This is a genomic window from Meridianimarinicoccus aquatilis, assembly GCF_004358675.1.
GTDB lineage: Bacteria > Pseudomonadota > Alphaproteobacteria > Rhodobacterales > Rhodobacteraceae > Meridianimarinicoccus > Meridianimarinicoccus aquatilis.
Map to the genome: position 1 here is coordinate 55,925 of NZ_SMZO01000002.1, position 56,849 is coordinate 112,773.

56 protein-coding genes (1 of these 56 cut by a window edge) are annotated in these 56,849 nt (G+C 58.5%); 35 read left to right on the forward strand and 21 right to left on the reverse strand.

The features are described 5' to 3' along the window. Window positions 1-95: the 5' end (the start) of a dihydroorotase gene (pyrC, locus tag E2L05_RS01175; protein ID WP_133341171.1), read on the reverse strand. 958 nt of this gene lie to the left of the window's left edge; only the first 95 of its 1,053 coding nucleotides appear in the window; it begins with the start codon at window positions 93-95; its stop codon lies beyond the left edge, outside the window. Between the two features lie 160 nt (window positions 96-255). Here pyrC and E2L05_RS01180 point away from each other — a divergent pair, with 160 nt between their 5' ends. The 9 genes from E2L05_RS01180 to lipA all read left to right on the forward strand — a co-directional run bounded on the left by E2L05_RS01180 (window position 256) and on the right by lipA (window position 7,394). After that, window positions 256-1,110 (forward strand): urease accessory protein UreD, encoded by an 855-nt coding sequence (locus E2L05_RS01180; protein ID WP_133341063.1) that lies wholly within the window; start codon window positions 256-258, stop codon window positions 1,108-1,110. Between the two features lie 18 nt (window positions 1,111-1,128). Continuing rightward, the gene (locus tag E2L05_RS01185) at window positions 1,129-1,431 is read left to right on the forward strand and encodes an urease subunit gamma (protein ID WP_133341064.1); all 303 of its coding nucleotides are present in this window, start codon (window positions 1,129-1,131) and stop codon (window positions 1,429-1,431) included. 186 nt (window positions 1,432-1,617) lie between these two features. Continuing rightward, window positions 1,618-1,926 carry an urease subunit beta gene (locus E2L05_RS01190; RefSeq protein ID WP_133341065.1) on the forward strand — a complete coding sequence of 103 codons (309 nt, stop codon included), beginning with the start codon at window positions 1,618-1,620 and terminating at the stop codon, window positions 1,924-1,926. 58 nt (window positions 1,927-1,984) lie between these two features. Next, window positions 1,985-2,764, forward strand: a complete 780-nt coding sequence (locus E2L05_RS01195; RefSeq protein WP_133341066.1) for a transcriptional regulator — start codon at window positions 1,985-1,987, stop codon at window positions 2,762-2,764. Window positions 2,765-2,868: 104 nt separating this feature from the next. Next, window positions 2,869-3,225, forward strand: a complete 357-nt coding sequence (locus tag E2L05_RS01200; protein WP_243721826.1) for an antifreeze protein — start codon at window positions 2,869-2,871, stop codon at window positions 3,223-3,225. A 101-nt stretch (window positions 3,226-3,326) separates the two neighbouring features. Then, complete coding sequence (ureC, locus tag E2L05_RS01205; RefSeq protein WP_133341067.1) at window positions 3,327-5,036, forward strand: urease subunit alpha; 1,710 nt, start codon at window positions 3,327-3,329, stop codon at window positions 5,034-5,036. A 131-nt stretch (window positions 5,037-5,167) separates the two neighbouring features. After that, window positions 5,168-5,818 (forward strand): VPLPA-CTERM sorting domain-containing protein, encoded by a 651-nt coding sequence (locus E2L05_RS01210; RefSeq protein WP_133341068.1) that lies wholly within the window; start codon window positions 5,168-5,170, stop codon window positions 5,816-5,818. Between the two features lie 246 nt (window positions 5,819-6,064). Then, the gene (locus E2L05_RS01215) at window positions 6,065-6,331 is read left to right on the forward strand and encodes a hypothetical protein (protein ID WP_133341069.1); all 267 of its coding nucleotides are present in this window, start codon (window positions 6,065-6,067) and stop codon (window positions 6,329-6,331) included. A gap of 112 nt (window positions 6,332-6,443) precedes the next feature. After that, window positions 6,444-7,394 (forward strand): lipoyl synthase, encoded by a 951-nt coding sequence (gene lipA, locus E2L05_RS01220; protein ID WP_133341070.1) that lies wholly within the window; start codon window positions 6,444-6,446, stop codon window positions 7,392-7,394. A 32-nt stretch (window positions 7,395-7,426) separates the two neighbouring features. Here the strand turns inward: lipA and E2L05_RS01225 are convergent, their stop codons facing one another. The 3 genes from E2L05_RS01225 to hpt all read right to left on the reverse strand — a co-directional run bounded on the left by E2L05_RS01225 (window position 7,427) and on the right by hpt (window position 9,446). Further along, complete coding sequence (locus E2L05_RS01225; protein WP_341776721.1) at window positions 7,427-8,320, reverse strand: cytochrome c; 894 nt, start codon at window positions 8,318-8,320, stop codon at window positions 7,427-7,429. A 34-nt stretch (window positions 8,321-8,354) separates the two neighbouring features. Continuing rightward, window positions 8,355-8,816, reverse strand: a complete 462-nt coding sequence (locus E2L05_RS01230) for a c-type cytochrome (protein ID WP_133341071.1) — start codon at window positions 8,814-8,816, stop codon at window positions 8,355-8,357. A gap of 90 nt (window positions 8,817-8,906) precedes the next feature. After that, complete coding sequence (gene hpt, locus E2L05_RS01235) at window positions 8,907-9,446, reverse strand: hypoxanthine phosphoribosyltransferase (RefSeq protein ID WP_133341072.1); 540 nt, start codon at window positions 9,444-9,446, stop codon at window positions 8,907-8,909. Between the two features lie 70 nt (window positions 9,447-9,516). Between hpt and E2L05_RS01240 the strand changes: the two genes are divergently transcribed. Continuing rightward, window positions 9,517-9,987 (forward strand): type II toxin-antitoxin system RatA family toxin, encoded by a 471-nt coding sequence (locus tag E2L05_RS01240; RefSeq protein WP_133341073.1) that lies wholly within the window; start codon window positions 9,517-9,519, stop codon window positions 9,985-9,987. On the opposite strand, the gene E2L05_RS01245 is transcribed toward E2L05_RS01240, so the two are convergent. From E2L05_RS01245 to E2L05_RS01255, 3 genes are read right to left on the reverse strand one after another with little or no spacing between them, the layout of a single operon-like run. Next, on the reverse strand, window positions 9,961-10,437 hold the full coding sequence (locus E2L05_RS01245) for a CinA family protein (RefSeq protein WP_133341074.1): 477 nt from the start codon (window positions 10,435-10,437) through the stop codon (window positions 9,961-9,963). The genes E2L05_RS01240 and E2L05_RS01245 overlap by 27 nt on opposite strands. Continuing rightward, window positions 10,434-10,934 (reverse strand): phosphatidylglycerophosphatase A family protein, encoded by a 501-nt coding sequence (locus E2L05_RS01250; RefSeq protein WP_133341075.1) that lies wholly within the window; start codon window positions 10,932-10,934, stop codon window positions 10,434-10,436. Before E2L05_RS01250 ends, E2L05_RS01245 begins: the two co-directional genes overlap by 4 nt. Beyond that, the gene (locus E2L05_RS01255; protein WP_133341076.1) at window positions 10,931-12,094 is read right to left on the reverse strand and encodes a bifunctional 2-C-methyl-D-erythritol 4-phosphate cytidylyltransferase/2-C-methyl-D-erythritol 2,4-cyclodiphosphate synthase; all 1,164 of its coding nucleotides are present in this window, start codon (window positions 12,092-12,094) and stop codon (window positions 10,931-10,933) included. The genes E2L05_RS01250 and E2L05_RS01255 overlap by 4 nt, the downstream gene beginning before the upstream one ends. A 187-nt stretch (window positions 12,095-12,281) precedes the next feature. Here E2L05_RS01255 and dusB point away from each other — a divergent pair, with 187 nt between their 5' ends. The 9 genes from dusB (at window position 12,282) to hflX (ending at window position 24,137) form a co-directional block, all read left to right on the forward strand. Beyond that, window positions 12,282-13,265: a tRNA dihydrouridine synthase DusB gene (gene dusB / locus E2L05_RS01260; protein ID WP_394346526.1), complete on the forward strand. Its 984-nt coding sequence runs from the start codon at window positions 12,282-12,284 to the stop codon at window positions 13,263-13,265. Next, window positions 13,262-14,347 (forward strand): two-component system sensor histidine kinase NtrB, encoded by a 1,086-nt coding sequence (locus E2L05_RS01265; protein ID WP_133341077.1) that lies wholly within the window; start codon window positions 13,262-13,264, stop codon window positions 14,345-14,347. Before dusB ends, E2L05_RS01265 begins: the two co-directional genes overlap by 4 nt. Further along, window positions 14,347-15,714, forward strand: coding sequence for a response regulator (locus E2L05_RS01270; RefSeq protein WP_164686315.1), 1,368 nt, complete (start codon window positions 14,347-14,349; stop codon window positions 15,712-15,714). Before E2L05_RS01265 ends, E2L05_RS01270 begins: the two co-directional genes overlap by 1 nt. Window positions 15,715-15,795: 81 nt before the next feature. After that, window positions 15,796-18,030 (forward strand): sensor histidine kinase NtrY-like, encoded by a 2,235-nt coding sequence (locus E2L05_RS01275; protein WP_133341079.1) that lies wholly within the window; start codon window positions 15,796-15,798, stop codon window positions 18,028-18,030. A 31-nt stretch (window positions 18,031-18,061) separates the two neighbouring features. Next, window positions 18,062-19,483, forward strand: coding sequence for a nitrogen assimilation response regulator NtrX (ntrX, locus tag E2L05_RS01280; RefSeq protein ID WP_133341080.1), 1,422 nt, complete (start codon window positions 18,062-18,064; stop codon window positions 19,481-19,483). Window positions 19,484-19,538: 55 nt separating this feature from the next. After that, on the forward strand, window positions 19,539-20,918 hold the full coding sequence (gene trkA / locus E2L05_RS01285) for a Trk system potassium transporter TrkA (protein ID WP_133341081.1): 1,380 nt from the start codon (window positions 19,539-19,541) through the stop codon (window positions 20,916-20,918). Then, complete coding sequence (locus tag E2L05_RS01290; protein WP_133341082.1) at window positions 20,905-22,476, forward strand: TrkH family potassium uptake protein; 1,572 nt, start codon at window positions 20,905-20,907, stop codon at window positions 22,474-22,476. The genes trkA and E2L05_RS01290 overlap by 14 nt, the downstream gene beginning before the upstream one ends. Before the next feature lie 144 nt (window positions 22,477-22,620). Continuing rightward, window positions 22,621-22,854 carry an RNA chaperone Hfq gene (hfq, locus tag E2L05_RS01295; protein WP_086053174.1) on the forward strand — a complete coding sequence of 78 codons (234 nt, stop codon included), beginning with the start codon at window positions 22,621-22,623 and terminating at the stop codon, window positions 22,852-22,854. A gap of 8 nt (window positions 22,855-22,862) precedes the next feature. Further along, window positions 22,863-24,137 (forward strand): GTPase HflX, encoded by a 1,275-nt coding sequence (gene hflX / locus E2L05_RS01300; protein ID WP_394346527.1) that lies wholly within the window; start codon window positions 22,863-22,865, stop codon window positions 24,135-24,137. 77 nt (window positions 24,138-24,214) lie between these two features. Here hflX and E2L05_RS01305 read toward each other — a convergent pair whose 3' ends face one another. The 3 genes from E2L05_RS01305 to hemB all read right to left on the reverse strand — a co-directional run bounded on the left by E2L05_RS01305 (window position 24,215) and on the right by hemB (window position 28,421). Further along, on the reverse strand, window positions 24,215-26,698 hold the full coding sequence (locus E2L05_RS01305) for a penicillin acylase family protein (RefSeq protein WP_133341084.1): 2,484 nt from the start codon (window positions 26,696-26,698) through the stop codon (window positions 24,215-24,217). A 32-nt stretch (window positions 26,699-26,730) separates the two neighbouring features. Further along, on the reverse strand, window positions 26,731-27,276 hold the full coding sequence (locus tag E2L05_RS01310; RefSeq protein ID WP_133341085.1) for a lipid-binding SYLF domain-containing protein: 546 nt from the start codon (window positions 27,274-27,276) through the stop codon (window positions 26,731-26,733). A gap of 149 nt (window positions 27,277-27,425) precedes the next feature. Next, window positions 27,426-28,421, reverse strand: a complete 996-nt coding sequence (gene hemB, locus E2L05_RS01315; RefSeq protein ID WP_133341086.1) for a porphobilinogen synthase — start codon at window positions 28,419-28,421, stop codon at window positions 27,426-27,428. A 130-nt stretch (window positions 28,422-28,551) separates the two neighbouring features. Between hemB and E2L05_RS01320 the strand changes: the two genes are divergently transcribed. Both E2L05_RS01320 and mfd read left to right on the forward strand, forming a co-directional pair. Continuing rightward, a complete protein-coding gene (locus tag E2L05_RS01320) occupies window positions 28,552-29,067 on the forward strand; it encodes a hypothetical protein (RefSeq protein WP_133341087.1) in 516 nt (171 codons plus the stop codon). A gap of 73 nt (window positions 29,068-29,140) precedes the next feature. Next, window positions 29,141-32,602 (forward strand): transcription-repair coupling factor, encoded by a 3,462-nt coding sequence (gene mfd / locus E2L05_RS01325; RefSeq protein WP_133341088.1) that lies wholly within the window; start codon window positions 29,141-29,143, stop codon window positions 32,600-32,602. Between the two features lie 31 nt (window positions 32,603-32,633). Here the strand turns inward: mfd and E2L05_RS01330 are convergent, their stop codons facing one another. Further along, window positions 32,634-33,662 (reverse strand): ligase-associated DNA damage response exonuclease, encoded by a 1,029-nt coding sequence (locus E2L05_RS01330; RefSeq protein ID WP_133341089.1) that lies wholly within the window; start codon window positions 33,660-33,662, stop codon window positions 32,634-32,636. A 198-nt stretch (window positions 33,663-33,860) separates the two neighbouring features. Between E2L05_RS01330 and E2L05_RS01335 the strand changes: the two genes are divergently transcribed. From E2L05_RS01335 to E2L05_RS01350, 4 genes are read left to right on the forward strand one after another with little or no spacing between them, the layout of a single operon-like run. Further along, window positions 33,861-35,276 carry a circularly permuted type 2 ATP-grasp protein gene (locus E2L05_RS01335; RefSeq protein ID WP_133341090.1) on the forward strand — a complete coding sequence of 472 codons (1,416 nt, stop codon included), beginning with the start codon at window positions 33,861-33,863 and terminating at the stop codon, window positions 35,274-35,276. A 4-nt stretch (window positions 35,277-35,280) separates the two neighbouring features. Continuing rightward, a complete protein-coding gene (locus E2L05_RS01340; RefSeq protein ID WP_133341091.1) occupies window positions 35,281-36,234 on the forward strand; it encodes an alpha-E domain-containing protein in 954 nt (317 codons plus the stop codon). Beyond that, window positions 36,231-37,100, forward strand: a complete 870-nt coding sequence (locus tag E2L05_RS01345) for a transglutaminase family protein (protein WP_133341092.1) — start codon at window positions 36,231-36,233, stop codon at window positions 37,098-37,100. Before E2L05_RS01340 ends, E2L05_RS01345 begins: the two co-directional genes overlap by 4 nt. A 46-nt stretch (window positions 37,101-37,146) precedes the next feature. Further along, entirely contained in the window at window positions 37,147-37,875 is a 729-nt protein-coding gene (locus E2L05_RS01350) for a peptidase (protein WP_133341093.1), read from the forward strand. Window positions 37,876-37,887: 12 nt separating this feature from the next. Here the strand turns inward: E2L05_RS01350 and E2L05_RS01355 are convergent, their stop codons facing one another. Both E2L05_RS01355 and E2L05_RS01360 read right to left on the reverse strand, forming a co-directional pair. Then, complete coding sequence (locus E2L05_RS01355) at window positions 37,888-38,847, reverse strand: alpha/beta hydrolase (RefSeq protein ID WP_133341094.1); 960 nt, start codon at window positions 38,845-38,847, stop codon at window positions 37,888-37,890. Continuing rightward, complete coding sequence (locus E2L05_RS01360) at window positions 38,844-39,131, reverse strand: SCP2 sterol-binding domain-containing protein (protein ID WP_133341095.1); 288 nt, start codon at window positions 39,129-39,131, stop codon at window positions 38,844-38,846. Before E2L05_RS01360 ends, E2L05_RS01355 begins: the two co-directional genes overlap by 4 nt. A 66-nt stretch (window positions 39,132-39,197) precedes the next feature. On the opposite strand from E2L05_RS01360, the gene E2L05_RS01365 reads away from it, so the two are divergent. From E2L05_RS01365 to E2L05_RS01385, 5 genes are all read left to right on the forward strand, one after another. After that, window positions 39,198-39,758: a tetratricopeptide repeat protein gene (locus E2L05_RS01365; protein WP_133341096.1), complete on the forward strand. Its 561-nt coding sequence runs from the start codon at window positions 39,198-39,200 to the stop codon at window positions 39,756-39,758. Window positions 39,759-39,810: 52 nt separating this feature from the next. Then, window positions 39,811-42,714 (forward strand): helicase-related protein, encoded by a 2,904-nt coding sequence (locus tag E2L05_RS01370; RefSeq protein ID WP_133341097.1) that lies wholly within the window; start codon window positions 39,811-39,813, stop codon window positions 42,712-42,714. Then, window positions 42,701-43,093 (forward strand): RNA-binding S4 domain-containing protein, encoded by a 393-nt coding sequence (locus tag E2L05_RS01375; RefSeq protein WP_243721828.1) that lies wholly within the window; start codon window positions 42,701-42,703, stop codon window positions 43,091-43,093. Before E2L05_RS01370 ends, E2L05_RS01375 begins: the two co-directional genes overlap by 14 nt. A gap of 49 nt (window positions 43,094-43,142) precedes the next feature. Then, complete coding sequence (gene fdxA, locus E2L05_RS01380; RefSeq protein WP_133341098.1) at window positions 43,143-43,481, forward strand: ferredoxin FdxA; 339 nt, start codon at window positions 43,143-43,145, stop codon at window positions 43,479-43,481. Window positions 43,482-43,676: 195 nt separating this feature from the next. After that, window positions 43,677-44,186 (forward strand): CarD family transcriptional regulator, encoded by a 510-nt coding sequence (locus tag E2L05_RS01385; protein WP_133341099.1) that lies wholly within the window; start codon window positions 43,677-43,679, stop codon window positions 44,184-44,186. A 92-nt stretch (window positions 44,187-44,278) separates the two neighbouring features. On the opposite strand, the gene E2L05_RS01390 is transcribed toward E2L05_RS01385, so the two are convergent. The 6 genes from E2L05_RS01390 to E2L05_RS01415 are packed head-to-tail and all read right to left on the reverse strand — an operon-like array spanning window position 44,279 to window position 49,753. Continuing rightward, entirely contained in the window at window positions 44,279-45,208 is a 930-nt protein-coding gene (locus E2L05_RS01390; protein WP_133341100.1) for an AEC family transporter, read from the reverse strand. Between the two features lie 3 nt (window positions 45,209-45,211). Beyond that, window positions 45,212-46,015 (reverse strand): MBL fold metallo-hydrolase, encoded by an 804-nt coding sequence (locus tag E2L05_RS01395; protein WP_133341101.1) that lies wholly within the window; start codon window positions 46,013-46,015, stop codon window positions 45,212-45,214. Continuing rightward, complete coding sequence (locus E2L05_RS01400; protein ID WP_133341102.1) at window positions 46,015-46,821, reverse strand: TatD family hydrolase; 807 nt, start codon at window positions 46,819-46,821, stop codon at window positions 46,015-46,017. The genes E2L05_RS01395 and E2L05_RS01400 overlap by 1 nt, the downstream gene beginning before the upstream one ends. A 6-nt stretch (window positions 46,822-46,827) precedes the next feature. Next, window positions 46,828-47,952, reverse strand: coding sequence for a DNA polymerase III subunit delta' (locus E2L05_RS01405; RefSeq protein ID WP_133341103.1), 1,125 nt, complete (start codon window positions 47,950-47,952; stop codon window positions 46,828-46,830). Next, window positions 47,949-48,590, reverse strand: coding sequence for a dTMP kinase (gene tmk / locus E2L05_RS01410; RefSeq protein ID WP_133341104.1), 642 nt, complete (start codon window positions 48,588-48,590; stop codon window positions 47,949-47,951). The genes E2L05_RS01405 and tmk overlap by 4 nt, the downstream gene beginning before the upstream one ends. Further along, on the reverse strand, window positions 48,587-49,753 hold the full coding sequence (locus tag E2L05_RS01415) for a D-alanyl-D-alanine carboxypeptidase family protein (RefSeq protein ID WP_133341105.1): 1,167 nt from the start codon (window positions 49,751-49,753) through the stop codon (window positions 48,587-48,589). The genes tmk and E2L05_RS01415 overlap by 4 nt, the downstream gene beginning before the upstream one ends. A 138-nt stretch (window positions 49,754-49,891) precedes the next feature. Between E2L05_RS01415 and E2L05_RS01420 the strand changes: the two genes are divergently transcribed. The 5 genes from E2L05_RS01420 to E2L05_RS01440 all read left to right on the forward strand — a co-directional run bounded on the left by E2L05_RS01420 (window position 49,892) and on the right by E2L05_RS01440 (window position 55,475). Beyond that, the gene (locus tag E2L05_RS01420) at window positions 49,892-50,548 is read left to right on the forward strand and encodes a Crp/Fnr family transcriptional regulator (protein ID WP_133341106.1); all 657 of its coding nucleotides are present in this window, start codon (window positions 49,892-49,894) and stop codon (window positions 50,546-50,548) included. A 91-nt stretch (window positions 50,549-50,639) separates the two neighbouring features. Beyond that, window positions 50,640-50,855: a YgaP family membrane protein gene (locus E2L05_RS01425; protein WP_133341107.1), complete on the forward strand. Its 216-nt coding sequence runs from the start codon at window positions 50,640-50,642 to the stop codon at window positions 50,853-50,855. A gap of 145 nt (window positions 50,856-51,000) precedes the next feature. Further along, the gene (locus tag E2L05_RS01430; RefSeq protein ID WP_133341108.1) at window positions 51,001-51,885 is read left to right on the forward strand and encodes an MBL fold metallo-hydrolase; all 885 of its coding nucleotides are present in this window, start codon (window positions 51,001-51,003) and stop codon (window positions 51,883-51,885) included. Between the two features lie 77 nt (window positions 51,886-51,962). After that, complete coding sequence (locus tag E2L05_RS01435) at window positions 51,963-53,642, forward strand: bifunctional protein tyrosine phosphatase family protein/NAD(P)/FAD-dependent oxidoreductase (RefSeq protein ID WP_133341109.1); 1,680 nt, start codon at window positions 51,963-51,965, stop codon at window positions 53,640-53,642. A gap of 87 nt (window positions 53,643-53,729) precedes the next feature. Then, complete coding sequence (locus E2L05_RS01440; protein ID WP_133341176.1) at window positions 53,730-55,475, forward strand: SulP family inorganic anion transporter; 1,746 nt, start codon at window positions 53,730-53,732, stop codon at window positions 55,473-55,475. A 25-nt stretch (window positions 55,476-55,500) separates the two neighbouring features. Here the strand turns inward: E2L05_RS01440 and E2L05_RS01445 are convergent, their stop codons facing one another. After that, window positions 55,501-55,944, reverse strand: coding sequence for an Rrf2 family transcriptional regulator (locus E2L05_RS01445; protein WP_133341110.1), 444 nt, complete (start codon window positions 55,942-55,944; stop codon window positions 55,501-55,503). A gap of 108 nt (window positions 55,945-56,052) precedes the next feature. Then, window positions 56,053-56,838, reverse strand: a complete 786-nt coding sequence (locus tag E2L05_RS01450) for an SseB family protein (RefSeq protein ID WP_133341111.1) — start codon at window positions 56,836-56,838, stop codon at window positions 56,053-56,055. Between the last annotated feature and the right edge of the window lie 11 nt (window positions 56,839-56,849).

Below are 56,849 nucleotides of genomic sequence, written 5' to 3' on the forward strand. Positions count from 1 at the left end.
CGCGCGGTTTCTGGCAACACGGCACGCAGCATATCGCCGTCGCGCAAGTGGAGGTGCCAGTCGTCGGGCTGGCGCAGGGTCAGTCTGTCTGTCATGCCGCTGGCGATACAGAAATTGGCAGCGTCTGACCAGACCGGCGATGCATCTGCTGCGTGCTTAAAAATGCGGCGCTGTGCGACATGCAGTGGGTGAAAATCCACCGGGCAGGTCTGTTGCCCGTTGTCCCGCCCTGCAAGCCGCGGCTAGGGTCGGGGCATGAATGACCTTTCCCGACTGACAGCAACCACTGCGACACCTGCGGTGCACCAGCGCACGCGCGGGCTGGCTCAAGTTGGCCTTGAACGTGGCGGCCCGCGCGGTGTTCGGCTGACCCGGCTGTACCAGCGCGGCTCCGCCAAAGTGTTCCTGCCGCAGATTTACCGGGATCGCCCTGAAATCGTGTTCCTGAACACCGCGGGCGGCCTGACCGGCGGGGATGACATGCAGTTTGACCTGACACTTGGCGAAGGTGTTGCGGCGGTGGCGACGACCCAGACCGCCGAACGCGCTTATGAGAGCCTTGGCGATCCGGCCCGAATGAACGTGAACCTGAAGGTCGGATCTGGCGGGGTGCTGCATTGGTTGCCACAGGAAACGATTCTGTTTGACCGATCTACCTTGTCGCGGCGAACGGTTGCAGACCTTGAGGGCGATTCTGAGCTTGTGATGTGCGAAACGCTTGTGCTGGGACGCGCGGCCATGGGCGAAAAGCTGACCGACCTGAGGTGCCACGATTGGCGCGAAGTGCGCCGCGATGGCCGACCAGTTTTGCTTGAGCCATTTGAGTTGTGCACCGACGCGCTCAGAGAACGGGCAAACCCGGCATTGCTCGGCGGCGCGGTGGCTGTAGCGAGCCTTGCTCTTTTGACGTCCGGCGCGCAGGATCGCTTGGGGTTGGTGCGTGCGACTTTGGCTGACTTGCCGCCTTCGGTGCGGGCGGCGGCATCGGGATGGAATGACAAACTTGTGGTGCGGGCGCTGTCCAGCGATGCCCATGCACTGCGAAAAATGGTGGCCGCTACGCTTGGCGTGCTGACCGGTGCGGCGTTGCCGCGCGTGTGGGCGATTTAGAACAGGAAGAAAACGCGGATGAATCTGACACCCCGTGAAAAAGACAAGCTGCTGGTGAGCATGGCGGCAATGGTTGCAAAAGGTCGCCTGTCGCGCGGCGTGAAGCTGAACCACCCCGAAGCGATTGCATTGATCACCGACTTCGTTGTCGAGGGCGCGCGCGACGGGCGAAGCGTTGCCGATCTGATGTCAGCAGGAGCAGAGGTGGTCACGGCCGAGCAATGCATGCCGGGCATTCCAGAGATGATTCATGACGTTCAGGTCGAAGCGACGTTCCCTGACGGCACAAAGTTGGTCACAGTGCATCACCCGATCCGCTGACCCGGTGGGCTTTTATGATCACAATATTTGCGACTTGCCTGCTTCTAGGGCGTTTTGCCTTGCTTTTTGGCAGTGCAGCATAGTACCGCGCAGGTGCAGCAATTTGACTGCCGTTGGGGCAGGGCAACCTTGTTCGGGCGGTGGCCTTGTGAAACCGTCCCAGACAACAATCAGGAGGACGACCCGATGATACCAGGTGAAATTCTAACCGCGCCCGGTGCCATTGTTCTGAACGATGGGGCCGAAGTTCTGACCCTGACCGTCGCCAATACCGGGGATCGTCCGGTTCAGGTGGGAAGTCATTATCATTTCGCCGAGACCAATGGCGCTTTGGACTTCGACCGCGCAGCGGCTAAGGGCTTTCGGTTGGATATTGCTGCCGGGACAGCCGTGAGATTCGAGCCGGGTCAATCGCGGGACGTGACGCTTGTGCCTTATTCCGGAGCACGCCGGGTGTTTGGGTTCAATCAGACCGTCATGGGGGACCTTGACTGATCCTCCCCGGCATTTGCGGCCCACAGTGCCGCGCCAAAGAACTCTGGAGATGACGACTATGATGAAGACGCCGATGGATTATTGGAAGAATGGTGTGGACCTTTGGTTCCGCACGGCCGAAGCCCAGATGGAATTTGGGTTCCAAATGGTCAAAATGATGCCCAGCTGGGATGTGGCACTGAAGTCTGCGCGTGGTGTGCGCGACGACAAAGTCACCCTGAAAGCAACAACGTCGCGTGCCGCTCTGCGCGCGGTTCCCAAGCCTGTAGAACCCAAAGCTGCGACGCCGCGAAAGGCACCTGCAAAGCCCGCGGCCGTGAAACAGGCCAAAGCACCTGCGGCTGCAAAAGCCGCCCCGGCAGCAGCGCCCAAGGCCGCAGCCGTCGTGAACGCGTCCCCTGTTTCCGCGCCGAAGGAAGACGTTGCACCAGCCAAGACTGCTTCGAAGCCGACACCGGCGAAGCCTGCCGCCGCTAAACCCGCAGCCGCCAAAGCAGAGCCCGCAAAAGCGAAGCCAGCTCAAGCTGCAACGCCAGCCAAACCAGCGCCTAAACCGGCGGCACCCAAGGCAGTGAGCGCGGACACGGCAAAACCTGCCGCTATTCCGGCGGCCACCAAACCGGCCCCGCGTGTGCGCAAAGCGTCTACCACAGCTGCAAAAGCTCCAACCAAAGCTGCTGCCAAGCCAACCGCCCCGAAAGCGGCGCCCGCAGCAACAAAAAGCGCCACCACCACAGCTGACGTTTCGGCCGCTGCGGCACCACGAAGCCGTCGCCGCCGTGCCCCGGCCACCTTAGGAATGCCGCCGAAAACTGATGAGCCCTCTGCCAAATCCTGAGCTCGCGTTAACGTTGGGATAAATGCCGCAGTGCAGCATTGCAAAAATCCTAGTATACCTGAATACTGAAGCGTCTATCCCGTTTCAGTACTCAGGAGCATTTCATGCCCGCTAAAAAGTCTTTCGACCCGTTCAACCTCGATTTGATGAATATGGCCACGCCAATTCAGACGTGGCAGGCGGGTGTGCAATTGGCCACAATGCTAGCCGAGGCACAAATGGTGGTCACCTTGCGCGTTCTTGGCCAACTTGGCCTATGGTCGGTCACAGCCGGTGAAAACGAACGCATGGTTTCCGAAAAGCCCGAAGCCTTTTTGAAATCGGCGAATGCAGTTATTTCAGCAGTGCATGCCGGAAAGCGCCCTGATCAGGTTCTGTCTGCGGCGGTCACGCCTTTGGGGCGCAAGACGCGATCCAACATGCATCGTCTGGCAAAGCGCGGCCCCGGATTGCCCAAATGATAGGCACTGATACGGTGAAGCGGCGCTGATCCCTTGCCCATGGGCGAAGTTCCGGCAAAGGTTGCGGTCACATAAACTGCACCGTCCCGAGGATGCCGCCGATGCCCGCAACGATTTCCCGCGCCACTTATGCCGACATGTATGGCCCGACAACGGGTGACAGGGTACGGCTTGCCGACACAGAACTGTTCATCGAGGTCGAGCGCGATCTCACAACGTATGGTGAAGAGGTTAAGTTTGGCGGCGGCAAAGTCATTCGCGACGGTATGGGGCAAAGTCAGGTCACACGCGCCGATGGCGCAGTTGACACTGTTATTACGAACGCGCTGATTGTCGACGTTTCGGGGATCTACAAGGCCGATGTGGGTCTAAAGGGTGGGCGTATCGCGGCGATTGGCAAGGCCGGTAACCCCGATACACAGCCGGGTGTCGATATCGTCGTTGGTCCGGGCACCGAAATTATCGCAGGGGAAGGACGTATTCTTACCCCAGGCGGGTTTGACAGCCACATTCACTTCATTTGCCCGCAGCAGATCGACGACGCTTTGCATTCTGGCCTTACAACCATGTTGGGCGGCGGCACCGGTCCTGCGCACGGGACCTTGGCGACAACGTGCACTCCGGGGCCGTGGCACATGGGCCGTATGCTTCAGGCAGCGGATGCCTTTCCGATGAATTTGGCCTTCGCGGGCAAGGGCAACGCATCTCTGCCAGGGGCGTTGGTCGAGCAGATCGAGGCCGGGGCCTGTGCGATGAAGTTGCACGAAGATTGGGGCACCACACCGGGAGCTATAGATTGCTGCTTGTCTGTTGCGGACGACATGGATGTTCAGGTGATGATCCATACCGACACGTTGAACGAATCTGGCTTCGTTGAAAACACGCTGGATGCCATCAAGGGCCGAACGATTCACGCATTTCATACCGAAGGGGCAGGCGGCGGGCATGCGCCCGACATCATCAAAGTGTGCGGCTCGTCGAACGTCATCCCGTCTTCGACGAACCCGACGCGGCCCTTCACGGTAAACACGCTGGAAGAGCATCTGGATATGCTCATGGTGTGTCACCACCTCGACAAATCTATCCCCGAAGATGTGGCTTTTGCCGAAAGCCGGATCCGCCGCGAGACGATTGCCGCAGAAGATATTCTTCACGACATGGGCGCGTTTTCAATCATTGCCTCTGACAGTCAGGCAATGGGACGGGTTGGCGAGGTGATTATTCGCACGTGGCAAACCGCCCACAAGATGAAAGTGCAGCGTGGCCGACTCAGCGATGAGAGTGGCGAAAACGATAATGTCCGCGTTAAACGGTACATTGCGAAATACACCATCAACCCCGCGGTTGCTCATGGGATCAGCCATGAAATCGGGTCCATCGCAGTCGGTAAACGCGCGGACCTTGTGCTGTGGTCGCCTGCCTTCTTTGGGGTGAAGCCTGAAATGGTTTTGCTTGGCGGGACAATCGCCTGTGCACAAATGGGCGACCCCAACGCATCCATTCCAACACCGCAGCCGGTTTATACGCGCCCGATGTTCGGTGCTTTTGGTCGATCACTTGAAGCATCCTCAGTGACGTTTGTCAGCGCGGCAGCGCAAGCGGCGGGAATCGGCAATAGCCTTGGTTTGCGCAAACAGACAGCCGAAGTGCGAGGCACACGCGGGATTGGAAAAGCCGATATGGTCATGAATGATGCAACGCCCGAGATTGAAGTAAATCCCGAGACCTATGAAGTCAGAGCCAATGGCGAGCTTTTGACCTGTGAGCCAGCCGCAGAACTGCCTATGGCGCAACGGTATTTCCTGTTTTGATCTCGTTTGGGGGCGTCAAGGTTTCGGCGTCGTTAAAGATGACCCGAAAGTCATTAAGGATGTATTCAACCATTCATTGAGAGCGAAGGTATGAGGGGCCTATACGGAAGACACCAAAAGGAGTTTTCCGTATGTTTTTGACCAAGTCCCTCAAAGCCGCCGCTCTCGCGTCGGTCGTTATTGCAGCCCCAATTGCCGCCAAAGCCGCCAGCTATGTCGGTGAATTCTGGGATGCGTCCTCGTCCTTCAGCACGATCGCAGAGGCAAATGCCTTTGCTGATTCAAACACTGCAAGCGGCACATTCGTATCGACCGCCATCGACTATCCAGCGGGCAGCGTCGGTTCCGTTTCCGACAGCACATCGCTTGAGGATTTCCTGGGCGTTGATTTCGCAAGCTATGTCGGGACGTTGCCAACGTCGCTTTCGACCAGTGTTCTGCGCGTCTCCGGTACTTTTCTTCCCGGTGCAGGTCTCAAGACCTATTCGGTTGGGTCGGATGACGGCTTCTCGCTGATGCTGAATGGAACACAGATTTCCAGCCGGAGCGCGCCGCGCGGCTTTGGATACACCGCCGTTGACTATGATGCTGGCGCAGGTCCTGTCGACTTCGTGCTCACCTACTACGAAAACGGTGGTTTCACCGGCGTCGAGTTCAATATCGACGGCGTCGTCGTAGACAACAGCATCGCAGCCGCTTCTGTTCCGGTTCCTGCAGCTCTGCCCTTGCTTGCTGCTGGGCTTGGCGCGTTGGGTCTTTGGGGTCGTCGCAAGTCAGCGTGATCCTAGCGTGTTCATAGAACACGTTTGAGATTTTCCAAGTATTCTCGTTGATGAGTGCAACGCCGCCGGGACCTCCCCGGCGGCGATTTCTTGTGCGCTATGCGTGCGGCAGCCTCGCCAAGCGTGCTTTATGAACCTCACTTTGAAGCTGGATTGATTGGTAAAGCCGGGGTTTTCTGTTTGGTGACATTCTTCCGCTAGTCTTACCGTCGGAGGGGGACCCAACCGATCAGGAAAGGTTTCCACATGTCTGACACTACCCACCTCAACATCGCCTTCGTCCCTGCGATTGAAAACGAAATAGATCAGTTTCTTGCGAGTGTTGGCTTCGGGTTCAACCCGAGCCACATGCGTAAATTCGCTCGGCGTGACGCACTGCGTCTCAGCGCGAAGACCGATGCAGAACTTGCGCAATTGGGCATTACCCGGGCAGATATCCCCGCTTTTGTCTTGCGGCACAAATTGCCGGGATATGCACCGATCTTGCGGCGACGAGCTTTGGTGGGGGACTGAAGTGTCCACGCAGCGCCCCTTGGTTATGTGACAGGTCGTCGGCTGCCATGCGGATTTGGCACAGGACAAATACCCTTTGCCGGACTATAACGTCGGGCAGAGGAGACCCAGAATGCGCGATCTGAAAATTCCGGAGCAGCGACACCCGGAGAAAGCCCACCGTCCGGTGAACCCGCAGCCCAAGAAACCATCGTGGATCCGCGTGAAAGCGCCGGTGTCTGATGGTTACAAAAAGACTGCCGCGATCATGCGTGAACACAAGCTGACGACGGTATGTGAAGAGGCGGGTTGCCCCAACGCGGGTGAATGCTGGTCACAAGGTCATGCCACCATGATGATCATGGGCGAGATCTGCACACGCGGCTGTACTTTTTGCAACGTCGCTACTGGTCGGCCCGACACACTAGACGTGTTTGAACCCGGCCGTGTTGCGGATGCGGTTCAAAAGTTGGGGTTGAAGCATGTCGTAATCACGTCCGTTGATCGGGACGATCTGGATGATGGCGGGGCGGATCACTTTGCCCAAACCATTCGGGCGGTCCGTCACCGTAGCCCGGACACGACCATCGAAATTTTGACACCCGACTTTTTGAAATGCGATCCTTCGGCATTGGAAACAGTGGTTGCGGCAAAGCCGGACGTGTTCAATCACAACCTGGAAACCGTTCCCGCGCTGTATCAAGAAGTGCGCCCCGGTGCCCGGTATTTCCATTCGCTCAGGCTGTTGCAGCGGGTTAAAGAGCTTGACCCGTCCATGTTCACTAAATCGGGTATCATGGTCGGCCTCGGTGAAGATCGCGTGCAAGTCTTGCAGGTCATGGATGACATGCGCTCTGCTGGAATCGATTTCCTAACCGTTGGCCAGTATCTGCAGCCGACGCCGCAGCATCACCGCGTAGACAGGTTCATCACACCTGAAGAGTTCGAATCCTATGAGAAGTCTGCCTATAACAAGGGCTTCTTGATGGTTTCTGCGACGCCTCTCACGCGGTCCAGCTATCATGCTGGTGACGATTTTGCCCGCCTGCGCAGCGCGCGTCAGGCGAAATTGGCAAAGGGCTGAGGGCCGTACAACGGCGCGGCCCTTGTGCCGCGTCAATCGGACGAAGGTGCGACGGCGGGCAGTGCCTTGAGGTAGGCTGTGATCGCTTTTCGGTCTTCTTCAGGCAGCTTCGACAGGTTTTGCACCACGCGGGCCATGTGTCCGCCCGCTGAGTCGTAGTCGGGTGTGAAGCCAGTTCCAAGATAATAGGCGATATCTGTGTCCGACCAGTCCAACGCGCCCGGCGTGATGTTTGGGATATTTCCCTTTCCGGTTGGATTGGGGGCACCGCCCATCCAGCGATCTGCGATCAGGCCGCCAAACGCATCACGCGGCGTATGGCATTCCGCGCAATGACTCAGTGCTTCCACGAGATAACGTCCGCGCTCAAGTTCTGGGGTGTCAGCGTCCTGCGTGTGGAAGTCTGACGGAAGGTTCATCCATTTCCAGACTGCGACGCTGCGACGAATCGAGAAAGGAAAACTCAGTTCATGCGATTGGCTTGGCGCGTCTGATGCTGGCAGGGTTTGCATAAAAGCCCAAAGATCTGCGATGTCCTGATCGGTCATATGCGTATAGCTGGGATAGGGGAACGCAGGGTAATAGTGCTGCCCTTGCGGGCTGACACCGTTGCGCAGGGCCGTGGCGAACTCGGCCAAAGTCCAGTTGCCTATCCCGACTGCGGCGTCCGGCGAAATGTTTGGCGCGACGAATGTTCCGAAGTCCGACGGGAAACGTTCGCCGCCCGCAAGGACGGGTGCCGGAGTTTCTTCTGCCTCGGGCGCGACATGACACGATGCACAGCCAGCCGCCCAAAAGATCTGTTCCCCTGCGACCGCATCGCCGGTTTGGATATCCAGATCATCGGCCGACAATTGCTGCCCGCCGGTCAATACCCAAGCTCCGCCTGCGCCAACAACGCACAAGCCAAGAAGCAGGCGCATCATTGGATTATCACCGCGAGATCAGGCGGAAGTATGCTCAACTTGAGGGCTGGCGATGCGCATCATGACATGCCCCACAGGTCTTGCCGACTGCACCGACTGCGGCCCCTAAACCAGCTTGGCCGTCATCTGCGATCTCTTCGAGTTGTTCGGCAGCTTCACCAAACGCAGCCCATTTTGCCAGAAAATCTTCGTTTTCGTCCCAGATTGAGGGCAGGGCGCGGGTTCCTTCAATATCCATGTTCGACGAGTCTTCTAGCCAAAGCGGCGCTTCATGCAATTCTGAAATCATCTCAAGATTCTCGGCGGCCATTTCCGCCATCTCCGCATCATAGGCGATTTCGCCTTTGGCCATGCCGCCCAGTACACCAAGGTTCAATGCCATGATGCGGAACTGCCCCTGACGCGCTTTTACAGCGGCGCTGTAATCCTGCGCAGCGAGCAATCCGGGTGAAATGCCAAATGTGGTGGCGATGACGAGTGCATGTGCAAATTTCATTTGTGAGACTCCTATTTTACCTAAAAGCGTAGCCGGTTTGGATCACCGCACAAGCGCTAAGATGCCAAGAACCCTCACACGATCGTGATATCAGTCTGTAAAGCGCACTTTGCCGATGTGATCCAGATTCCGGTTCTTTTGTGCGTAGTCAATGCCATAGCCAACGACGAACTCGTCCGGAATTTCGAAACCGATCCAGTCGGCCCTGAAATCCACCTCGCGCCGGGCCGGTTTGTCCAACAAAGCAATTGTGCGGAGCGTTGCAGGCGCGCGGGCTTGTAGCAGGGCGATGACATGGCTGAGCGTAAACCCGCTATCAACAAGATCCTCGACCACAAGCACGTGGCGCCCGGCGATTTCCCCCGACAGATCCTTCACGATCCGCACCTCGCGCGACGACACCATGGCGTTGCCGTAACTTGACGCTTCGATAAAATCGACTTCGATGTTCAACTTTAACTCTCGGACAAGATCAGCGATGAAGATAAAAGAGCCACGCAGCAGCCCGGCAACGACAAGTTTGTCCACTCCGGCGTAATGCGTCTCGATTTCGCGGGCGAGGGTTTCAATTCTGGCCGCGATAGACTTGGCCGAGATGAGTTGGTCGATGACATACGGGCGGTCTGACATATCGTCCCCTTGATTTTATGGCGCGACTTTACGATATGAGCGCCCACTGTCTCGCGACAAAAGGACCGACATGCCAAGCCACGCGGAACACCGCAAGATGCCCTATAGCGCCGACCAGATGTATGATCTGGTCGCCGACGTTGCGTCGTACCCTGAATTCTTGCCGTGGTGTGCCGCGGCACGCATCCGGGCGCGCACGGATAAGGGTGAGTGCGAAGTCATGGATGCGGATCTTGTCATCAGTTTCAAGGTTTTCCGCGAACGCTTTGGCAGCCGGGTGACGTTGTATAAAGATCGTAGCCGGATCGATACCGAATATCTGGACGGGCCGTTTCGATATCTGAAATCGAAATGGATTTTCAAACCATCGGATGATGGTGGCTGCATTGTCGATTTCGACGTTGATTTTGAATTTCGAAATCGGATGCTGCAAGGCGTAATAGGGTTGGTATTCAACGAAGCCATGCACAGAATCGTTCATGCTTTTGAAAAACGTGCTGAGGCGCTTTACGGTTCAGGTCTGGCGCAGGGCCGTCGTTAAGAGCGTCAATGCATGTGCGACGGTGGCCTGACGTACCGCATCACGGCCAAGCGCCCCAAAATCGACTGTTTCAACGAAGGTTGCTTTGCCGCGCTCAGCCAGCCCGAAACAGACGCGGCCTTCGGGTTTGTCTGCGCTGCCTCCGCCGGGCCCGGCAATCCCGGTGACCGATACCGTCAAAGCCGCATCTGACCGGGACAAGGCGCCTTCGGCCATTTCAAGGGCTACGGGTTCTGATACGGCTCCGAAGGCGGCAAGAGTATCGCCGCTTACGCCGAGCATCTGTTCCTTTGCGGCGTTGGTGTAGGTCACAAACCCACGGTCGAATACGGCGGACGAGCCGGGGATGTCTGTGATTGCTCCAGCAATGAGGCCGCCCGTGCAGCTTTCAGCGGTCGCGACCATGACACTGCGCTCTATCGCCAAGGCAAGCAGGTCTTGCGCGCTCATACGCCCATGACCCCATGCGCAAACCCTGCGGCCAAAGTCACACCGATGGCCGCAAAGACGCCTGCGATCACATCATCCAGCATCACACCGAAAGGTCCGGGCAAACGGTCTGCCCACCCAACTGGACCCGGCTTCCATATGTCGAACAGGCGAAACAGGATAAACGCCCCAACCCAGCCCGGCCAGGGAAACACCCACGGGTCTGCCCCGGCGTGCCATAACCCGCCTGACAGGGGCAATAGGGCGATCCAGATCCCGACAACTTCGTCGATGACAATCTCACTGGCGTCGTGACTGCCTGTGGCGCGTTCTTCAGCGTGGGTCGCCCACCAGCCAAGCCCGAACACGGCGATTGTGGCGACCAGCAAGAGTGGGAAGCCGCCTGCGACATGAAGGGCGTAGCCAAGCGGCACCGCTGCCGCGCTGCCCCAAGTGCCGGGTGCGGGGCGCAATAGGCCAACATAGCCGACCGTTGCGAGCGCGCGTGTCAGCCTCATGGTGCGACCAAAGTGGCTGTGGCAATGGATGCAATGCCTTCGCTGCGCCCGGTGAAGCCAAGCCGTTCCGATGTGGTGGCCTTCACGCTGACGCGCGACGGGTCAAGGCCCATGATGCGTGCCATCTCTGCCTGCATTGCGGAACCATGTGGCCCGATCTTTGGAAATTCACAGATCAACGTGCAGTCGACATTGCCTATCGAAAACCCCTTTGCGCGGGCAAGGTCCACAGCGTGACGCAGGAACACTTCAGATGCTGCCCCCTTCCACTGCGGATCAGATGGCGGGAAATGACGCCCTATATCGCCCTCGGCCAACGCGCCGTAAATTGCATCGGTCACTGCGTGCATGCCAACATCTGCGTCCGAGTGACCGTCAAGCGCATGAGTGTGCGGCACCCTCACGCCGCACAGGATAACTGCGTCGCCTTCGCAAAAGCGGTGCACGTCAAACCCGTTGCCCAGCCGAATATCCATTGCGTGCCGTTCCTTTTCGCGCTGCGCCAAAAGCGCTTCGGCCCGCGCGAAATCGCCGGGCAGGGTGATCTTTATGTTGTCCTCATCCCCTTCGACGATTGTCACGTCAAGCCCGTGGGCCAGCGCAACAGCAACGTCATCTGCTGCGCCGCCGGAATGCGATGCATGTGCCGCGCGAATCGCGGAGGTTCGAAATCCTTGAGGGGTCTGGGCGCGAAAGAGCCCGGTTCGATCTTGAAGGGCAACGACATTGCCATCGTTCCCGCGCCACAACGCATCTGTTACTGCCAACGCCGGTGCGGCTCCCGGCGCATGATCCAAGGCGTCGATGACACGCCCGATCAGCGCCTGTGTCACGAATGGTCTGGCGGCGTCATGAATTAGCACTTTGCGTGTGCCGTCTTGAAGCGCAGCCAAACCTGCGCGGACAGACGCATCTCGCGTTGCGCCGCCCGGTACTGTTGAAATCGCACAGTGTTCGGGCAGGTTTATACTGGCTGCGAACAAATCGGTGTCATCCGGGTGCAAGACAACAACAAGTTGCGTGAGGGCTGGGTGGCTCGAAAGTGCGGCGAGCGTCTGTCCCAAAACCGTAGATCCGCCAAGTGGCTGAAATTGCTTAGGAGTTTCCCCTCCTGCACGTGTGCCGCGCCCTGCCGCAACGACGATGCCTGCAACGGTCATCCTGCTCTCCTTATTGCCGCGCATGGTTTACGGGCTGCCCCCGCCTGTGACAATGCGGTCTGTTAGTCGCCCAATGAAGCCTAAAAAATGGGCATTGCGTGATTTATTGCCGAAATTGACTTTGGAAGTCTTTGATCCTCGTGCACTTCGCCTCTAAGGATTAAGCGTTCGCATAAGGTTTGAGCATGTGACCATTCACTTGGCAGAAAATCGCCTCTCACCACCGGTATTGTTGGCTCCGATGGCAGGCATAACAGATCTGCCGTTTCGCAGACTCGTCGCGCGTTTTGGCGCGGGGCTTGTTGTGAGCGAAATGATCGCCAGCCAAGAAATGGTGCAAGAGCGTCGCGGGACACGCGAAAAAGCCGAACTTGATGCAGATGGTGCCGGGTCTGCCGTGCAACTGGCCGGGCGCGATCCGCATTGGATCGCCGAAGCGGCCCGCATGGCCGAAGCGATGGGCGCAAGAATTATTGACATTAACATGGGGTGTCCGGCCAAGAAGGTCGTTGGTGGCATGTCTGGATCGGCTCTGATGCGCGAACCGGATCACGCCCTGCGTCTGATCGAGGCTGTGGTCGGTGCAGTGTCCGTTCCGGTCACGCTCAAGACCCGGCTTGGATGGGATGACACGAACCACAATGCGGCAGCTTTGACGCGCCGCGCGCAGGATGCGGGTGTGCAGATGGTCACGATCCATGGTCGCACCCGATGCCAGTTTTATAAGGGCCACGCGGATTGGGCGGCGATTGCACCGGTGTCGGCTGCCCTGGATGTGCCTGTGATCGCAAATGGCGACATTGTCACCCCGAGCGATGCGCGTACCGCCTTGGCGAAATCCGGCGCTGCGGGTGTCATGATCGGTCGCGGGGCGCAAGGGCGCCCTTGGCAACTTGCGGTTATTTCGGCCGCTCTGTACGGCGCACCGGCACCCAAAATTCCGCAGGGATCGGCGCTTGTCGATCTTGTGGCCGAACACCACGACAGCATGTTGGCCTTTTACGGTCAGGACTTAGGCGTGCGCGTCGCGCGCAAACATTTGGGATGGTACATGGATCAAGCCGGAACACCCGCTGCCCTGCGGCGCGAAGTGTTGGTCGCGAAATCGGCTAAAGTTGTACGAATGCTTTTGAACGATGCCCTTTCTGACGTTGGCAGGTGCGCGGCATGACCGAAAAGACATGGGGCGATACGCTTTGGGCGTCTTTGCCAGTTCCAGCCATCTTGCTGGAACCGGACGACACGATCGCGGACATCACGCCCACCGCAGAAATGTTTCTGAACACATCGGCCAAATCCCTGCGCGGTAAGCCAATCTGGGACAAACTGATGGTCGCCGTTCCATTGGATGAAGCGTTCGCGCGTGTCCGCCGGGATCGTGCGGACCTGTTTATAAACGATGTTGATGTGGGCGGCGGCAATCGCGCACCGGTTCAGTGCAATATTCAGATCGGGCCAGTGTCTGATCAATCGGGCCGGGTTCTTTTGATGTTTGAGCCGCGCCAGATTGCGGATCGTATGGACCGCGCCAATTCGGTGAAAGCAGCGGCGAAATCTGCGATCGGCATGGCCGAGATGCTGGCCCACGAAATCAAGAACCCCTTGGCAGGCATCGCCGGGGCGGCGCAGTTGTTGGCCATGGGGTTGACCGGCGATGACCGCGAGTTGACGGACCTCATCGTGGGCGAGACACGGCGCATTTCCAAGTTGCTGGATCAAGTGGAACAATTTGGAAACCTGCGACCGCCGCTTCGCAAGGTGGTCAATGTGCATGATCTTTTGGACCGGGCCAGAAAGTCGTCGGCACTTGGTGTTGCTGCGCGAATGAAAATTGTCGAAAACTATGACCCGTCGCTGCCGAATACCTATGTGGACGGCGATCAAATGCTGCAGGTATTTCAAAATCTGATGAAAAACGCGGCCGAAGCATCGGATGCGACATCAGGCGGGACAATCACGATGCGCACTTTTTATGACGTGTCGTTGCGAGTTCGAAAGCGGGATGGCTCTGATACGCCATTGCCGCTGCAAGTTGAGATTGTCGATGACGGACCGGGCCTGCCGCCCGAGATCGCTGATGACATTTTTGATCCGTTTGTTTCAGGACGCGAGAATGGCACCGGCCTTGGCCTTGCGCTCGTGTCCAAGATTATTTCCGAACATGATGGCTGGATTGGTGTGGAAAGCGTCCCCGGACGCACAGTGTTCCGCATCTCTTTACCCGTCGCACCCAAAGACCTGGAGGACACCTGATGGACGGCACAATCTTAGTCGCCGACGACGACCGCACGATCCGAACCGTGCTGACGCAGGCGCTGACGCGAGCCGGATGCAAGGTTCACGCAACGTCGTCTTTGATGACGCTCATGCGCTGGGTCGAAGAAGGCAAGGGGGATCTGGTGATCTCTGACGTGATCATGCCTGACGGGAACGGGCTTGAGACCTTGCCGAAAATTACGGCGGAACGGCCGGGCCTGCCGGTGATTGTGATCTCTGCGCAGAATACAATCATGACAGCAATTCAAGCCGCGGAGGCGGACGCGTTCGACTATTTGCCAAAGCCGTTTGATCTGCCCGACCTGATGAAACGTGCGTCGCGCGCTCTTGAAGTGAAACGGCGTGCGCCGACACCGCGCCCCGGCGCTTCGGAGGAACATTCAGACGAATTGCCACTTGTTGGCCGCACACCGGCGATGCAGGCGCTCTATCGTCTTGTTGCGCGGGTCATGAACACGGAACTGCCCGTGATGATCACCGGAGAGAGCGGAACGGGGAAATCGCTGATCGCGCGGGCGATCCATGATTTCTCTGACAGGCGGACGATGCCGTTCGTGGTTGCGTCTTCTTCTGATCTTACCGGGGTCGACGGCCCGGCAAACCTTCTCGCACGGGCGCGCGGTGGGTCCATTCTGTTCGACGAAGTCGGCGACCTGGATGCCGATACGCAGGCCCGGATCGTGCGTATGCTGGACACATTCGGTGATCCGGCGCCGCGCATTATGGCGACATCCCAGAATGACCTTTCAGACCAGATTGAGGACGGCGCATTCCGGCAAGACCTGTTTTATCGCCTAAGCGGTGTTGTAATTGCCGTTCCAGCCTTGCGTGACCGGGTGGACGACATTCCGCTTCTTGCCGAACATTTTCTGGTGCGTGCCGAACGCGAAGGTGCCCCAATGCGCCGGTTCAGCGATCCGGCGATGGACATGATCCGATCCTACAGTTGGCCTGGGAACGTTCGCCAGCTTGGCAACACGGTGCGCCGTCTTGTGGTCACAAGCCCGGAAGACGAAATCTCAAAGGCCGATGTGGATCACGTTCTGGGCAACCAGCCCGCGATGGAGCCTTTGGGCGGGCGGCCGGATGGCGACAAGCTGTCTGCATCGGTTGGTGCACATCTGCGCCGATATTTTGATCTGCATGGCGGTGTGTTGCCCCCGCCCGGTCTGTATCAGCGGATTTTGCGCGAAGTAGAGACGCCATTGATCGAAATTGCCCTCGATGCGACAGGCGGTAATCAGGCCAAATGCGCTGATCTGCTTGGAATAAACCGCAATACGCTGCGAAAGAAGATCACTGAACTTGATATACGCGTGACACGCCGTCGAAAGTTGATGTAAACCGGCCACAGGGCGTTGCCCATTTGCCGCAGGTTGCGGGGTGCTTTCAGTTGCCCGTGACCCATCAATTTGAGGAACTTGATGCGCTCACAGCTTGGGCAGGAAGTCTTGTCCCGCCTGACCGCGGCGGGGCAGCGTCGTCGGATGCAGACCCTTGGCACGCTTGCGCTTGTCGGTCTTGGCCCGCTTCTTGTGGCCGCAACCTTCGCAGTGCTTGGTCCGATGCAAGTCGATGCGTCGGTCTTTTCCCTGCGGCTCGTTCTTCTGTCGGATCTCGTTTATATTCTTGTTCTTGCGACGCTCGTGCTTATGCGCATCGCAAGAATGGTGGCGGCAAGGCGGGCGAAATCGGCGGGGTCGCGACTTCATCTGCGACTGACCGGCGTATTCGCTCTGGTCGCGTTGGTGCCGACGGTTCTGGTGGCCGTCTTTGCCGGTCTTACAGTGAATGTCGGTCTTGAGGGTTGGTTCTCTGACCGGGTGCGGAGCGTTGTGGGGGCATCGCTTGCTGCTGCGGAAGCCTATGAAACAGAACAGCAGGAAGACCTGACTGTTGATACGCGGGCTCTGACGGCTTTTCTCAATGCCCAGCGTCGCAGAACCTTTTTGATGACCAACGGGGATTTCCGTCAGATCCTTGGGCAAGGCCAGTCTCAGATTCAGCGCGGCCTGAAAGAGGCCTATGTCATCGACGGAAATGCGGGGATCCGGGCGCGCGGCGAAGGATCGTACCTGTTTTACTACGAACCCCCGACAGCGGATGAACTGGCGCGGGCACGCGCGGGCGAAATCGTTATCCGAAAGGATTGGGACAATGACGAATTTCGGGCGCTTTCTGTCTTGGATGCCTTTGTAGACCGATACCTGTTGGTTGCGCGGTCTGTTGACGGCGATTTGTTGAACCTGCTGGATGATACCCAACAAACTGCGACGCTCTATCAGCAACTTGAACGTGACCGAGGGCGCATGTTGTTCGAGTTCGGGCTGCTCTACCTTGGGTTCGCGGTGATGTTGATCCTGGCATCCATCTGGCTTGGTTTGTGGTTCGCGGAAAGGCTGGCGCGCCCTGTCGGTCGATTGGCGGGGGCCGCCCAGCGTGTCGGCGATGGGGATTTGAACGTTCAGGTCCGCGAAGAGCGCGGCGATGACGAGATCGCGGTGCTTGGCCGAATTTTCAACCAGATGATCCTGCAATTGCGCGGCCAGCGTCAAACGCTGCTTGATGCCAACCAGCAGATCGAAACGCGGCGTCGTTTGTTTGACAGCGTGCTATCCTCGGTGACAGCAGGGGTCATGGGCCTAGATGCGTCGGGCCGTGTGGATTTCATCAACACATCCGGGCTCAGGCTTTTGGCGTTGACCGAAGGGCAGGGGCCGGGGCTGCCGCTTGCAGAGCTTGTACCCGAGTTTACGGGATTGCTGGCGCGCTTGCGCACAAGCGACGACAATTCTGTGCAAGAAGAAATCAAGCTCAGCCGCGGTGGCGTTCAGGATATCCTTCTGGTCCGTATGGGGATGCGCCAAGGCCGTGACGGCACGTTGGAAGGGTTCGTCGTGGCGTTCGACGATGTGACCGATCTTGTGTCTGCGCAACGGATGGCGGCGTGGGGGGATGTGGCTCGCCGTATTGCCCATGAAATCAAAAACCCGCTGACACCGATCCAGCTGTCGGCCGAGCGTATCCAGCGCAAGTTCGGCCCGCTCGTGGGCGACGACGTCGAAAAGCTGGATCAACTGACTGGTGTGATCGTGCGCCAAACGGGCGATTTGCGCCGGATTGTGGATGAGTTTTCAAAATTTGCGCGTATGCCGGAACCAGAGGCCCGCGAAGGCGACCTGTGTAAGTTGGTTGCGGATGCCGTGTTCCTGCAATCCACCGGAAGCGAAGATGTCAAAGTGACGACTGATCTTCCGACAGATCCGATCATGGCCGATTTTGACGCGACGCTGTTTTCGCAGGCGGTGATCAATCTGGTGAAGAACGCAATCGAAGCGGCACAATCGCGTGTCCCTGACGGGGGGGCGCAAGCGCAAGTACACGTGGCGCTCATTCAGCGCACGCGCGGTATACGGTTGACGGTGGATGATACCGGTCCCGGATTCCCACCCGACCGCGCGCGTCTGTTCGAACCTTATGTGACCACGCGCGATCGGGGCACAGGCCTTGGCCTTCCCATCGTGAAAAAGATCGTCGAAGAGCACGGCGGAAAAATCAAACTTGAATCGGCGCCAGATCTGGCAGGGGATGGTCACAGGGGCGCACGCGTTTCAGTGACTTTGCCGCGTGCTTCAAGCACCTTGAAAGCGGCGGAATGACAAACAACAAGAAACGGCAGGCAGGTACATCATGACAGATATTCTGATCGTCGACGATGAACGCGACATTCGTGAACTCATTTCGGATATCCTTGAAGACGAAGGGTTCAGCACCCGGCTGGCAGGGACGTCGGATGAGTGTATGGCGGCACTTGGCGATACGCTGCCGAAGCTGATGATCCTTGATATCTGGCTCAAGGACAGCGCGATGGACGGCATCGACATCCTGAAAAAGGTCAAGCGCGACACCCCTGAAATCCCCGTTGTCATCATCTCGGGTCACGGCAACATCGAAATTGCGGTCGCCGCGATCAAGCAAGGTGCATATGACTTCATCGAGAAGCCGTTCAATATCGACCAGCTTTTGGTGGTCATCCGCCGTGCAATGGAAGCGTCACGATTGCGCCGCGAGAATACTGAACTGCGGCAGCAAGAGGGTGGCTCTGGTGAGCTGATTGGCTCAAGTGCACCTTTCAAGCTTTTGAAAAGTCAAATTGAAAAAGTTTCCAAGACAAACAGCCGCGTGATGCTGAAAGGCCCGCCCGGGGCAGGCAAGGAAATGGTGGCGCGGTTTGTGCACAGCAATTCTTCGCGTTCCGGGGCGGCCTTTATTGCTTTGAACTGCGGATCGGTTTCGCCTGACCGGATGGAACATCTGCTGTTCGGGCGCGAAACTTCCGGGCAACAGGTGGAGCCTGGGTTGCTTGAACAGGCCGATGGCGGCACGCTTTACCTGGATGAAGTGGCTGATCTCCCGACTGACAGTCAGGCGCGCATTTTGCGGGTGCTGGTTGAACAGCAGTTCAGCCGCGTGGGCGGTGCCAACCGGATCAAAGTGGATGTGCGGATCATCTCGGGAAGCTCGCGCGATTTAGATGCTGAAATCGCAGCAGGCCGGTTTCGACAGGAGTTGTTCCACAGACTGGCTGTTGTTCCGGTGGAAGTGCCTGGCCTTGATGACCGTCGCGCGGACATTCCAGAAATCGCTGAACATCTGATTGCGCAGTTACAGAAAACGGATGGGTTACCGGCGCGCCCCCTCGGCGAAGAGGCGGCAGCGATGCTGCAATCCATGCACTGGCCGGGTAACATTCGACAGTTGCGTAACGTCATCGAACGCGTCTTGATCCTTGGCCCTGACACAGGCGAGATCGAAGCGCGCGAGCTGCCCAATACGGATCCGGTTGACGAAAATGGTGATCGGGTTGTTTTGTCTGCGGCGATAGCGCGACTGCCTTTGCGCGACGCGCGTGAGTTGTTCGAGCGCGAATATCTTCTGACACAAATCAATCGGTTTGGCGGGAATATCTCGCGGACGGCCAGTTTTGTGGGAATGGAACGGTCGGCCTTGCACCGCAAGTTAAAATCCTTGAATGTTGTCACATCAAGCCGCGCCGGAGGGCGCGTTGCGACGTTTGAGGACGACCGCGAAGATACACGGGCTGATGATTGACAAAACCGTCGTTTGCATCCCGACCACAGAATTTGACAACCCCGGAGCTTGAGCCATGAAGATCATCGTCTGCGGCGCAGGCCAAGTTGGCTGGCAGATCGCGCGGCACTTGTCCGGTGAACGAAATGACGTGACCGTTGTGGATAGCAACGAAGACCTTGTTCGCCGGGCAACCGATATTCTGGATGTTCGCGGCGTGACCGGGTTTGCGTCCTACCCTGACGTGCTCGAACGGGCCGGGGCAGACGATGCAGATATGATCATTGCGGCCACCCATGCGGACGAAGTGAATATGGTGACCTGTCAGGTTGCGCATTCGATCTTCGGTGTCCGGCGCAAGATCGCCCGGCTTCGCTCGCGCAGCTATCTTGATGCGATTGTGTCCGACCTTTACCGGCGTGAACATCTGCCGATTGATGTGGTTATCAGTCCGGAACAGGCCGTGGCCGAAGCCGCGTTGCAGCGTCTTTCTGCGCCTGTGACCTTCGACATTGATAGCTTTCTTGACGGCAAAGCGCAGCTGATGGGCTTGCAGTTGGAAGCGGATTGTCCGGTCTTGAACACGCCGCTACGCCAGTTGACCGATCTGTTTTCCACTTTGCGGGCGCAAGTGGTGGGTGTTCGGCGGGAAGATACCTTGTTCACCCCCGGTGCGCAGGATCAGCTTTTTGCCGGCGATCAGATTTATGTTTTTTGCCACACCGATGACATGGACCGGACGCTAGAGATTTTCGGCAAAGCTCGCACTCGGCAACGCCGTGTGGTTGTTGTGGGTGGGGGTAATATCGGGCTGGCCGTGGCGCAGGCGCTTGAAGCCCGTGTTGAGCACCGGGTCCGGGTCAAGGTGATCGAGAAAAGCCGCCCTGTGGCCGAACGCGCCGCCGAAGCGCTCGAGCGGACCATCGTTCTGAACGGGGACGGTCTGGATGCTGATCTTTTGGCAGAGGCGGGGATCAACAAGGCTGATGCCATTTTGTGTGTCACCGATGACGACAAGACCAATTTGCTGGCATCGGTGCGTGCAAAATCCCTTGGCTGTCCAATGGCGATCAGTCTTGTGAATGACCCGGCGCTGATTCCGCTCATGGGGCCGCTGTCGATTGATGCCTATATCAACCCGCGCGCCACGACGGTGAGTTCTATCCTGCGTCACGTTCGCCACGGCCGTGTGCGGGATGTGTATTCGATCGGGGATGGCGAGGCCGAAGTGCTGGAAGCGGTCGTTCTGAAAACCGCGCAAATGACGGGTAAGCAGGTACGCGATATCGACTTTCCCGAAGGGGTGCTGATGGGCCCGGTCAGCAAGCGCGGCAAGATCATCATTCCCACCGCGGACACACGGGTAGAAGAGGGCGATATCGTCACTTTCTTTGCTTTGTCATCGGAAGTTCCACAGATCGAACGGCTGTTGCAGGTTTCGATTGACTATTTCTGACCCCGCCCAAAAGCCGCCGCGCCGCCGCGCCAGCTCTCGCCATCGGGCGCAATGGTATGATCGTGTTCCGTTGATGGTGCTGACGACTGCAATCGGCGCGGGGCTTATGATCGTGCCAGCCATTTATGCGGGCCTGAACGGCGAGCATGACGCTGGTCGCCCGTTTCTGTATGGTGCGATTGTCTTCACGGTTTTGTCGTTCTTGGTTGGCCTGTCTGTTGCGACCAGGCCAGTAAGCAAGACGGCACGCGGGCACCTGATGTCGTTGTTGATAACTTATCTAGCCTTGCCCGTGATGCTTGCTGCGCCGCTCTATGAAGCGATCCCTGATCTGAGCTTCAGCAACGCCTGGTTCGAAATGGTCTCTAGTTTGACCACGACGGGGGCGACTGTTTTTTCCCAACCGGCCCGCGTGCCGGATACCATCCATCTGTGGCGCGCGTTGGTCGGGTGGTATGGCGGTTTCATGATTTGGGTGGCTGCGATTGCGATCCTCGCACCTGTCAGGGTCGGCGGGTTTGAACTGGTGCTGGCTTCGGTGCACGTGGGAGGTGCGGTTTCACGCGGGCAAACGGCCCAATCAGACTTTCCCATGCGGCGGATTTTACGCTTCTCGCGTGGACTTGCGCCGATATATGGCGGGCTCACGCTTGCCGTGTGGCTGATGCTGCTGATCGCGGGCGAGGACCCGTTTGTAGGCGCCTGCCATGCTATGTCGGCGCTTGCGTCGTCAGGGATTTCCCCATTGGTCAGCTTGCAAGAAAGCTCAGCCAGCCATTGGGGCGAAGCCGTGTTGCTGGTCGCGATGGTCTTCGCGTTGAGCCGCGCCACCTTTGCCAACGATATGCCAACGCCCATTGGACGGCGCTGGTGGCAGGATCCGGAAATTCGGATTGCAGCCACGTTGCTGATTGCGGTGCCGACCCTGATCTTTGTGCACCATTGGGTCAGCCTGTATGACGTGGGGGGTGGCACCCCTGACCCTTTGCGCAGTCTGTGGGGGTCGCTTTTCATGACCATGTCATTTCTCACGACCAACGGCTTCATCTCTGCCGAATGGGAAATCGCGCGCAATTGGTCTGGCATCACCACACCGGGGCTTATTCTGCTGGGCCTTGCCATGGTCGGCGGCGGCGTGGCGACGACCGCTGGCGGGGTGAAACTTTTGCGGGTCTATGTGCTGTATCGTCATGGCCGGTTTGAAAGTGCGCGTCTGGTGCACCCACGGCTCACGGCCAGCCCGGGCCACCGCGCCCGGCGCTTTAAGGTTGAGGCTGCCTACAGCGCGTGGTTGTCCTTCATGCTGTTTGCTTTGGTGTTCACGTTCATCATGCTGGCCTTGTCCCTGACTGGACTGACATTCGAAACCAACATGATTCTGACCACAGCAGCGCTGACAAATGCGGGTCCGCTCACAGCGGTGGCTGGGCTATCGCCAATTGTGATGGGTGATCTTGGGGCGGCAGCCCAGATCATACTGGGGGTTGCCATGGTGCTTGGGCGATTGGAAACGCTTGCAATCATTGCGCTTCTGAACCCGGAATTTTGGCGTGCTTGAGTGCCGATGTAAATATGCTGCAGGTGCGAAGTTTCTGAGCTTCTTTTCGCCACAGACTGGAAATAGGGCCCTTTTGCGGCCACGTTGGTTCCGCTGTTGAATGACATGGCGTGATCATGCCACAAGAAGAAAAAGGTTAACAAAATGGCAAGCGACCGGCAAAATCTTCAAGACGCCTTTCTGAACCACGTCAGGAAGACAAAGGTTCCTGTCACTATATTCCTGATCAACGGCGTGAAGCTGCAAGGCGTTATCACTTGGTTCGATAATTTCTGCGTGCTGCTGCGCAGGGATGGGCAATCGCAGCTTGTTTACAAGCACGCGATTTCGACCATCATGCCCAGCCAGCCCATCAGCCTGTATGAGGGCGAAGACTGACCGACCTGATTTCACGCGAATCCGTCGCCACCCGCGCCTGGGTTCTGCACCCCGACCTGCTGCCCAAAGAGGCGCGTCGGTCCCCCGATCATGCTTTGCAGGAAGCGACGGCCTTGGCTGCGGCTCTTCCGGGGCTCGAGGTCGTGGGGTCTTCTGTTGTGCGCCTTCCAAATCCACGCCCCGGCACCCTGTTCGGGTTGGGCAAAGTGGACGAAATCGGCGCTCTTTTGTCCGAGCAGGACGTCGAGCTGGTGCTTGTCGATGGCCCCTTGTCTCCGGTTCAGCAGCGTAATCTGGAGCGGGCATGGAAGATCAAGATCCTTGATCGAACCGGTCTGATCCTTGAGATATTTTCCGACCGTGCGCGGACACGCGAGGGGGGGCTTCAGGTCGAGATGGCCGCGCTCAGCTATCAGCGGACGCGGCTTGTGCGGGCCTGGACCCACCTGGAACGGCAGCGAGGCGGGCTTGGCTTCGTGGGCGGCCCCGGCGAGACTCAGATCGAAGCGGACAGACGCGCCATTGACGATCAACTGGTGCGCCTGCGCCGCCAGCTTGACAAGGTGGTCCGCACCCGCGATCTGCACCGAGCCTCACGCGCGCGCACACCTTTCCCGATTGTCGCTTTGGTTGGGTACACCAACGCGGGCAAGTCGACCCTGTTCAACCTTGTGACCGGGTCAGACGTGATGGCCAAAGACATGCTCTTTGCCACGCTTGATCCCACGATGCGTTCCATCGAACTGCCGCGTGGCGGCCCCAAAGTGATCTTGTCTGATACCGTAGGGTTCATTTCCGCGCTGCCAACCCAGCTTGTTGCCGCCTTTCGCGCGACGCTGGAAGAAGTGCTTAGCGCGGATCTGATCGTGCATGTGCGCGACATCGCGGATCCCGAAACCGAGGCGCAAGCCGAAGATGTACAGGATATTCTTGCCAGTCTTGGCGTGCAGGAAGAAACGCCCCAGATCGAGGTGTGGAACAAAGCGGATCTGTTGCCCGCGGATCAGGCCGCCGCGCTGGAAGCGCAAGCCGAGCGGCGCGAAGATGTGTTCGTGACATCAGCGGTCACCGGATTGGGCATTGCCCCACTTCTGGATGATATTGCGGCGCGCGTGTCTGATGCCTTTCAAGAGCAGACTGTCCGCTTGGATCACAGTGACGGACGCCGCCGGGCATGGCTTTTTGAGGAGGGTGTCGTGCAGGCGGAACATCAAGATGAGGATGGCGTCTCTTTCGACGTTCGCTGGACAGATCGGCAACATAAGCGGTTTCGCGATCTCTGAAGCAGCCCTTTGTATCGCGCTTTCTGGAGCTTTCGCGAACGAAAATGCCCTTGGCCAAGACGCATAACCCGTTTTGGTTATGGTCTCGGTTGTAAGGTCGTGATCCCGGCGGCGCCCGCTTCGGCCAGTGCGGGGTCAAGTGACATGGGGATGTATTCGCCCCGGCGCCACCGTTCACCGAGATTGTCATAGAAGCGGGAGAACGGGTGCCCTGACTGACCCGTTGAACTGATAAAGACCGAACTGTCAGGGTCGGCCATGTCATACACACCGCGATAGGCAGCGCCATGAACATTTGCGAAGGGCGTGTCCCCGGTGCCAGCGGTGCGCCCCCGCATCAAAGTGTGGTTACCGCCGCCGGTGGCGTAGCGGATATTCACCAACCAGCCGAGGCCCGGCACGTCACCCAGAACTTCGTGATCGAGTTGCGCCATGTGCGCTTCGCCCCAGTTCAGGCTTTCCAGCGTGCCGCCATAGGTCTCGTCGATCCAGACGAGTGCATCGTCCAGTGCCAACCGGGCCATTTGCACACAGGTTTCGACCTCTGCCGATTGTTTCACATCACACCATGTTCCGGCGGAATTCACATCACGCAAAACCCGTTCCAAAAACAAGGGGTCCGGATGTGAGAATTCTGCCGCAAGGGTTGCCCCAAGCTCGTCCGTGATCAAACGCTGGTTCAGCGCGCGTACCCACGCCGCATAAATCAGGGGCTCTGCCCGATGGGCATTCATCTCGCCGTTCCAATCTGCAAGCAAATCCAATGCATCGCGCCTGCGCCGTTCGGCGGTGCCTTGCGGGGCGGCCTCACCGACGAACCACAAGTCGCGCCCCATTAGTGGCAGAAGGGTCCGCGCAGCGGGACTGACCGTATCAAGTTGCGTTTCGACGAAACTGTCACGGCTATGGACCGGGCGGTCTTGCATCAGGGTTTCCCACCGCGTGATACGCAAGCTGTCGCCCCAACTGTGGCTCACATGCAGGGGGAAGGGCCGTTCAATAAACTTGTTGTTGGTGTTGCCGATAATGCCGCTGGCCGGATCTTCGAAACGGGGATTCAGATCGTATGAGAACATTCCCTGCCAGTGGTTTTCCGCTCGCCAACCAGGGCTTGGCAAACGGCCAAGCGAGTCGTGCATCGCCGACCGGCGCGGCATCGATCCAATCATCTGCATGGCGATATGCTCGCGGTCGACCAGCATCAGGTTCTGTGCCGGGGCTACGTGACGTTCCATAGCGGCCAGTCCCTGCGCCACGTCAGGGGCCCGCATGAGCGCCATAGCCGCCGACATGGAGGTGTCCGCGCCGTTCAACACTGTCCACGCGATAGATGGGACATGCCCGGCTGGCGTCACCTTGGACAGATCAAAGCTGTCGATCGGTAGGACCGGGCCTCGATCTGTCCACTGAAGTCGAAGTGTAACCGGCGCGGAGTCTTTCACGCGGATCACGCTACTTTCAGTGCGAAAAGGAACGTATTCACCGGCTGGCGTGAGATAGCGCGAGGTGTCCGCCGGATCGAGCCGTTCAAGATACACGTCGAGATCGTCAAGATAAGCGGTGGTCAGGCCCCATGCCAACCGTTCACTGCGACCGGCAAGCACAACGGGCAATCCGGGGATGGTTCCGCCAATCACACCGCCATCTTGCAACCCCAGATGCGCAAGATACCAGATTGACGGAGCTGTCAGTCCCAAATGGGGATCGTTGGCCAAAAGGGTGCTGCCTGTGGTGCTACGGGCCGGGGCGGCGGCCCAGACATTGGATGCCCCCGAAAATTCGGCGCGTTTCAACGGCGAGAGCGGATCGTCGCGGAAATCAGGCGCGGCGCTTGGCGCACCGGCCATGCGGCGCAGTGCTGGATCCTGCAACCAGGCAAGATCGGGCAAAGCGGCAATGCCGTCGCCGGGGACATCTGGCAAAAGATCAAGAAGGCGCTCTGGCGGCAACATAAGAGCGGCGCGGGCCCGTTTCACTTCACGGTCAAGATGGGACGACAGTTGAAGCCCCATAAGCTTTATCACGGCGATGCTGTCCGCAGGTTGCCACGGAGCGATTTGGGCATCGAACAGAAAAAACTCGGGCGCACCGCGGCCAAGAGCGTTTTCATTCACCGTGGAAATCCACGCATTCACGCCGGCCGAATATGCATCCAGCGCGCTACGGGTGCTGTCATCTTGTGCTTCGACCGACCGTGCAGCGAGGCGATACAGGTCAAACCGTCTGAGTGCTTCGTCAATCTTCAGGGTTCGCGTGCCGAAAAGCTCGGACAGGCGCCCCTGTGCCGTGCGACGCAACATGGTCATCTGCCAAAGACGATCCTGAGCATGCACAAAGCCGAGCCCAAAGAAACTATCCGCGTCGGTTTCGCCGAAGATATGCGGCACCCCGGCGGTATCACGCACGATGCGCACAGGCGCCGTGACGCCTGGAACGGAATATGTGGCGTCATAGTCGGGTAGCGACCGAGACACGAGATAATAGGCAAGCCCAAGCCCAACCGATAGGACTACCATCAAGGCAATCACCAGCCGCAGCATCCAGCTGAATACCTTTGTCATGCCGACTCCCTGCCTGTCTGGCTTGTGCTGCCCTAGCGCAGAATGCGGGTGTACTTGGTACCTTGGATCGTGGCACCCGCCATAAGGCCCTGACGCGCGAACAGGAAGGCGACTGACGAATTCTGCGTAACCGTGCTGGCTGACAGGCCTGCCCCTTGCTGCCCGCCGGTCAATTCCGCCTCGGCGCCGCCGGTCCAGCCCGGCGATGTGCGGAAACGGCGCAGGGCAGTAGGTGTCAGAAAGAAGATGACATAGGCAAACTGTTGTGCGCCGATCTGAAAGCCAATGCTGCCTTGCGTGGCCGAATAGTATTCGACCGTCACGTCATCGATCTGCAAAGCGCCTTCGCCATAGCTTCCGCCGACAATGAAACCGGCTTCGCCAATCATCGGCATGACCAGTTTGCCGATGGCTTTGTCACGCAACTGAACAGTTTCCGGATATGTTTCGTACAGATATGACAGCGCGTTTGTAACGCGGCGATCGATGACTTCTGCACCACCAGACCCTTGGGATGTGTCACAGGCGGCCAGCGCTGCTGCGCCAAGAACCACGCTGCGGCGGGTGAAATTTGTCATGCTCGTGTGCCTCTTGATGTGTGGCCGTTGGCCGATCGTGCGCGTGTTCCCGCGCATTAAAGGGCAGTTTACCGTCCACGAGCGGCGGTGTCATGTGCTGCTTTGCAGAAATCTGCCGACCGGCGGAGGGCCGCTTTACCCAAAGGGCGTCAGGCCGCGTTCAGAATTGCTGCGGCGCGCGGTGCGAAATAGGTCAGGATGCCGTTGCAGCCAGCGCGCTTGAACGCCAACAGGCTTTCCATCATCACCGCCTCGCCATTGATCCAACCGTTTTGCGCGGCCGCCTCTATCATCGCGTACTCGCCCGACACCTGATAGGCGAATGTCGGAACCTCGAACGTGTCTTGCACGCGTCGGCAAATATCGAGATAGGCCATGCCCGGCTTGACCATCACCATATCTGCGCCTTCATCCAGATCGCGGGCAATCATCCGCATGGCTTCATCGCTATTGGCCGGATCCATCTGATAGGTTTTCTTGTCCCCTTTCAGGGCGCCCGATGCGCCGACAGCATCGCGGAATGGGCCGTAAAAGCCAGACGCGTACTTGGCGGCGTAGCTCATGATGGTGACATGCGTGTGCCCTGCGTCTTCAAGGGCGTCGCGCATGGCGGCAATGCGGCCATCCATCATGTCTGACGGGCCAAGGATATCCGCGCCAGCTTTGGCCTGTTCGAGCGCCATCTTGACCAGCGCGGCGACGCTTTCATCGTTGACGATCTCGCCATCCCGAACAATGCCGTCATGACCATTGATGTTGTACGGGTCCAAAGCCACGTCGGTCATGACCGCGACTTCGGGCACGGCTTCCTTGATCGCGCGGATCGCTCGATTGCTCAGGTTTGCCGGGTTCCAGGCTTCTTCGCAATTCTGGGTTTTCAGCGCGGGGTCCGTGTAGGGAAAGAGACATAGCGCCGGAATGCCAAGGTCGCGCGCCTGTTCGGCTGCTTTAACGGCATTGTCGAGCGACAGCCGATTGACGCCGGGCATTGACACGATAGGTTCCACCACATCCTCGCCATCGCGCAGAAAGATCGGCCAAATCAGGTCTTGGGTCGTCAGCGTGGTTTCCCGAACAAGGCCGCGAAGGGCTTCGGTTCGGCGTACGCGGCGCGGCCTTTGGCGAAGGAATTGGGCGTGAGTCATAAAGCGTGTCCTGAGCGTTTCGAATATGCGTGCCACGTCCGGACGCGCATCTCAAGATGAAGTGTCCGGGGCTGGGCATTTGGCCGCTGAGGCGTTAGCACAGCGCAATCAGCCAGTGTGGAGATGTGACGTGGCAACGAGTATCTGGGACCTGATAGATGTGGGATCGTTCTCGAGCCTTTGGTTTTGGTTGTTTCTCGGGGTCTTTTGGACCCGCATCATGCAAGCGCCCATGGGAGTTCCGGTCGATCTGGTGCATCGTGCGCAGGGCGGCAGCATCAACGCGCAAACCGATCTGGAAACACTAAGTGGTCTGAAGATTCATCACGAGTTGGCAATGGCAGGGAGGCCCGCTCGGATATGGCGCGTTGGGGGATGGGCCTTTGCGCTTGGGCTGCTGGCGGGCTTGTCTTTTATTTACGGGCTCGAATTGGCACAGGCCGGATTTGCGCTGCTGTTTCCCTGCGCGGCGGTGAGGCTGCTTGAGGCCCGTGCAGCACGGCTTATGGCGCATGTGCCCGACATGGATGCGCTTGTGCGCGCGCATACGGTTTTGCGCAGGCAGGTTCAGAGCATCGGCATCGCAGCGGTGTTTTTCACGGCCATTTTCGGGATGCTTCGGGTGCTGTCAAATGCGATGCAGTGATGCCCTTGACATGCCGGGGCGCGATTGTACGTCCGTAGCCTTCTGATCTCTAAGACCGTACGGGGACAATGACATGGCGCATGGCGCATCTCAGGCAATCATAACAGGCGGCGCGCCAGAAGGGTATGACGCCAGTCTTGTCCTGCGTGAGGTGGACAAAGCAGCGGGGCCTGTCATTCATGTGGCCCGAGACGACAAGCGGCTTGAGGCTATGCGCGCTGCGCTTGCCTTCTTTGCGCCGAGCATGCCGGTCCTGGTCTTTCCGGCGTGGGATTGCCTTCCCTACGACCGGATATCCCCCAACGCCGATATTTCCGCTGCGCGGATGGCGACATTGGCCGCGCTGGTCCATGGCGCGCCCAAGCAATTTGTTCTGCTGACCACGATCAACGCGGCGACGCAGGCCTTGCCCGCCCGTGATGTCCTGCGTGAGGCGGCATTCGCGGCGCGGGTTGGCGACCGGTTGGACGAAGCGGCATTGCGCGGATTTTTGGTGCGCATGGGGTTCACGCAGGCGCCATCGGTGACCGAACCGGGGGACTATGCGGTGCGCGGGGGCATCATCGACATCTTTCCGCCCGGCGAAGGCGGTCCGGTCCGGCTGGATTTGTTTGGCGATGTCTTGGACGGCGCGCGCCGTTTTGATCCCGGCACTCAGCGAACCACTGAAAAGCTCGACTACGTAGAATTGGCCCCGGTTTCCGAGATCATCTTGGACGACAGCGCGATCACGCGCTTTCGACAGAATTACCGCGTTGAGTTTGGCGCGGTCGGCCGCGATGACCCGCTTTATGAGGCTGTCAGCGCGGGGCGCAAACACCAAGGCGTCGAACACTGGCTGCCGTTTTTTCACAAGACGCTGGAAACGCTGTTTGATTATCTACCCGGTGCCCCTGTTACGCTGGATGATCAGACTGGCCCAACCCGTGCGGCGCGTTGGGAGAGTATCGAAGACCAATACGACACGCGGCGCGAAGCGATGACCGCGAAAGGCCGAATTGACAGTGTTTACAAGCCCTGTCCGCCGGGGCTGTTGTATCTGGATGATGACGCATGGGCGGCGGCGCTCAGCGATCGGCGGGTTGTTCAGTTTCATCCTTTGCCGCAACCCAGCGGGCCAAATGTCATCGATGCGGGCGGACGGATCGGCCGCGACTTCTTATTGGAACGCCAGCAACGTGAAGTAAGCCTTTTCAAAGCGTTGGCGGATCACGTTCAAGTGTGCCGCAAGAAAAGTGCTGTCGTCATCGCAAGTTATTCCGACGGGGCCCGCGAACGCCTTTTGGGTCTGATGGCTGATGAAGGTCTGGGTGATGTAAGCGAAATCAAGGACTTTCGGGATGTTCCTGATGCGTCGGGCGGCATATTTCTGACGGTTTGGGGGCTTGAGCACGGGTTTGTCGCCGATGGGCTGACAGTCATCTCTGAACAGGACGTTCTGGGCGACCGGCTGGTGCGCAGCACCAAGCGCAAACGCCGGGCCGAGAATTTCCTGACCGAAGCGCAAAGCCTGAGCCCCGGCGATTTGGTGGTTCATGTGGATCACGGCGTCGGGCGATACACAGGGCTAGAGGTCGTCACCGCAATGGGCGCGGCGCATGAATGCGTGGCGCTGGAATACGCCGGGGGGGACCGCCTTTACCTACCCGTCGAGAACATTGAACTGCTGTCGCGCTTTGGCCATGATGAAGGGCTGCTCGATAAGCTGGGCGGCGGCGCGTGGCAGGCCAAGAAGGCCCGCCTGAAAGAGCGCATTCGCGAGATTGCCGACAGGCTCATTCGCATCGCTGCCGAACGCGCCCTGCGCCGCGCCCCGATCATGGAGCCGCCCGACGGCATGTGGGATGCGTTCTGCGCGCGCTTTCCCTATCAGGAAACAGACGACCAGCTGAACGCGATCAACGACTCCCTTTCCGATCTGCAAAGCGGTCAACCGATGGACAGGTTGATTTGCGGCGATGTGGGTTTCGGCAAGACCGAGGTGGCGCTTCGCGCGGCGTTCGTGGCGGCCATGTCTGGCGCGCAGGTTGCCGTGATTGCGCCAACGACGCTGCTCGCGCGCCAGCACGCGCAAGAATTCCGCGAGCGTTTTCGCGGCTTTCCTCTTGAGGTGCGGCATCTGTCGCGCTTTGTGTCCGCCAAAGAGGCCGCCGCGACCAGGGCCGGTCTGGCCGATGGCACCGTTGACATTGTCATTGGCACTCATGCGCTGCTGGCGAAAACGGTGAAGTTCCGTAATCTTGGGATGCTGGTGATCGACGAAGAACAGCGCTTTGGCGTCGGGCATAAGGAAAAGCTCAAGGCGTTGCGCACCGATGTGCATGTGCTGACGCTGACCGCCACGCCAATTCCGCGCACACTGCAACTGTCACTGTCGGGTGTGCGGGATCTGTCGATCATCGGCACGCCGCCGGTAGATCGTTTGGCGATCCGCACTTACGTTTCGGAATTCGACGGGGTCACGGCGCGCGAGGCGCTGCTGCGGGAACATTACCGGGGTGGGCAATCCTTTGTCGTTGTGCCGCGGATCAAGGACCTGCCTGAGATCGAAGAGTTTCTGCGCGATCACGTGCCGGAGGTCAGTTACGTCGTGGCGCATGGTCAGATGGCCGCCGGCGAACTTGATGACCGGATGAACGCATTTTACGACGGCAAGTACGACGTGCTTCTGGCGACGACGATTGTCGAATCTGGTTTGGACATTCCAACGGCAAACACGATGATTATTCACCGGGCCGATATGTTTGGTCTGTCGCAGCTTTATCAAATCCGGGGCCGGGTGGGTCGGTCCAAGACCCGCGCCTATGCGTATCTGATGACCAAGCCGCGCAGTCCGCTCACGCCTGCCGCGGAAAAACGGCTGCGTGTTCTCGGCTCTCTCGATAGTCTTGGCGCAGGCTTTACCCTTGCGTCACAGGACCTTGATATCCGCGGCGCGGGTAATCTTATTGGCGAAGAACAGTCCGGCCAGATGCGCGAGGTCGGCTATGAGTTGTATCAAAGCATGCTGGAAGAAGCCGTGTCCAAGATCCGGGCAGGGGAACTGGAAGGGCTTACGGATGATGATGGGCAATGGGCCCCACAGATTAATCTTGGCGTGCCGGTTCTGATCCCGGAAGAGTTTGTGCCTGATCTGGATACCCGGTTGGGGCTTTACCGGCGCCTGTCGGGACTGACGAGCAAGGTTGAACTGGAAGGTTTCGCCGCAGAACTGATTGATCGATTTGGGAAGCTCCCACGCGAGGTGAACACCTTGCTTCTGGTGATCCGCATCAAGGCCGAATGTAAAAAAGCCGGCATTGCACGTCTGGATGCCGGGCCAAAGGGGGCCACGATCCAGTTCCACAATGACAAGTTTCCAAACCCTCAGGGGTTGGTGGACTTCGTGCACGATCAAAAGGGGTTGGCAAAGGTGCGCGACAACAAGATCGTGGTGCGGCGGGACTGGGCCAAGGAATCGGACAAGATCAAAGGGTCGTTCGCGATTGCCCGCGACTTGTCGGCGAAAGCGGGGCGCCCCAAAAAGGCAATTTAGACGTCGAAGGGGCTGATCTGTTTGCGGACGATCATGCAGAAGGTTCGTTTTGGGGCGGCGTCTGGGTGTCGTCTTCGATTTCGCCAAATTGCGTGGGAACGATCTGTGCATCAATGCCGCGAGATGTCAGCCACCGTGAAAAGACATCCGTGTATCCGTGCGTGACGAACACACGCTCGGCCCCTGTGGCATCGATGGCTGTGTTCAGTCCGGACCAATCCGCGTGATCCGAAATGATGAAGCCACGGTCGGCTGCCCGGCGGCGCCGAACCCCGCGCAGTGCCATCCAGCCCGATGCAAACGCGGTCGAAACCGGGCCAAAGCGGCGCAGCCAAGTGCCTGCCATCGCCGAGGGCGGGGCGAGCAGCAGGGCACCGGGGTGGGTTTTTGCGGATACCTCTGCCGTGGCGCGCGTTGTCTGGTGCAGTGGTAGTCCCTGACCGCGTAGCACGTCGTTGGTGCCTTCTATCGCTGCGTGACACAGGATCGGCCCCTGACATGGGTCCAGCATCGACAACAGCCGCTGCGCTTTTCCAAGCGAGTAACACCCCAGAACGGCGGTGCGGCCCTGGGCCGCGCAGCCTTTCCACCAGTCGGAAATCTCGGCGGCAATTTCAGTTTGCTGCGCCCAGCGGAAGACTGGCAGGCCGAATGTGCATTCGCTTATGAACGCGTGGCACGGAAGGGGAACGAATGCGGTGCTCAGCCCGTCATCTTCAGTTTTGTAGTCTCCAGAGACCACCCAGACCTCGCCGCCCACTTCGACCCGGATCTGGGCCGATCCTGGAACATGCCCCGCCGGGTGAAACGAGACGGCCGCGCTGCCAACCATGACCGTCTGACCGTAAGGGACAGTTTGCAATGGGATGTTGCCAAGCCTGAACTTCAGAACGGGCGCTGCAAGATCGGTTGCAAGGTAACTGCCGTGTCCCGCGCGCGCATGGTCAGCGTGCCCATGGGTGATCAAAGCCCGAGGCACCGGGCGCCACGGATCAATATAAAAGTCGCCGCTGGGGCAATAAATGCCCTTATCGGTGAAGGTGAGCACGTCGCCGGTCATGGTTTCTTTTCGGCTGAGTGGTGATCGGCATGCAACCGGGTCGGGCGCGCAAACCGCATGAACGATTAAAAAATAGGCTTCCGCGGCGGCATAATTGTGCAATTGTTAAGGGGGATTGCCTTTCTGAGCGTGGCGTCCTTTCCTGTCCATGAAGCGCGTGCGAGGCAGGCCGAACCAAACGGGGACAGAAAAGACCATATGGCACCCAACTATTTTAATGAGATGTTCACTGATGGCGCGATTCGCCAGCCCTATGCCGGACTTGAGTCTTGGCAACGCGGCATGCCGGATGAATTGCGTAACCTGAAACAAGCCGAGGCCGAGGCGCTCTTTCGACGAATTGGCATCACCTTTGCGGTGTATGGCGAAGGGGGCGATCCAGACCGGTTGATTCCGTTCGACATGTTCCCGCGCGTGTTCACCAATCGCGAATGGGGGAAGTTATCGCGCGGCGTCAAACAGCGTGCGCGTGCGCTGAATGCGTTCTTGGCGGATGTTTATGATCGCGGTGAAATCGTCCGTGCGGGCCGTGTTCCGGCAAGGTTGGTTTATCAAAACGAAGCGTTTGAAAAGGCCGTTGTCGGAATCAAGCCGCCGCGATCTGTGTTCAGCCACATTGTCGGGATCGATCTTGTGCGCACCGGTCCAGACGAGTTCTTCGTTCTCGAAGACAACTGCCGGACACCGTCGGGCGTGTCGTACATGTTGGAAAACCGCGAAATCATGATGCGGATGTTTCCAAGCCTGTTTCGCGAAAACCGGATTGAGCCTGTGGAAAGCTACCCAGAGGTTCTGCGCCGAACTTTGGCGTCGGTAGCGCCCCAGAAATGCGATGGCGAGCCAAACGTCGTGATTCTGACGCCTGGCCATTTCAACTCGGCCTATTACGAACATTCGTTCCTGGCCGACATGATGGGTGTCGAACTGGTCGAAGGTCAGGACCTTTATGTTGATGGCGACTATTGCTGGATGCGGACCACAGAAGGCCCGCGCAAAGTCGATGTAATATATCGCAGAATCGATGACGCCTTTATTGATCCGCTGTGTTTCCGTCCTGACAGCATGTTAGGTGTACCGGGGTTGATGAATGTCTATCGCTCGGGCGGTGTGGCCATTGCATCCGCACCGGGTGCCGGAGTGGCGGATGACAAGGCGATCTATACGTTCGTTCCTGAGATGATCCGCTTTTATCTGGGTGAAACACCGATCCTGAAAAACGTTCCCACATGGCAGTGTGCCAAGAAGGACGAGTGCAAGTATGTCCTTGAAAACCTGCACGATATCGTGGTGAAGGAAGTGCACGGCTCTGGCGGGTATGGCATGCTCATCGGACCACGGGCCACCAAGAGTGAGATAGAATTGTTCGCGACAAAGATCCGTGAGAATCCAAGCAACTACATCGCCCAGCCGACTTTGGCACTGTCGACATGTCCAACATTCGTCGACGAGGGGATCGCGCCGCGTCACGTTGATTTGCGCCCCTATTGTTTGGTCGGTGAAAAGGTGGAACTGGTGCCCGGCGGTCTGACGCGCGTGGCCCTGAACGAAGGGTCGCTTGTCGTGAATTCGTCGCAGGGCGGCGGAGTGAAAGACACCTGGGTACTGGCGGAGTGACAACATGCTGAGCAGAACCGCTGATAACCTTTACTGGATGGGCCGCTACATGGAGCGGGCCGAAACAATGGCGCGCTTGCTGCATGTCGGCGCGCGCATGAACCTGATTCCGGACACGGTGGATGGCTTCCGCAGCGAGTGGGTTTCGATCCTGCAAGCAAGCGGTACCTTTGCTGCGTTCGACAAGAAGTATGGCGAACCGGTTGAACGCAACCTTGTGAGTCATCTTTTCTTTGACCGGGACAACCCGTCTTCTGTGGCGGCCTGCATTGCAACTGCGCGGGAAAACGCGCGCATTGTGCGGACCGCGCTGAGTGCACCGGTTTGGGACGCGCTGAATGAAGCGTATCAAGAGCTCAAGGAACTGGAACGCACACCGCGCAGCGAGATTTCCATTACCGCGCTGACGGAATGGACCGCGCGCCACCATGCGCTGGCCTCAGGCGCGTTGGAAAGCACGCTGCTGCGCAATGACGGCTATGATTTCGTACATCTTGGTTTCGACCTTGAACGGGCCGATAACACTGCCCGGTTCCTTGATGTGAAATACTACGTCCTGCTTCCCGACGCCGGGTTTGTGGGGTCGGGTCTGGACAATGTTCAGTGGCAAACCTTGCTGCGCGGTATGCAGATGCACCGCGCGTTTCACTGGGCTTATGGAGGGGAAGTCACGGCAGCCAAGATCGCTGATCTGCTGATCCTCAACCCGGCCTGTCCTCGTTCGCTTTTGACGGCGGTGGAAGAAGCGGTAAAGCACCTCGACAGGCTGGCCAAGTCGTACGGCAAATCCAGCCCGGCGCAGTCAGCAGCACAGAAGTTGCTGAATGAACTGTCCCAAACCCAGCTTGATGACATCTTTGATGAGGGGCTTCACGACTTCCTGGATCGTTTCAAAGGCAATGTTGCCGAAATCGGGACACAGGTGAGCGAAACCTATCTGATCGGAGCAGCGGCATGAAACTCAAGGTGAGCCACACAACCGTGTACCGTTTCGAGTCGCCGCAAAAATCTGTTCTGCAAAGCCATCGACTGACGCCGTCACAATTTACTGGTCAGAGTGTCGTGAACTGGGCCATCGATACGCCTGAAGGCGCCGTGACGGGCAGTTCGTTCCGCGATGGGGCAGGCGATCTGACCTCTCTCATGCGGTTTTCTGGTCCGGTCGAAGAACTTTCGATCCATGTGCATGGCACGGTAGAAACGCAGGATATGACAGGGGTTTTGCGCGGGCATCGCGAAAAAGTACCGCCCATGGCCTATCTGCGATCTACCCGGCTGACGCGCCCTGATATCGCGATATCGGAACTGGCTGCTGAAGCTCTGGCAGGTCTTGAACAAGGAACTCCGATTGAGCGGGCTCATGCCCTGTGTTCCGCTGTCACCCAGTCCATGGTTTACACGCCGGGGTCGACAACTGCGCCCACCAGCGCGGCAGAAGCTGTGGCCGGTGGAAAAGGTGTTTGCCAGGATTTTGGCCACGCGCTGATTGCGGCGGCTATCGCGTCAGAAATACCGGCGCGTTATGTCGCGGGCTATCTTTTTGCGGGCGATGAAGGGTCTCAAAGTCAGCAAAGCCAAGGCGAGGTTGCTGAAACGCCGATGGGTCCGGATTCGCAGGCGAGCCATGCTTGGGCCGAACTATTCATAGATGGTTTGGGCTGGGTTGGGTTTGATCCGTCGAATGAATGCTGCCCCGACGATCGGTATATTCGTCTGTGTTCTGGCTTTGACGCTTCTGACGCAGCACCGATCCGCGGCTTGTCAAACGGTGTTGGGGCCGAGACCTTGAATGTCGATGTTGCGGTGACGCAGGAACAGCAGTAAGCGACATGTCTTGCCGGGATGTTCCGGCGTGCCTGGAGTGGAATGGATGACTTACTGCGTTGGATTGCTGCTGAACGAGGGGATGGTCCTGCTCAGCGACACGCGCACCAATGCCGGGTTGGATAACATCTCTTGCTACAAGAAGATGTACACCTTTGAAGAACCGGGTGAACGGGTCATCGTGATTCTGACTGCGGGCAGTCTGTCGGTGACGCAGACCACACTGGCCCGGCTGCAAGAGGCGATCGACGATCCGGACGCTTCCGAAGAAACGTCGATCATGAAGGCGCGCACGATGCTGAAAGTGGCCGATCTGGTCGGTGCGCATCTTTCCGAAGTGGCCAATGACATCACCAATAAACTGGTGCGCAACAGTCAGGCGACGGCTTCGGCAACGATGATTCTGGGGGGGCAACGCAAAGGTGGCGCGATGCGCCTGTTCCTGATTTACCCAGAGGGAAACTACATCGAAGCTACGCCTGATACGCCGTATTTGCAGGTCGGCGAGCATAAGTATGGCAAACCTATTCTTGACCGGGTGGTGTCGCCAACGACGTCTTTGATGGATGGTCAAAAAGCGGCGCTGCTGTCTATGGACAGCACGTTGAGGTCAAATCTGTCTGTCGGTATGCCGCTTGACCTTGCCGTGTTGCGCGATGGTGATTGCGCACTGCACGAACAGCGCAGGATCGAACAGGGTGATCCTGTGTTTGCAGAGATGAGTCAGGCGTGGTCGGCAGAGTTGAAAGATGCCTTTACCCAGATCAAGATCTGAGGGTCCAAATGATTATTGGGCCGCTGCCATTGCGCGGCCTGATGTTTGGAAGAAACCTACGCATCTCTCGATAAACAAGCGCTGACGGTCGGGTGTTTCCATCATGGTTTCATGGCGGCCACCCGGCACTTCGATCAGCGTGGCGTTGTCCCAGCGGTCTGTCAGCGCACGAATAGATTTGCTGCACACGATTTCTTCGCGCTCGGGAAGAAAGGTCAGTGTGCTTACTGGTGTGTTGGGGATGCGTTTCAGCACTTCGCACTCGCGCAACGCCCGATACAGCCATGGCATCGACGGGCCGCCAAGGCCGACACCCGGTTGGGCAAGAATCTGCGCGCGCATTTGCAACAGAGTGGGCTTATCGCTCGTCAACAAATTGTCTTCAAGATCACAGGTTTGAACATAGCTCTCGCGGGACATGCCGGGTGTGAGCCAACTGTTCAATTCGTTGCGGTGGGCCATCCATCCAAGGCTCCAACTCACCGGGCGCAGAACCGCTGGCATGGCGATCCCCCACATCGGCGCGCTGAAAACGGCCCCTTGAACCTCCAGACCGGACATAACGGTTCGAAGGCCAATGGCCCCACCCAAAGAATGGCCAATAACGAACCACGGGCGCGGCATCTTTCTTGCCTTGGCAAATGCCACGAGCGTGTCGATGTCGCGTTGGTAATCGGCAAAGTCATTGACGTGGCCAATCATCGGGTCCGTGACCAACCGGTCGGCTAGCCCTTGGCCGCGTATATCGAGAGAAACCATGCCATATCCGTGATGCGCAAAAGCCTGCGCAATATGGCCGTATTTTTCCAGATACTCTGTTCTGCCGGGAACCATGAGGATTGTTCCGGCGTCGCCGCGCGAATATTCCACAAGCCGCAAGCGCACCCCGTCGCTGGCATAGGCCCAAACAGCATCTGCTGCTTGGTCCGCGCCTGCGCTTGTGTGGTGAAAGGGCGCGGCGGCATAGGTCACGACAGAGCGGCGCCCAATTTCATCGCAAGCCCCATATCGCCGTCGATGCGCAGGCGTCCGCCCATGTAGGCGGCTGTTGGGTTCAGGTCGCCCTCAAGCATTTCACGGAAGGTTTCAGCATCCGCGCTCAAAGTAACGTCTGTGTCGCTGTCGCCTGCACGAATCCCGTCTTGATCCACAAGGATCGTCCCTTCATTTTCGATCTCGAATTTAGCAGAACCGTCAAAGCTCCCGCCTAGTTTCTGATCAAGTTTGCTTACGGCGCCGTCGATGATGTCGCTCATTGAAATTCCCCCAGTTTTTATATTGTGCCTATAGCTGTGCAGCTAGATTGCGCTATTGTCAGGGATATGGATAGAATTGTTCCGGTTTTCAAATGCGTCGTAGCGGCACTTTTTTTGTGGGCCGCAAATTTTTCTGTTAGCTATGCCCAAGATAGTGAGACGGCAGCCCTGCTAGACAAGTTGCGAGACCCGGACTTGACGAATTGGGAAGAAGTCGAGCAGTCCATCTGGCAACGGTGGTCCGAATCCGGATCCCCTACAGCGGATCTTCTTTTGGAACGGGGCCGGAAGGCCATGGAATCAGAAGATTGGCCGCTTGCGATTGATCATCTGACAGCCTTGATTGATCATGTTCCCGACTTTGCCGAAGGATACAACGCGCGTGCGACGGCCTACTATCAGGCTGATCTTCTCGGGCCTGCGATGAACGATATCGAAGCGACCCTTGCTTTGAACCCCGACCATTTCGGGGCGCTCATGGGGCTTGGGCTGATCCTTGAGAAAGTGGGTTTGGATGAGGGCGCGTTAAGCGCTTACCGCGCGGTCGCGGCTATACATCCCCACCGCCCCAACCTAAAAGACGCCATAGAGCGGTTGGAACGCAACCTCGGCGACGCAACGCTGTAACGTTTCAAGGTCTGGGACTGGTTGCTGCGTGCGACCACACCAAGGGGGAGTGATGGCAGGCAACGGACGCATCGAAGCTGTTCTCGGCCCCACGAACACCGGCAAAACCCACTACGCGATTGAACGAATGCTTGCCTATCGGTCTGGCATCATCGGCCTTCCGCTGCGTCTTCTGGCGCGCGAGGTCTATGACAAGATCAAGGCAATTCGCGGTCCGTCGGTGGTGGCCCTGGTCACTGGCGAAGAGCGAATCGTGCCGGATCGGGCGCAGTATTGGGTTTGTACGGTCGAAGCGATGCCCCAGGGCATGGGGGCGGATTTTGTCGCGATTGACGAGATACAGTTGTGCGCTGACCCGGAACGCGGCCACGTCTTCACTGACCGACTTCTCAAGGCGCGCGGCCAGCACGAGACGCTTTTCCTGGGGGCTGACACGATGCGCAGCGCCATCGCCGCGCTCGTTCCCGGGGTTGTGTTCCACCACCGCGAGCGGATGTCTGAACTGACCTATGTCGGCGCCAAGAAACTGAGCCGCATGCCGCCCCGTTCTGCAATTGTCGGCTTTTCCGTGGATAGTGTGTATGCAATCGCAGAATTGTTGCGCCGCCAAAAGGGTGGGGCAGCCGTGGTCATGGGGGCGTTGAGCCCCCGAACGCGGAATGCCCAGGTCGAATTGTATCAGAACGGGGAAGTGGACTATCTGGTTGCGACTGACGCGATCGGGATGGGGCTTAACCTCGACATTCGGCACGTCGCCTTTTCATCATTGGCCAAATTCGACGGGCGCAGAATGCGGGCGTTGCAGCCTAACGAGTTGGCCCAAATCGCCGGCCGGGCAGGGCGCCACACTGAAAACGGAACATTTGGCGTCACCGGTGAGGCGCGTCCCTTAAACGAGGATATGGCGCAGGCCATCGTCGACAACCGCTTCGTTCCGGTTAGAAAACTCCATTGGCGAAATGGACGGTTGGATTTTGGGACGCCTGATCGGTTGATTCGCTCGCTTGAGTTGCAAACGCAAGACGAATGGCTGACCAGATCCCGCGATAGCGAAGACCTGCTATCGCTCAAATCGCTTTCAAATGTACCAGAGATCAGCGACCGCATCACCGGCGGCCCGGATGTGAAGTTGCTGTGGGATGTGTGCCGAATCCCGGATTTTCGCGGCATCAGTCATGCAGAGCATGCAGGGCTTTTGGAATCGATCTTCGGGTATCTGCATGACGATGGATGTATCCCGGATGATTGGATGGCCCGGCAGGTCAAGCGCATTGACCGGACCGAAGGCGATATCGATACAGTGTCGAAACGGCTCGCCTTTATTCGAACATGGACTTATGTTGCGCAGCGCAAAGGGTGGCTTCGTGATGAAAGCCATTGGCGCGAGGTGACGCGCGCTGTAGAGGACCGTCTGTCAGACGCGCTTCATGCCCGTTTGACCCAAAGATTTGTTGACCGGCGTACATCTGTTCTGTTGCGCCGGTTGAAGCAGAAGGAGAGCCTGGTGGCTGAAGTAAACGACAAGGGCGAGGTGACCGTCGAAGGTCAATTCGTCGGCCGGCTGGCGGGCTTCCGCTTTGTGCAGGATCAATCGGCCAGTCCGGACGAGGCGCGCACGCTGCGCCAGGCTAGCCTTCAATCGCTTGTGCCGCATTTCCATTTGCGCGCAGACCGACTGTACAACGCGCCCGACACGGAACTGGACTATACAGAACAGGGCGGCCTTATGTGGGGTGACAGCGCTGTCGGAAAGTTGGTCGCGGGATCCGAGACGTTGAAGCCTCGCGTGCAGGCCTTTGTGGACGAAGAAGCCGGTCCAGAGGTGGCGCAAAAGGTTGAGCGACGTTTGCAGCACTTCATTGACCGCAAGATCGCCACACTGTTCGAGCCGCTTTTGGGGCTGCAAAACGACGAAACGCTGACGGGCCTTGCACGTGGCTTTGCCTTTCAGATGGTCGAAGCAAATGGCGTCTTGCCGCGCGAGCGGGTTGCAAACGATGTAAAGTCGCTGGACCAAGATGCCCGCGGTGCCCTGCGCAAGCATGGTATCCGGTTCGGTCAGTTTACGATCTTTCTGCCCTTGCTGCTAAAACCAGCGCCGACTCGACTTCGGCTTGTCTTGTGGTCGTTGGCCCAGGATCTTAGCGAATTCCCGGAAAGCCCGCCGCCAGGTCTGGTAACCGTCCCAGCGCGCAGTGATGCCCCCGACGGCTATCACACTATGTCTGGCTATCACGCGGCCGGCGATCGAGCGATTCGGATCGATATGCTTGAGCGGCTTGCTGACATGCTTCGTGCGCAGGATACGCGCGGCGGGTTCGAAGCGACCGCTGATATGCTGTCCATCACCGGCATGACTCTGGAACAGTTCGCGGTTCTTATGACGGGCCTTGGCTATGCCGCAGATAGGGCTGAGCGACCCAAACAACGGGCCGTTCCGGCACCTCAGAAGGCTGAGCAAGCAACTCCCGCAGCTGATGCAACAGCTGAGCCTGAAGTGTCTACGGGAGACACGACTGGTGAACCTGAGGACGCCGCAAATGTGGCTGTGACCGCTGACCCGGTTGCGGAAGCGGCGGAAACAGACACTCCGCCAGTTCCTGAAGCGGAAAACGCCCCCGACGCGGTTGCAGATGAGACCGCCGAGGTAGTGGACGAAGCTGCCAAGGAAAACACGCCCGCCGAGATCGAGGTGTTTTATACCTTCCGTTGGTCACCACCGCGCCGGGGTGGCAACCGTCCGCAAAACGCCGGCAAGCGCGGTGCTACAAAAGGTCGCAACCAAGGGGGCGGGGAACGTCCGAAGGGCGGCAAACCCAAGGGCAAGCGTCCTCCAAAGGACGGCAAGCCGCAGGGCGCGAAAACCTTTGTTGCACGCCCGCCAAAGGCCGAAAAGAAGATCGACCCAGACAACCCGTTTGCGGCTGCACTCATGGGGTTGCGTGATAAGTCCTGAAACCGGGAGTGACGCCAGCCTGAGGTTGGATAAATGGTTGTGGCATGCGCGCTTTTTCAAAACGCGCAGCCGCTCTGCCGAGGTCGTCTCGGGCGGGCACGTGCGGGTAAATGCGCGGCCCGTTTCAAAAGCGTCCTTTGCAGTACGTCCCGGCGATACCCTGACTTTTGCGCAGGGTCGCACCATTCGTGTTGTGCGGATCGTGGGTATTGCAGATCGCCGCGGGCCCGCGGCAGAAGCGCAGGCGCTTTATGACGATCTGTCGCCACCCGCCGAACCGACTTTTAAAGAAGCAGGCGCGCCCACCGCGGAGCGGGGGCGCATAAACCGCAAGGATCGCCGGGCTGGGCGACTTTCCAAGCAAGGGCCGCTTGATTGATCGTCGTTACCGCAATAGGTAGTCACCCAAACACAAAAGCGAGCCTTCCATGACATATGTCGTCACCGATAACTGCATTGGCTGTAAATACACCGACTGCGTCGAAGTCTGCCCAGTAGATTGCTTCTATGAGGGCGAAAACGCACTGGTCATTCACCCTGATGAGTGCATCGATTGCGGTGTGTGTGAGCCCGAATGCCCCGCCGATGCGATCCGTCCCGATACAGAGCCGGATATGGAAAAGTGGGTTGCGTTCAACCTTAAGTATAGCGAATTGTGGCCGGTGATCTATACTAAGAAAGATCCGCTGCCTGATGCCGAAAAGCGTGACGGCGAGACCGGCAAGCTGGACACGATTTTTTCAGAAGCGCCGGGTGAAGGCGGTTAATACGCGCACTTAAGCACCTTTGCGTGTGCATGCAGTCTGGGGTCTATGCCCGGACTGCTTTTTGTGTTATGTTATCTGTTCAAACGACCTGTAAAACCCGAAACGTCTCGTCCTTGTATGGCCGAGCACGTTTCTTTTTTGCCCTTTGACGCGTTTAGCAAGCGCGCCCGGGCGGAAGATGAGGAAGAGAACCACATGAGCCAAGCGAAAGCGTCAGAATTTCGTGCCAATGATTTTGTTGTCTATCCGGCCCATGGGGTCGGCCAAATCATATCAATCGAAGAACAGGAAATCGCCGGGCTGACGCTCGAGCTTTTTGTGATTTCCTTTGAAAAAGATAAAATGACGTTGCGCGTGCCGACCAACAAGGCCGCTGATGTAGGGATGCGGTCTTTGTCGACGCCTGATGTCATCTCGCGGGCGATGGAAATCCTGAAGGGCAAAGCAAAGGTCAAAAAGGCCATGTGGTCCCGCAGGGCGCAGGAATACGAACAGAAAATCAACTCGGGCGATTTGATCGCGATTGCTGAAGTGGTGCGCGACCTGCACCGCGCCGACGATCAGCGCGAACAGAGCTATTCTGAGCGTCAGCTTTACGAAGCAGCTTTGGAGCGTCTGACCCGTGAAGTCGCTGCCGTGAGCGGCGCTGACGAAGGCGATGCCCACCGCAAAGTAGGTGATGTGTTGATGAGCCGCGCGGCCTGATACGCGACCGGCACAACAGTGCTGAGAGATTTGGGGTCGTGACCTAAGGGTCGCGGCCCTTCTTGTTGTCCCCGGAAAACCCCAGTTACAGCCTATCCTAAAAAGTGCAACCAAGCCCAAGCGGTCAGCACTGTGGCTGCCGTCCCCACAAGGACAGAAGAAGCCGCCACGCGCCGCGCATTGCCGTACATGTCGGCAAAAAGATACGCGTTGACGCCCGGCGCCATGGCACCGGTAAGAACTGCGGCCCTGAACCCTTCGACGGGGAGTGCAAAATAGCTGCCAACGCACCATGTGATGGCAGGATGAACGACCAGGGAAATCGCCACGACGAACGCAATTGTGCGCATGTCACCTTCGGGGCGATAGCGAACCAAGACACCGCCAAGAGCAAAAAGCGCGGCGGGCAGGGCAGCCCTGACCATAAGTGCAACCGCTTCGGTGAGGACGGTGGGCAGAACGATACCGGTCAGGTTGACGATGATGCCCAGTGACAGACCAATGACCAGCGCGTTTGAAAACATCGCCTTGAGAATGGCGCGGACCGTCTCAAGCCCGGTGCCGCCCTTGTTCCGCACGATCTCCATCGTGGTGATGCCGATCATGTAGCAAACCGGCGAATGTATGGCGATGATGACGAAATTCGAAGCGAGCGATGCGGTGCCATAGGCACGTTCCGAGATGGGAATCCCCAGCAGGACCGAGTTTGAGAACAGGCAGCAAAAACCGATTGCCACGGCATCATCCCAAGGTCGTCCAAACAAATACCGCGCCCCAAGAAGTCCCAGTATGAACCCAGAGATGGCACCGGTGTAAAAGCTGACCAGCAAACGCCAGTCGAAGACTGCAGCCAGATCAAGCGTCGATATCGCCTGAAACAACAAACAGGGAATGGCGAATTTTTGGGTAAAACGCATCAGACCATCAACGCCCGAGTCGCTGAACAACCCTCGTTTTACCGCAACATACCCAAAGCCGATAACCAGAAAGACGGGGATGACAACTTCAAGAAGCGCGCCCACCGGTCAGACCACGAAGGTCAGTGTCAGCCCGTCATAGGCTGGCACAATGTGGTTGGCGGTTTCGGCGGCGATCGTCGCATAGTCGAGGTCGATATGCATATTCGTGAGCACAGCCTGCTTTGGTTTTGCGCTGTCAATCCAAGCGAGTGTCTGGTCCAAATGTGCATGGCTTGGGTGCGGTGTGCGCCGCAGCGCATCAACGATCCAACACTCCAAATCTTGAAGCTCGGCCCAAGCAGCATCATAGATTTCCGAAACATCAGGAAGGTAGGCAACGTTGCTGACCTTAAAGCCTAGCGCGTCGATACGGCCATGACCCACACGCAGCGGCCGAAGCGTGAGCGCCCCGCCGGCCCCGTCGATGGTGATATCCGCGTCGTTCTCAATCGGGTGCAAGTTCAGGATCGGTGGATAGTCAGACCCTTCGGGGGATGTGAACGCATATCCGAACCGTGCACGAAGATCCTTTTCCGTTGCCGCGTCTGCCCAGACATCCAACCGCTGCCGAGTATTGAAAAAGATCATGCGCAGGTCATCCAGCCCGTGAACGTGATCCGCATGTGAATGGGTGTAAACCACCGCGTCCAGCACGCCGACTCCGGCATCCAGGAGTTGAGCGCGCAAATCGGGCGAACTGTCGATCAGCACTCGGGTTATTCCCTTGGGCGTTTCGCGTTCCAGCAGGACAGAGCACCGCCGCCGCTGGTTTCGCGGGTTAGCCGGGTCGCATGCGCCCCAATTGCCGCCAAGCCGCGGAACGCCGCCAGACGAGCCGCAACCAAGTATCGTGACACGCAGTTCGGCCATCACACGCAGGCCTTTGAAAACAGTCTGTCGAAATTGGCGCAGGTTTGTTTGGCGAAGTCACTCTCGCTCAGGCCAAAGATGCTCGCGCCGACGGCTGCCGTGTGAACCACATGCCCCGGTTCGTTCCGGCGACCCCGGTGCGGCGGCGGCGCAAGATAGGGGCTATCGGTTTCCACCAATATCCGGTCCAGCGGGGCGGCAGCAAAAATCTCACGCAGGTTCGTGCTGCGCGGGAATGCGGCGATGCCGGACATGGATAGATAAAAGCCAAGGTCCAGGGCAGAGTGTGCCAATGCCGCGCTGCTTGAGAAGCAGTGCATCACGCAAGAAAAAGCGCCGCCACCGCGATGTTCCGATGACAGGATCTCGGCCATGTCGTCGTCGGCGTCTCGGGCGTGGATGATCAATGGCAGCCCGGTCTGACGGGCCGCATCAATGTGAATGCGCAAGCTGGTTTTCTGTGCCTCGGCGCTTTCGGCCGTATAGTGATAATCAAGGCCCGTCTCCCCGATACCGACAAACTTTGGATGAGCAGCCAGCGAGATCAATTCGTCTGTGGTTGCCATGGGCTCGCTTGCCACGCTCATCGGGTGCGTTCCGGCAGCATAGAATACACCGTCATGCGCTTCGGCGATGGCGCGAACCGCCGGTTCGCTGCGCAGCTTGGTGCAAATCGTGACCATTCGGGTCACCCCGGCGGCACGCGCACGGGCAATCATATCGCCGCGATCCTGATCGAAATCGGGGAAGTCCAGGTGGCAATGGCTGTCCACCAGCGCCGGGGGCGGGGTCGTTGGTTGTGTCATGCAGGGCTACCTGTCGGCGGCGCAGTCTTGCGCGAGGGCGTCAAGTTTCACGCACATATCAAGGATGAGCGCGGAAGCGTCAAGGTTGACCGCGAGGCCGCGCCGCACGCGCCCGGTCAATTGTTGCTGAGCGTCAGCCCAGCGACGCCCGGCGTTCGGGCTTGGGGTCAGGGCTTCGGGAAGTGGCGGTGACACGGGATAGCCCAGAACGCCTTGCCGCGCCAAGCCTGCAAGGCGTTGGTCCAGCAAGTCGAGAAATAGCGCGCGGCGATCTTCTGCCTTCGGGGTTCCCAACTCGTTGGCGAGGGCTGTTGCGGCCATTCGGTCCAACCCCGGCAGGCTACCCAGCATCCGGTCCAGCGTTTGCGACAGAGCAAGCCCGTCTTGAGCATACATGCGCAAGGCGGCACCAACGCTGCCAGAGGCATGGCGGACCAAAGCCAATCGTTCATCTTCGTTCAATTCTGGCAAGGTTGCTGCCAGAGCATGATCCACGTGGTCGGGGTCAAGCGGGCCGCAAGATAATGTGCGGCAGCGCGACCGGATCGTGGGCAGCAAGCGCGACGGCATATGGCTGATCAGCAGGAAGACTGTTCGTGCAGGCGGCTCTTCGAGCAACTTCAGCAGCGCATTCGCGGCTGGGCCAAGCATATCATCGGCGGAATCCACGATCACCACGCGGCGCCCACCATCCGATTGGCTGAGGGCGAAGAACTTTTTAAGCCCGCGCACTTCATCCACCGTGATAACGGTCTTGAGTTTGCCACGCTTCACATCAAGCGGACGACGCAGCAGGTACAAAGACGGGTCGGACAGCGCACTTAGTCGGCGATTGAGCGGGCTGTTCATGTCCGTCTCAAGTGAGCTGGGTGCCGGAAGGGCATCGCCAAACATGCTGCCACCTTCCTGCGGGATATCGGCCAACAAGAACCGCGCGATCCGCCACGCTAAGGTGGCCTTTCCGATGCCAGGTGGGCCCGTGATCAGCCAAGCGTGATGCAGGCGTCCTGACCCATAGGCGGATAAGAACGCGTCCTGCGCCGCCTCGTGACCGATCAATGCCGTCGCATGGCGCGGATGCGGTGCACCTTCGGCGCGGTCAGCTTCAAGGCTCTCGTTCTGCACGCTCATGCCGGCGTAAAGACCGCTTCGGCATCAATTCGGTCTGCAACGATTTCGGGGGTGCCGTTTCCGTCGATGAGTCGCACGCGTTCCGGTGCACGCAGGGCAAGCGATGTGAAGCCTTCGCGCAGGCGGCTTTGGAAGCTCGTGCCAAAGGTTTCGAACCGGTCCTCGCCGCCATTGCGTGCGCTGGCGCGTGCCAATGCGGCTTCGGGCGACATGTCGATAACAAAGGTCAGGTCAGGCTCGATCCCGATCATCAGACGGTGCAGTTCATCAACCAGATCGACCAGATCGCCCCGCGTTGTGCCCTGATAAACGCGGGTACTGTCGACAAAACGGTCGGTAATGACAGTCGCGCCGCGCGCCAAAGCCGGGGCGATGGTGCGTTCCCAATGATCGCGCCGCGCCGCCGTAAACAGCAGTATTTCGGTTTCGGGCGACCAGCGGTCTGTTGCGCCTTCGACCAGCAATTTGCGGATCTGTTCCGCGCCGGGTGCGCCGCCCGGCTCTCGGGTCAACACGACTTCGGTGCCTGCGCGCCGCAGCCTTTCTGAAAGCAGACGGGATTGGGTGGATTTTCCGCAGCCATCGATCCCTTCAAAGCTGATGAACCGGCCTGTGCCCGCGGCAGTCTGTGTGCTCAAAATAATGCGCCTGCTTGCTGTGTGATGCGGTTGACCAGCGTCATTCCGGCGCTGCGCAGCCGGGGGACAAAGCCGCCATAGCTGACATCGCGGTCCGCAACGAGAGGAAGGCGCGCTTCGGGCAACCCCTCGCGTGTCACGACGAGTTCAGCAACGGCGTCGCCCTGTGCAATCGGGGCCTGCAACGGTGTGTTGTACACCAGTTCTGTCACAACGTCGTCGCGAGAAACGGCTTCAACAAGCACGCTCAGATCTGCTGGCGCGACCAAACCTACGCGTGTGGAATCGCCCATCCAAACTGGCGCATCCGCGATCAGTTCCCCACTGGTGGCGATTTTCTGCTCAACAAACTGTCGAAACGCCCAGGTGACGACTCGCTCTGCTTCTTCGGCGCGGGCGCTCGACGATTGCAGGCCTGAAATGGCAAAGACAATACGTCTGTCGCCTTGTTTGGCGGATCCGACAAGTCCGTATCCTGCTTCTTGGGTGTGACCGGTTTTCAACCCGTCTGCCCCAATGCCCAATGTCAAAAGCGGGTTTCGATTGAAACGGTTTTGCGGCGCGCGCCCGTCGAATTCCCATTCGGGCATTGCAAAGTAGCCGTAGAACTGGGGAAAATCCTCGATCAAATGCTGTGCGAGGATGGCAAGATCGCCCATGCTCATACGATGGTTCGGGTCCGGCCATCCAGAGGCATTGGCAAGCGTGGTATTTTCCATCCCCAACTCACGCGCCCGTTCTGTCATCAACTGCGCAAAGTGGCGTTCGTTTCCGGCCAATCCTTCGGCGACCACCACGGTTGCATCATTTCCGGACTGGACGATGATGCCTTTGATCAACTCTTCTGCCGTCGGGCGATCGCGTTCGTTCAGGAACATCGTCGATCCGCCCATTTCCCGCGCGCGGGTGGACACGCCAAACCGCGTATCAAGCGTGATATTCGGATTGTCGCGCAGTGCTTCGAACAGCATGAACAGGGTCATAAGCTTGGACATGGAAGCCGGCGGCAAAGGCGTGTCACCGTTCTTGTTCATCAGAACGGTGTTCGTGGTAAGGTCCAGAACAAAGGCCGCCTCGGCGCGCGTATCAAATACCGATTGCGCGGTAGCGGGTAGCGAAGTTGCCAGCCAGAGCAGGCACGGGATCAAAAACGGTTTTAACATGACAGTCCTGTAAGTTCCGGCATTTCGAAGAAGCCTAGCACCAGCGCGGGGCAGGGCCAACCGAATTGGACCCTTTCGCCCTCTTGACGGCGCGGACGGCACCTAGGAGTGATGGAGAAGCAAAATTGGGAGTCGGCAATGAGCTGGGCAAGCGAAATCGAAGGGTTGAACCGGATAGAGCCGGGCGCGCGTGCCACGCTTGAACGCGACTCGCGACGGGTCACTGTGCCTGCTGGAACAGTTGTTTTCGGCCCCGGTGCGCAGGCGGATAACCTGATCGTGGTTCTGCGCGGTGCTGTGCGGGTCCAGCACGTGTCCGAAAGCGGGCGGCAGATTGTCTTGTATCGCGTCAATCCCGGTGAGACCTGTATCATGACGACGGCGTGTTTGATGGCGCACGAAGCCTATTCCGCCGAAGGTGTGACCGAAACGGAAGTGGATGCGGTCATGGTACCGCGTCGGACCTTCGACACGATGATCGGTCTGTCGTCGGATTTCCGGACGTTTGTGTTCGATGCCTATGCGCAACGGATGACGGATCTGTTCTTGTTGATTGAAGATGTCGCCTTTCAGCGAATGGACATTCGGCTCGCCCAAAAGTTGCTTGAGTTGTCCAAAGGGGCCGGGTCCGTCGGGACCACCCATCAACAACTGGCGGCTGAATTGGGCACCGCCCGCGAAGTCATTTCGCGGCTTTTGCAGGAATTTCGGCGCCGGGGGCTGATCACGTCGGCGCGGGGTGAAATTGTGCTGAATGATGCGGCTGGTCTGCGAAATCTCGCTGCAACAGATTAAATCGAGAATTTTATATATGTTTGGTGACTTGGTCACAGACGCGCGCAGCGCGGCCGGCATAAACATCGGTCATACCTCAAGGAGAGTGACCATGACCCCCAATGTTGGACAAACTGATCGTATCATTCGCGGCGCCGCCGGTGTCGCGCTTGTGTTGCTGTCTGTTTTCAGTGGCATGCCCCTGTTTGACGGCAGTCTCGTCAAGTGGATTGCTGTTCTTGTCGGCCTTGTGTTGCTGGCGACGTCGTCTGTCGCATTTTGCCCTGGCTATGCCCTTTTCGGCATCAAGACCTGTAAAGACTGCTGATTGACCGCCGCTTCTGTCTGACCGGTCCGAATGCCGCAGCCGCGGCGGTTGGCAGACAGGGCGGCGTCGATTACATGCAAATATCAATATGTAATACACTTTGGGTGGAGTGCCGGTGTGCGCTCCGCCCAGGTTGGAGGAAACTATGTCGAACTACCCCGTGGATCCGTCGATCAAACCCGAGGTCAAAGCTTTCTTCGACGCTGCGACCAATACCATCACATATGTGGTGAAAGACCCCGACTCGTCGTCCTGCGCTGTTGTCGATAGCGTCATGGATATCGATTATGCTGCAGGCCGCATTACATACGAAAATGCGGATGAGGTGATCGCGTATATCCGGGACAACGGTCTCAAGCTTGAATGGTTGCTCGAAACCCATGTTCACGCAGACCACTTGTCGGCAGCCCCTTATATCCAGGATCAACTGGGCGGCAAAATTGGCATCGGCGAAAAGATCACCGTTGTGCAGGACACGTTCGGCAAAGTCTTCAACGAAGGCACTGAATTCCAGCGTGACGGATCGCAATTCGATCACCTGTTTGTGGACGGCGATACATTCACAATTGGCGGCATGACAGGCTTTGCAATGCACACGCCCGGCCATACGCCGGCTTGCATGGTGCATGTGATTGGCAATGTTGCCTTTGTGGGTGACACTTTGTTCATGCCTGATGGTGGGTCTGCGCGTGCGGATTTCCCAGGCGGGGATGCGGGTGAGTTGTACGACAGCATCCAGAAGGTTCTGGCATTGCCTGACGAAACTCGTCTGTTCATGTGCCACGACTACGGCCCGAACGGGCGCGACATTCAGTGGGAAACCACTGTCGCCGAAGAAAAGGTCCACAACATCCACGTGGGCAGCGGCAAGACGAAAGAGGACTTCGTCAAGTTTCGGACCGAGCGCGATGCGCAACTTGATATGCCTAAGCTGATCATTCCGTCGCTTCAGGTGAACATGCGCGCGGGTGAAATTCCCGCCGACAAAGACGGTCGCCCGATGCTCAAAGTGCCTGTTAACGGCCTGTAATTCTTTCGGCGGTGCCTTCGGGCGCCGCCTTTTTCAATGACGCGGCGCGAAGACGCCGGACCCGGAGAGGAGACCCCATGGACCCCAAGCCCATTTCGCCAGAGCTATCAGTGAGCCCGCAAATTGCGCCAGAAGACATCGCGCAACTTGCCGCCGATGGATATCGTGCAATCATTTGCAACCGTCCGGATGGCGAAGGCGCTGACCAGCCGACCTTTGACGAGATTGAGGCGGCGGCGAAAGCTGCGGGTCTTGAAGCCCGGTATCTGCCGATCACACAAGGCAAGGTCAGCGACGAAGATGCGGCCGCCTTTGATCGACTGAGCAAAGAGTTGCCGGGTCCGGTTCTGGCATATTGCCGGTCGGGCATGCGCAGTGCCACGCTTTGGTCCCTTGGGGCTGCGCGCACCGAAACGCCAGCCACGATCCTGTCCGCGACCAAAGCCGCCGGGTATGACATGAGCGGCGTTGTACGGCGCATCGTCAATGGCGGGCGCACGCCGACGGATACGGGCGATGCGACCCATGACATCGTGATCGTGGGCGGCGGCGCTGCAGGTGTTGCGGTGGCGGCCAGCCTGAAGGCGCGTAAGCCAGGCGCAAATATTGCGATCATCGATCCGGCGGACGTCCATTATTACCAACCCGGCTGGACCATGGTTGGCGGCGGTATTTTTGACGCGAAATCAACGGCAAAGACGATGGGTTCCCTGATCCCGACCGGCGTACACTGGATCAAGGCTGCGGTCGCTGCATTTGAGCCAGACGCAAACGCCGTGATTCTGGATGGGTGCCGAGTGGTGAAGTACAAGCGCCTGATCGTGTGTCCCGGCCTTAAGCTGGATTGGCATGGGGTCGAAGGGCTGGTTGATACGCTGGGCAAGAACGGCGTCACCTCTAACTATCGCTATGATCTGGCGCCTTACACTTGGGAGTTGGTGAAGGGGCTGAAATCAGGCCGGGCGTTGTTCACCCAACCGCCCATGCCGATCAAATGTGCAGGTGCCCCGCAAAAGGCGATGTACCTGTCAGGTGACCACTGGCATCGCAATGGCCGATTGAAGAACATTGATATCAGCTTCCACAATGCGGGCGGCGTCTTGTTCGGTGTGAAAGACTATGTGCCCGCGCTGATGGACTACGTAAACAAGTACCGCGCTGACCTTAACTTCTTCAACACGCTCATCGCAGTAGATGGGTCGGCGAAAACAGCGACCTTCAAAGTTGCCAAGCCAGACACGGACCCGACCGAGGTCAAAGTCGAGTTTGACATGATGCATGTTTGCCCGCCGCAGACCGCCCCAGACTTCATCCGCGTCTCGCCCCTTGCGGATGCGGCCGGTTGGGTCGACGTGGATCAAGCCACGTTGCGCCACAAGACCTATGAAAATGTTTGGTCGCTGGGCGATGTGACCAATGCTCCCAACGCCAAAACTGCCGCCGCAGCACGCAAGCAAGCGCCGGTCGTTGCGGAAAACGTGGTTGCTGACATGCGCGGCAAAGCGCCGGTTGCGCAATATGACGGTTATGGATCGTGCCCGCTTACGGTTGAGCGCGGCAAGATCGTTCTGGCCGAATTTGGCTATGGCGGCACGTTGTTGCCATCCTTCCCCAAATGGCTGGTGGATGGCACCAAGCCGACCCGTGCTGCATGGTTGCTGAAAGAGCGGATTTTGCCGCCGATCTATTGGCAGGCGATGCTGCGCGGCAAGGAATGGATGGCCAAGCCCGAAGCGCTGAGTGCCGCTGATACCTGAACTGCGATATTTGTGATCCGCAGGCGCGCCCGACCGGAGCGCGCCTGCACCCTATGTAAGTGACGGAAGGTTCCGGACGTGTCTTTGATATCTACATTGCGCCGCTATGTGCCCATTCTTGAATGGGGCCGGACCTATGATCGCGATATGCTGACCAATGACCTGGTGGCAGCTGTGATCGTGACCATCATGCTGATCCCGCAGTCACTGGCTTATGCGCTTTTGGCTGGATTGCCGCCCGAGGCGGGGCTCTATGCCTCCATTTTGCCGATCATCCTTTATGCTATTTTTGGCACATCCCGTGCGCTTGCCGTTGGGCCGGTGGCGGTTGTGTCGCTGATGACGGCCGCCGCGCTAGGCCAAGTGGCCGAAGCGGGCAGTGTTGGGTATGCCGCCGCCGCGTTGGTGCTTGCCGGGCTGTCTGGTGCGATGTTGCTTTTGCTTGGGGTGTTCAAGTTGGGTTTTCTGGCCAACTTCCTGAGCCACCCGGTTATTGCAGGTTTCATTACGGCGTCGGGCGTGATCATCGCCGCGAGCCAGCTAAAACACATTCTTGGAATTCAAGCATCGGGTCACAGCTTGCCGCATCTGTTGGGCGATATGTGGCGTCACCTGCCGCAGACGAACCCTTTCACGCTGGCGATTGGTGTTGCCGCAACCGCGTTTCTGTTCTGGGTCCGCAAGGGGCTTAAACCGCTGCTGCGTAAATCTGGCTTGTCTCCGCGGATGGCCGACATCGGGGCAAAGGCTGGGCCTGTCGCGGCTGTGGTCGTAACGACGGCCGTTGTGTGGCTTTTCGGGCTTGAAGGGCGCGGCGTGGCCATTGTCGGGACTGTGCCACAATCGCTTCCTCCATTCACGATCCCGACCTTTGACCTTGATCTTGTCAGGTTGCTGCTCGTGCCCGCCTTGCTGATCTCTATCATCGGCTTTGTGGAATCCATTTCAGTTGCACAAACGCTGGCGGCCAAGAAACGCCAACGGATTGACCCGGATCAGGAGTTGATCGGTCTTGGCGCGGCCAATATCGGCGCGGCTTTCTCAGGCGGTTTCCCGGTAACTGGCGGGTTCTCGCGGTCTGTTGTGAACTATGATGCGGGATCTGAAACACCGGCTGCCGGAGCCTATACAGCCGTTGGTTTGGGCATCGCGGCGCTTGCTTTGACGCCCTTGATCCATTTCCTGCCGAAGGCGACTTTGGCGGCGACGATCATTGTCGCGGTCCTGAGCCTTGTCGATTTTTCGATTTTGAAGAAGACATGGGCCTATTCGCGCGCAGATTTCGCCGCGGTGGCAGCAACGATCCTGTTGACGCTTCTGGTCGGTGTCGAAGCTGGGGTGTCTGCCGGTGTCGTGCTGTCGATCGGGTTGCACCTGTTCAAGACATCGCGCCCCCATATCGCCGAAGTCGGGCAAGTGCCGGGAACAGAACACTTCCGCAACATTAATCGGCACGACGTTCTGACGGATCCGGCTGTTTTGACAGTGCGCATCGACGAAAGCCTGTATTTCGCCAATGCCCGGTTCTTGGAGGATTACATTCTTGATCGCGTGATTGGCGATGAGGATCTGCGCCACGTCATCCTGATGTGTTCCGCTGTAAATGAAATTGATATGAGCGCGCTTGAAAGCCTTGAGGCAATCAATCACCGCCTGCATGACATGGGGATGAAACTTCACCTGTCAGAGGTGAAAGGCCCGGTAATGGACCGCCTGCAGCGCAGCCACTTCATCGATGACCTGACGGGGGAGGTGTTTCTGTCACAATACGCCGCTGCGATGAAGTTGGCCGAACAGCAACCAGCGCAAGCACCTGTAGACCCGGCCGCCTGAGGCGGCCCAGGGCCTGTGAAAGCCTTTAGGCCGCCTTGTCCATGCTTAGAAGCGTGCGAAGGCCGCTATTGCTGTCTGTCAGATCGGCAAGCGTGACTTCGTCCAGCGTGGCGTAGAACGCGTTCAAAGCGCGTTTCAGCGTCCCGCGCAATTTGCAGCAGCTTGTCAGCGGGCATTCGTTTTCGCTTTTGTCGAAGCATTCGGCAAAAGGAACGTCGGATTCGAGCATTCTGGCCACTTCGCCAATAGAAATTTCGGATGCCGGGCGGGCAAGTTTCACACCGCCATGTCGGCCGCGTGTCGTGTCGATAAAGCCTCCTTGCCCAAGAAGATTTACCACCAATCCCAGATGGTTGAGCGATGCGTTGCAGGCTGCCGCAATGTCGGCTTTGCGCACGGTCAGGCCGGGATTGACGGCACAAAACATAAGCGCGCGCATGGCGAGATTGGTTCGTGTGGTCAGCCGCATTTTGGTGAATCCTCCATAGATATGGAGTCACGATACACCTTTACGCAGCGTCGCGATTTGACCTCAATCAAATGCACCATTTTCATTGAGGGTGTGCCGTGCCGCGGGTCAGCGTAGGATTGGCGGTTTATCGGGGTTGGTGCCGGGGGCAGGGCGCGGGTCGGGGGCGTCGTGCTGCGGTAAATCAAAGCGCAACCCCACGCGGGCCAATTGCGCTGAAACAGGGTCTGCGGCCCTTAGGAAAGCGACATCAAGACTGCCTGCTTCCAGGCCGCTGAAAGCCAGCGCCTCGTTTACGGCACGCGCCAACGCGCCTTCGGCACCTTGGACGACGTCAATGAACGCCAATAGATGGCCGCGCGCGCCTGTGTCATAGGTGACACCGGCAAGATAGGCTAGGGTGGCGCGCCCTGTCATCGCCGCCAATTTCGCATCCAGTGCGGTTAAAAGCGACTCTGGCAGGCCCGTTGGGGCGGTGACTTCTTGTGGGCGGGCTTCGGTTTGTGTTGGCCCGTGAGCCAGCGTTTCTGTCAGCCAGGTGATCGCGTCTACGCCAAGCAGCATAGCAGAGGGCGCAACATCGGGATTGATGGCAAGCCCAAGGGATTGCCCTTGCAGCATTCCTGCCAGAACGCGGCCGGGAAGGGCGGCGTAGGGGGCGATGCCGCCCGCGAATTCGGCCAAACGATCCTCGCGGTCAAAAGCCAGAACGAAGCGCCCGTCTTCGGTATCAAACACGCGTGGGTCGATGCCATCGCCCTCAGGTTCGTTTTCCAGCAGCAAGAACAGTTCTGCATCTGCCAGACGTTCAAAAAACCGCAGCCGGGGCCCGGTGTCATCTGGCGCAGCATCCATGGCGGCATGGGCAGCATCAAGCGGTGTGGGGGTGGTCATCCTTGGCCTCC

Coding starts and splice junctions, on each gene's coding strand:
- E2L05_RS01180 (WP_133341063.1), top strand. CDS start 256: ATGAATGACCTTTCCCGACTGACAGCAACCACTGCGACACCTGCGGTG.
- E2L05_RS01185 (WP_133341064.1), top strand. CDS start 1,129: ATGAATCTGACACCCCGTGAAAAAGACAAGCTGCTGGTGAGCATGGCG.
- E2L05_RS01190 (WP_133341065.1), top strand. CDS start 1,618: ATGATACCAGGTGAAATTCTAACCGCGCCCGGTGCCATTGTTCTGAAC.
- E2L05_RS01195 (WP_133341066.1), top strand. CDS start 1,985: ATGATGAAGACGCCGATGGATTATTGGAAGAATGGTGTGGACCTTTGG.
- E2L05_RS01200 (WP_243721826.1), top strand. CDS start 2,869: ATGCCCGCTAAAAAGTCTTTCGACCCGTTCAACCTCGATTTGATGAAT.
- ureC (WP_133341067.1), top strand. CDS start 3,327: ATGCCCGCAACGATTTCCCGCGCCACTTATGCCGACATGTATGGCCCG.
- E2L05_RS01210 (WP_133341068.1), top strand. CDS start 5,168: ATGTTTTTGACCAAGTCCCTCAAAGCCGCCGCTCTCGCGTCGGTCGTT.
- E2L05_RS01215 (WP_133341069.1), top strand. CDS start 6,065: ATGTCTGACACTACCCACCTCAACATCGCCTTCGTCCCTGCGATTGAA.
- lipA (WP_133341070.1), top strand. CDS start 6,444: ATGCGCGATCTGAAAATTCCGGAGCAGCGACACCCGGAGAAAGCCCAC.
- E2L05_RS01225 (WP_341776721.1), bottom strand. CDS start 8,320: ATGATGCGCCTGCTTCTTGGCTTGTGCGTTGTTGGCGCAGGCGGAGCT.
- E2L05_RS01230 (WP_133341071.1), bottom strand. CDS start 8,816: ATGAAATTTGCACATGCACTCGTCATCGCCACCACATTTGGCATTTCA.
- hpt (WP_133341072.1), bottom strand. CDS start 9,446: ATGTCAGACCGCCCGTATGTCATCGACCAACTCATCTCGGCCAAGTCT.
- E2L05_RS01240 (WP_133341073.1), top strand. CDS start 9,517: ATGCCAAGCCACGCGGAACACCGCAAGATGCCCTATAGCGCCGACCAG.
- E2L05_RS01245 (WP_133341074.1), bottom strand. CDS start 10,437: ATGAGCGCGCAAGACCTGCTTGCCTTGGCGATAGAGCGCAGTGTCATG.
- E2L05_RS01250 (WP_133341075.1), bottom strand. CDS start 10,934: ATGAGGCTGACACGCGCGCTCGCAACGGTCGGCTATGTTGGCCTATTG.
- E2L05_RS01255 (WP_133341076.1), bottom strand. CDS start 12,094: ATGACCGTTGCAGGCATCGTCGTTGCGGCAGGGCGCGGCACACGTGCA.
- E2L05_RS01265 (WP_133341077.1), top strand. CDS start 13,262: ATGACCGAAAAGACATGGGGCGATACGCTTTGGGCGTCTTTGCCAGTT.
- E2L05_RS01270 (WP_164686315.1), top strand. CDS start 14,347: ATGGACGGCACAATCTTAGTCGCCGACGACGACCGCACGATCCGAACC.
- E2L05_RS01275 (WP_133341079.1), top strand. CDS start 15,796: ATGCGCTCACAGCTTGGGCAGGAAGTCTTGTCCCGCCTGACCGCGGCG.
- ntrX (WP_133341080.1), top strand. CDS start 18,062: ATGACAGATATTCTGATCGTCGACGATGAACGCGACATTCGTGAACTC.
- trkA (WP_133341081.1), top strand. CDS start 19,539: ATGAAGATCATCGTCTGCGGCGCAGGCCAAGTTGGCTGGCAGATCGCG.
- hfq (WP_086053174.1), top strand. CDS start 22,621: ATGGCAAGCGACCGGCAAAATCTTCAAGACGCCTTTCTGAACCACGTC.
- E2L05_RS01305 (WP_133341084.1), bottom strand. CDS start 26,698: ATGACAAAGGTATTCAGCTGGATGCTGCGGCTGGTGATTGCCTTGATG.
- E2L05_RS01310 (WP_133341085.1), bottom strand. CDS start 27,276: ATGACAAATTTCACCCGCCGCAGCGTGGTTCTTGGCGCAGCAGCGCTG.
- hemB (WP_133341086.1), bottom strand. CDS start 28,421: ATGACTCACGCCCAATTCCTTCGCCAAAGGCCGCGCCGCGTACGCCGA.
- mfd (WP_133341088.1), top strand. CDS start 29,141: ATGGCGCATGGCGCATCTCAGGCAATCATAACAGGCGGCGCGCCAGAA.
- E2L05_RS01330 (WP_133341089.1), bottom strand. CDS start 33,662: ATGACCGGCGACGTGCTCACCTTCACCGATAAGGGCATTTATTGCCCC.
- E2L05_RS01335 (WP_133341090.1), top strand. CDS start 33,861: ATGGCACCCAACTATTTTAATGAGATGTTCACTGATGGCGCGATTCGC.
- E2L05_RS01340 (WP_133341091.1), top strand. CDS start 35,281: ATGCTGAGCAGAACCGCTGATAACCTTTACTGGATGGGCCGCTACATG.
- E2L05_RS01345 (WP_133341092.1), top strand. CDS start 36,231: ATGAAACTCAAGGTGAGCCACACAACCGTGTACCGTTTCGAGTCGCCG.
- E2L05_RS01350 (WP_133341093.1), top strand. CDS start 37,147: ATGACTTACTGCGTTGGATTGCTGCTGAACGAGGGGATGGTCCTGCTC.
- E2L05_RS01360 (WP_133341095.1), bottom strand. CDS start 39,131: ATGAGCGACATCATCGACGGCGCCGTAAGCAAACTTGATCAGAAACTA.
- E2L05_RS01365 (WP_133341096.1), top strand. CDS start 39,198: ATGGATAGAATTGTTCCGGTTTTCAAATGCGTCGTAGCGGCACTTTTT.
- E2L05_RS01370 (WP_133341097.1), top strand. CDS start 39,811: ATGGCAGGCAACGGACGCATCGAAGCTGTTCTCGGCCCCACGAACACC.
- fdxA (WP_133341098.1), top strand. CDS start 43,143: ATGACATATGTCGTCACCGATAACTGCATTGGCTGTAAATACACCGAC.
- E2L05_RS01385 (WP_133341099.1), top strand. CDS start 43,677: ATGAGCCAAGCGAAAGCGTCAGAATTTCGTGCCAATGATTTTGTTGTC.
- E2L05_RS01395 (WP_133341101.1), bottom strand. CDS start 46,015: ATGGCCGAACTGCGTGTCACGATACTTGGTTGCGGCTCGTCTGGCGGC.
- E2L05_RS01400 (WP_133341102.1), bottom strand. CDS start 46,821: ATGACACAACCAACGACCCCGCCCCCGGCGCTGGTGGACAGCCATTGC.
- E2L05_RS01405 (WP_133341103.1), bottom strand. CDS start 47,952: ATGAGCGTGCAGAACGAGAGCCTTGAAGCTGACCGCGCCGAAGGTGCA.
- E2L05_RS01415 (WP_133341105.1), bottom strand. CDS start 49,753: ATGTTAAAACCGTTTTTGATCCCGTGCCTGCTCTGGCTGGCAACTTCG.
- E2L05_RS01420 (WP_133341106.1), top strand. CDS start 49,892: ATGAGCTGGGCAAGCGAAATCGAAGGGTTGAACCGGATAGAGCCGGGC.
- E2L05_RS01425 (WP_133341107.1), top strand. CDS start 50,640: ATGACCCCCAATGTTGGACAAACTGATCGTATCATTCGCGGCGCCGCC.
- E2L05_RS01430 (WP_133341108.1), top strand. CDS start 51,001: ATGTCGAACTACCCCGTGGATCCGTCGATCAAACCCGAGGTCAAAGCT.
- E2L05_RS01435 (WP_133341109.1), top strand. CDS start 51,963: ATGGACCCCAAGCCCATTTCGCCAGAGCTATCAGTGAGCCCGCAAATT.
- E2L05_RS01445 (WP_133341110.1), bottom strand. CDS start 55,944: ATGCGGCTGACCACACGAACCAATCTCGCCATGCGCGCGCTTATGTTT.
- E2L05_RS01450 (WP_133341111.1), bottom strand. CDS start 56,838: ATGACCACCCCCACACCGCTTGATGCTGCCCATGCCGCCATGGATGCT.